This window comes from Pantoea sp. y20 (assembly GCF_054903455.1).
This window is the reverse complement of sequence record NZ_CM142816.1, coordinates 2,648,067-2,705,737: the sequence shown is the minus strand read 5'-3', so window position 1 is coordinate 2,705,737 and position 57,671 is coordinate 2,648,067. Positions and strand designations below refer to the sequence as shown.

Genomic DNA, 57,671 nt, shown 5'->3' with positions numbered 1-57,671 from the left:
ATGGGCGGCTTAACCGGCGCGATTTCCCAAGCCAACGGCCGCACCAATGTTGAGTTCTACTGGAACATTGTGGCGAGCTTAGTGGTGGTTGCGGTGCTGGCGACAACCTACATCTGGCCGAACGTGCTGTATGTGGCGCTGACGCTGTCGATCTCGCAGGTGCTGATTTCGGCCTTTGCCCATCCGTTCTTCATCAAGCCGGTGATTGGCATCCGCTTTATGCCGTATGCACGTCAGTGGGTTTCGGTGTCGGTGGTGTTTGTTGCGCTGATGATGCTAGTTAACCACTTCAACCTGTTCGTGATGCCAGAATGGTTTGAGGGCTGGCTGTAGACATCAACATCCAACCCGCGTGATGAATCGCGCCGCTACAGATGACTCAATGTTTACACGGTCCGTAGCGGCGCCATTTATGGCGCATTATCAACACAGCTTTCAGTCAATCTCTGGTCTCGTCATCACAAATCCTTTCACGATTTTTCAGCGGTTTAGCGCATCGGTTCCTCATTGGCATTTCGGCGTTTTTACCGGCCAAATTGGCGATTTTTGATGGTGTGACAGAGAGTTAGTGCCGGTTTTTCAGATAAAGATTATACTTGCTCGACCGGCCGATCCTGCATAATCGACCCCACGTATTCACTTCATGAAATGGAATAAATATGACCAAGCTTAAAGCAGTAATCCCCGTTGCGGGTCTCGGTATGCATATGCTTCCTGCGACGAAAGCCATTCCGAAAGAGATGCTGCCAATTGTCGACAAACCAATGATTCAATACATTGTTGACGAATGCGTCGCGGCTGGCATCAAGGAGATTGTGCTGGTCACCCATGCTTCCAAAAATGCAGTGGAAAACCACTTCGATACCACTTACGAGCTGGAAGCGCTGCTAGAAGCGCGCGTTAAACGTCAGCTGCTGAGCGAAGTACAGTCAATCTGTCCGCCGGGCGTGACCATCATGAACGTGCGTCAGGCCAACCCGTTAGGCCTGGGCCACTCCGTGCTGTGCGCGCGTCCAATGATTGGCGACAACCCATTTGTGGTGGTGCTGCCAGACGTGCTGCTGGATGACTCCACCGCTGACCACCTGCGTTATAACCTTGCCTCAATGGTTGCTCGCTTCGAAGATACCGGCCACAGCCAGGTGCTGGCGAAACACATGCCGGGCGAAGATCTTACTGAATATGGCGTGCTGACTACCGAAGAGCCGATTGATAACCCAGGCGATATCAGCACCATCACCAGCTTTGTTGAGAAGCCAGAAGCGGGTTCTACCGATTCTGACCTGACAGCAGTTGGCCGTTATGTGCTCTCTGCGGATATCTGGGAAGAGCTGGAGCGCACTGAGCCTGGCGCATGGGGCCGCATTCAGCTGACCGATGCTATCGCCTCTCTGAGCAAGAAGAAGCCAGTTGATGTGCAGCTGCTGACCGGTACCAGCTACGACTGCGGTCGTAAACTCGGTTATATGCAGGCATTCGTCTCTTACGGCTTGCGTAACAACGATCAGGGCCGCGATTTCCGCGAATCTATTCAGAAAATCCTGGCGAAATAAGCTTTCTCATTCTCTACCGCGCCGTTAGCGCGGTTTAAAGGAGTACACATGGCTATTTTGGTAACGGGCGGAGCGGGATACATCGGCTCCCATACGGTGCTGGCGCTGTTAGAGCGCGGCGACGACGTTGTGGTCCTGGATAACCTTTGCAATGCTTCCCGCGAAGCCATCAACCGCGTGGAAAAGCTCTCAGGCAAAAAAGCGGTGTTCGTTGAAGGCGATATCCGCGATCGCGCCTGCCTGCGTGACCTGTTTGCCACTAACGATATCAGCGCTGTGATTCACTTCGCCGCACTGAAAGCCGTTGGTGAATCCACGCGCATGCCGCTGGAATATTACGAAAACAACGTGGCTGGCACCGTGGTGCTGCTGGAAGAGATGCGCGCTGCTGGCGTGTGGAACTTCATCTTCAGCTCATCTGCGACGGTTTATGGCGCCGATGCACCGGTTCCTTACGTGGAAACCACGCCAATTGGCGGTACCACCAGCCCGTACGGTACCTCGAAGCTGATGATCGAATTCGTGATGCGCGACTTCGCGAAAGCCGATCCGAATTTCAAGGCCATCGCGCTGCGCTACTTCAACCCGGTTGGCGCGCATGAGTCTGGCGAAATCGGTGAAGATCCCACCGGCATTCCTAACAACCTGCTGCCGTACATCGCGCAGGTGGCGATTGGCCGTCTTGAGAAGCTGGGCGTGTTTGGCGATGATTACGACACGCCGGATGGCACCGCACAGCGCGACTACATTCACGTTGTCGACCTGGCAGAAGGGCACCTAAAAGCGCTGGACCACTTAGCCAAAGTTGAAGGCTACAAAGCTTACAACCTCGGCGGCGGCGTGGGCTTCTCCGTGCTGGAGATGATCAAGGCGTTTGAGAAAGCGTCCGGTAAGCCGATTCCGTTCGAGTTTAAACCACGCCGTGACGGCGATTTGGCAGCGTTCTGGGCAGATGCCACGCTGGCGAACAACGAACTGGACTGGCGCGTGACGCGCGGGATCGATGCCATGATGCGTGATACGTGGAACTGGCAGTCGAAGAATCCGAATGGATTCCGCTAGTTATACTGTTTATAGCTCAAAGCCTGTCTACGGACAGGCTTTTTTGCTTTATAAATCATGGGGTTTTACATGCTTTTAAGTAGTTATCGGAAATGATAACATTCTGCGCTTATCAAAAAATGCGGATGGTCATTATAAAATTTAAGTAATGTGTTTAGCTTGTTATCGGAAATAGCGGCACGAACTTTCGAAACATGGATTGATTAGTAGTGTACTGGTAGCTAGAGAGCCAGGGGCGGTAGCGTCTGCAGAACTAATCATCGAACATTAAATAATCATTAGCGTAAGCTTAAAATTAGAGCGTAAAGTATGAAGTTTAGTTTGGGATATCTCATTGATTTAATAACAGTAATCACTGAGAAGGAACTTAAAGTTCGCTATAAAAGCAGTTTTCTCGGTTATTTATGGTCAATAGCTAATCCACTTCTATTTGCCATGATTTACTATTTTATCTTCAAGTTAATCATGCGAGTCCAAATCCCTAATTACACAATCTTTATTATCACGGGATTATTTCCCTGGCAGTGGTTTGCAAGCACAACCTCTAACTCGCTGTTTTCGTTCATAGCTAACGCACAAATAATAAAGAAAACAGTTTTTCCAAGATCAGTTATTCCTTTCAGTAATGTCATGATGGAGTGCTTGCATTTCCTTTGCACCATTCCAGTTATCATTGTATTCCTTCTAATATATGACATGACGCCTCATTGGAATTGGATCTATGGCATCCCATTGATTGGCGTTGCACAATTGATTTTCTCCTATGGTATTGCTCTTTTCCTTTCAACGTTGAATCTCTTCTTCCGTGATTTGGAAAGGTTTATTACATTGGGTATTATGCTGCTGTTCTATTGCACGCCAATACTTTATGCCAGTGATATGATACCTGAAAAATATCAATGGTTAATAACCTATAATCCTCTCGCAGATATGGTTTTGAGCTGGAGAGAATTGTTCATGAATGGTCATGTTGATTATGAAAAAATTCTTTCACTCTATGGTATGGGAATCGTGACGCTTACCATTGGTGCATGGGTTTTCAACAAATTAAAATACCGTTTCGCAGAGATTTTATAATGGAAGTCGCAATTGAATTTAAAGCGGTAACTAAAAGTTATCCCTTATATCATCATATTGGCTCAGGAATAAAAGAGCTGATTTTTAACCCCAAAAGAGCATTAACCCTTTTATCAGGTAGAAGCTATCTGGCTATTGAGGATATCAACTTCACAGTTAATAAAGGGGAATCTGTTGCTTTGATAGGCAGAAATGGTGCTGGTAAAAGCACTTCTTTAGGTTTAGTTGCTGGTGTAATTAAGCCTACGGCAGGGAGTGTGACCACCAAAGGCCGAGTTGCTTCGATGCTAGAATTGGGAGGCGGCTTTCATCCTGAACTCACTGGTAGAGAAAATATTAGATTAAATGCCACTCTACTCGGCTTGAGACGTAAGCAATTAAATGAACGAATTGATAAGATCATTGAATTTTCTGAGCTTGGTGAATTCATTGATGAACCGATTCGTGTTTATTCAAGTGGCATGTTAGCAAAACTGGGTTTCTCGGTTATTACTCAAGTCGATCCGGATATTTTGATTATTGATGAGGTTTTAGCTGTAGGTGATTATGCGTTTCAAAAAAAGTGCATTGAGACCATTAATAAATTTAAAGAGAAAGGCGTAACGATACTTTTTGTTAGCCATAATTTAACCGATATTGAAAAGATTTGTGACAGAGTTATATGGATTGAGAACCACCGATTAAAGGCGAGTGGCAATGCGGCTGTAATTTTAGAACAATATCGATCTTCAATGTAAGGAAACAATGAATGAATATTAGCAATGAAAAAGTAAAAATATATACCAGCCACCATAAGCCTAGCGCCTTTTTATCATCAAATGTAATAAAACCAATACATGTAGGAAAAGCCAATAGCTATAATGATATTTGCTGTATAGGTGATAATACTGGAGAAAATATTTCTTTTAAGAATCCATTTTATTGCGAACTTACAGCTCAATATTGGGTGTGGAAGAATGATCTCTCATCAGATTATGTCGGCTTTATGCATTATAGGAGGCATTTAAATTTTTCATCAGATCAAAGCTATGATGAAGATATTTGGGGCGTAATTAATGAAGACGTTATATCTCCTGAATATGAAAAAAAGTTTGGGTTAGATGAAAGCAGCATCATTAGTGCAATTGCCGATTATGATATCTTGTTGCCTAAAAAATGGAGTGTAAAACAGGCGGGGAGCAAGAATAATTATGAACATTATAAAGTATCTCAGCATTTACATATTGAAGATTACCAATCAGCAATAGACAGCTTATTGTATCTATATCCTGAGTATGCTGCAGCAGTAAAAGAATTTAATACTGCGCACGATGGATATTATACGAATATGTTCGTTATGAAATCTGAATTATTTTCAGATTATTCAGAATGGTTATTTTCAATACTTGAAGATGTTGAAAATAATTTTGCGCTCCGTAATTATGATGCACAAGAAAAAAGAGTTGTAGGCCATATCTCAGAAAGGCTGTTCAATATTTATCTGATTCATAAAGAAAAAACTAGCGGGTTAAATAAAAAAGAAATTCAAAGAACTTTTGTTAAAAATGAAACATTTAACGGAAAGTTAAAACAGAATTTTGAATCAAAAAATATCCCTATTGTCATTTGTTTTGATGATAATTACGCATTGAGTGGTGGAGCATTAGTAAACTCCATAGTGAAAAATAGCACTGAAAAAGATAATTACGATATTGTTGTATTAGAAAATGGTGTTTCGGCAAGAAATAAGTCGCGTTTAATTTCGCTAATAAAAAACAAAAATAACTTTTCAATACGCTTCTTTGATGTTAACACATTCAGTGAAATGAAAAGTGTTTATACGCGCGCGCATTTTAGCGCTGCGACTTATGCCAGATTATTTATTCCTTCTTTATTTTCAAATTTCGAAAAAGTCCTGTTTATCGATGCTGATACTATAGTTGAAAGTGATGTAGCAGAATTAGTTCATATTGATATGAAGAATAACCTTGTAGCAGCTGTTAAAGATATTGTCATGGAAGGTTTTGTAAAATTCGGCGCTATTGCTCATCCTGAGGAAGGCAAAAACGAAACAGCAAAAGAATACTTAAATAATGTACTGGCAATGAAGGATACAGAGCGTTACTTTCAGGCTGGCTTAATTCTGTTCAATGTTGCGCAAATGAATGCTGAGAATACATACACTCAGCTAATGGCGACTATGAAATCCAGATCGTTTTGGTTCTTAGACCAAGACATTATGAACAAGGTATTTTACGACCGGGTGCATTATCTGCCATTTGAGTGGAATGTATATCATGGTAATGGCAATACAGATGATTTCTTCCCAAATCTTAAATTTGCATCATACATGGAGTTTTTGGCTTCCAGAAGAAAACCAAAAATGATTCATTTTGCAGGTGAAAACAAGCCATGGGATGCTCCTCATGTCGATTTCTTTGATAACTTCATGTCTTATATCGATGGAACGCCTTGGCAACTAGAAGTTATTAACCGCTTGAACGGAAAGGTTAACGTAATTGCAAATAACACAGGTAGTAACAAAATATTATTCCAGACAAAAGTAAAACGCAAATTGATGCCATATTTAAATCGTTATGCTCCAGTTGGTAGTAAACGTCGGCAGCATATCGCAAAAACGTATTATAAAATTCGTCGGATGATTTTAGGTTAATTTCAATGAGAAAAAATATTTTAATTGTAGGTGCTGGTTTTTCGGGTGCAGTGATTGGGCGTGAACTGGCTGAGGACGGGCACAATGTACGAATCATTGATTCTCGTGCCCATATCGCTGGAAATTGCTATAGCGAGCGAGACGAAAAAACTAATGTAATGGTTCATACATATGGGCCTCATATATTTCATACCGATAATGAGGAAGTCTGGAACTATATCAGTTCACATTGCGAGATGATGCCATACGTAAATAGAGTTAAAGCAACTGTTAATGGACAGGTTTTCTCTTTACCGATCAACTTACACACGATCAATCAGTTTTTTAAAACTACATGTAATCCTGAAGAAGCTAAAAAGCTCATTGAATCAAAGGGTGATGCAACAATCCTTGATCCTAAAACATTTGAAGATCAAGCGTTAAGATTTGTTGGTAAAGAATTATATGAGTCATTCTTTAAGGGCTATACCATTAAACAATGGGGGATGGAGCCAAAAGAGTTGCCAGCTTCTATCTTAAAAAGGCTCCCGATACGTTTTAATTATGATGACAACTATTTCAATCATAAGTATCAAGGCATGCCGAAAGAAGGTTACACCCCAATTGTAGAATCGATTCTAAATCACGAGAATATTACTGTTGAATTGAACACTGATTATAACTCTCAAGAAAAAGAAAATTATGACCATGTATTTTATAGTGGTCAGTTGGATGGCTACTTCGGTTATAATTTAGGGCGCTTAGGATACAGAACTCTAGACTTTGATAAATTCGCTGCCGAAGGTGATTATCAAGGTTGTGCCGTAATGAATTACTGTGAGGTTGATGTACCCTATACTAGGATCACCGAACATAAATATTTTGCCCCCTGGGAAAAGCATGATTCAACTGTATGTTATAGAGAGTATAGTCGCTCTTGTACTGAGAAAGACATTCCTTATTATCCAATTAGACAAATGGGTGAGATGACGTTATTAGGTAAATATTTGGACAGCGCAGAAAAAGAACAAAATATCACTTTTATTGGCCGTCTTGGTACTTATCGTTATCTTGATATGGATGTAACGATTGCTGAAGCATTGGATGTTGTACGTGCGTATCGTCTTTCAGTGCAAGAAAATACCGTAATGCCTAATTTCGTGGTTAATCCAAGATGAAAATCTCGGCTTTAGTCGTAACTTTTAACCGACTAGAAAAATTAAAAAAATGCTGGGCTGCTGTAAAGCAGCTCTCTTTTCATCAAGTCGTAATCGTTGATAATGCATCTACAGATGGAACATATGAGTGGTTATCAACAATAAACGATCCTCGTTTAGTTATACTACGTAATGAAAATAACGAAGGTGGAGCAGGGGGGTTTTTACTCGGTTCAGAATGGATTTCTCATAATACTCAACCTGACTGGGTTCTTTTTTTTGATGACGATGCCTACCCAGAAAGAAATATCATCGATAAATTTTTAGTTAGCGATAAAGGGAATGCGAAAGTTATAGCTTCAAATGTTTATGATCTTAATGGTTCAAGATGCAAAATGAATATTCCTTGGGTGAAAATACCAAACAATATCCAAGATATTTACTTATATAAGAAATCCCCTTTTTTATATGCGGCTGAAGATGAAGGTTGTTCTGAAATTAGCACCTTCTCATTTGTAGGAGTTTTCATTGATTTTGAAACTTTAAAAAATTCTTATTTTGAAATAAAGAAAGAGCTCTTTATTTATTTTGATGATGTTTATTACTCGTGGTCATTAAAAAAAATGGGTTGTAAGATGATTTATAATCCAGATCTCATTTTCCATCATGATGTTGTAGAATCGTCTTCAGCAATTCTTCCGTGGAAAATATATTACCTAGCGCGAAATTTAATATTGTCAAGGAAGATATTTCCATCAGAACCTCCATTTAGTCTGTTTTCAATTATTCTAAGATTGTGTAAGTACATTTGTATGGCTAGAAATTCAAATAACAAAATTAATTATTTGAAGTCGCTGTTTAAAGGGATGATGGATGGGGTGATATATAATTTCAAGGGGAAGGTAGATGGTAATTAAATGAAGAAGATTTGTTTCTATATTAATTCAGATTGGTATTTCAACCTTCACTGGCTTGACAGGGCGACTGCTGGGGTAAATGAAGGTTATGAAGTTCATGTTATTTGCAACTTTGAAAGTAAAGAAATTATTAATAAATTTCGGTCTCTTGGTATTATTACACATGATTCCAAAATGTCAGAGCAATCATTAAATCCGCTCATTATTATAAAAGATATTTTGAAGTCGATAAAATTAATAAACACTATTAATCCTGATATTTTACATTGCATAACAATTAAGCCCTGCCTAATTGGCGGTTGCTACGCTAAAGTTTGTAAAAAGAATCTCGTTTTAAGTTTTGTCGGGTTAGGTCGAGTATTTTCTTCAGACGAAAAAAAATATTTATTTCTAAAAAATATGGTGGCACCTCTTTATCGCTGGATCACAGCAAAAAAAGATGTATTTCTTATTTTTGAACATGAAAATGATAGAAGTAGAATAATTCAAATGACTGGTGTTCGACAAGATAAAACCATTGTCATTGAAGGTGCTGGCATTGATGTCAAAGATTTTAATTATGTAAAAGAAGAAATTAAACCAACCCCAATTGTTCTTTTTGCAAGTCGTTTGATTTGGAGTAAAGGTCTAGCAGATTTGATTGAAGTTAAAAGAAACCTTGAAGCTAAGAATATTTTTTTCGAATTGAATGTTGCTGGAATATCTGTAAAAAATGATCCTGATTGCATACCTGATAATGTTATTGAACAATGGTCTGCTGAAAAAAAAATAAATTGGCTTGGTAAAAGTAATAACGTTAAAGAACTTATCGAGATGTCTAATATTGTCGCGCTTCCCTCAGTTTATGCTGAAGGCGTTCCCAGAATCTTGATCGAAGCTGCTGCGGTCGGGCGTGCATCAATAGCATATGACACGGGAGGATGTACCAGCATCATCGAAAATAACCTAACAGGCTTTATAGTTCCAAAAAATGATATCGCACAATTATCCCAAAAAATTGAGGAGTTGTTAATCAATGCTCGATTAAGAGAAGAACTTGGACTGCGTGCGCGGGAAAGAGTAACGAATCTATTCTCCTCTACAAGCGTTATTGAAAAAACACTGCTCATATATAAAAGCCTGGGCTAATAAAGGAGATTTTATGATACATAAGATAATAGTTGAAATTCCTATTTCGTGGACTAAAAATCCTATCGATGGTTTTAAACATAAAAATTTTATTAGCAATTTAATTTTTGCATTAACTGATAGGAAAATCCCACTTTATTTTAGGGATGTACCTTTTGGTGCGGATCAGGCACCACGATTGCCTGAAAAAGGGACAATGATATTTTCATATCATTCATGGGGTAATGAAAAAAATGTTTATAAAATGAAAGAATCCCCAGTAGTTCCTCTTTTCTCAATTGATGCTCATGGTTATTCAGGTTGGTCTGATATAGTTGTTAATCCGCATAAATATGAGGGAGATATAAAGTCTATATCAGAATCTGATGCAGAATCAATAATCTCACATTGGCATGATTTCTTTCTTAGAACAAAATATTCAAAATACCCACAATCTGAAGATATTCTCCCAAATGACATTAAAGATTATGTTTTCTATCCAATGCAGGTTCAAAATGACCCCGTTGCTATTCACAGTAATTATGATGGCATTCAATTATTAAATGATGCTGCTGAGTTGGCAAAAAAAAGTGAATCTTTTTTGGTAGTAAAGAGACATCCTTTTTGTGAGTCATTTGCAGTCGAGGAAGCAATTGAAAAATTAGTTTCAACAAATCAATGGGTTGTTAAAAGTAATAGTAATATCCATGAACTTATTAGAAAAGCTAAGTCTGTTATTACCATTAATTCAGGTGTTGGTATTGAAGCTCTTATTGATGGTGCTTCCGTTTACTGTGCTGGTAAATGCGAATGGCAAACAGCCTGCCACCCATTGAATGGAAAAAATGACCTGACAAAGGCTTTTTCATCGTCTTCATCAGGAATGGATACTTATCAAAAGAAGCATTTAGCTTTTCTACTAAATACATATTGGATTAACCCAGAAAAACCTGAAAATTTTGACTTATTCCTTAATAAAGCATTTGAAGAGTTTGACCCTGAGTATGGAGTGTCAGTTGAAACTGTATCTCCAACGGATGCACTTATGCCAATAATTCTCGATCTTCAAGGTCGTTTAGAATTCGAGCGTAGGCGTTCGGTACAAGCCTTAAAAGATGTAAGAGCTGCTATCGATAGTAACACTGCTCTCAGGAAAGAAAATCAACAAATTTTGAGTCAATTTAGTGATTATGTTGAACGTGTACGTTTATATGAAAACGAACTCGAGCAACTCAGGAAAAAAGTTTCTGTCTCTGATTAAAAATTAAGCTTTAAACAAATGTTATATGTGAGTTTCAAGTTTCCTTTACGTGCTTAATTTTCACTTGAATGTTAGGTTACTGGTAACATAAGGTAAGATGTTTGTGACTCGTTGGCCGAAATAGACACTTTCGTCCACTCATTAAGATAGGAGTATAAAATGTCCAAGCAACAAATCGGTGTTGTAGGTATGGCAGTGATGGGCCGTAACTTGGCTCTTAACATTGAGAGTCGCGGTTACACTGTTTCTATCTTCAACCGTTCACGCGAAAAAACTGATGAAGTTATCGCTGAGAACCAAGGTAAGAAACTCGCACCTTTTTATACTGTTGAAGAGTTTGTTGAATCGCTGGAAAAACCACGCCGTATCCTATTGATGGTGCAGGCAGGTGAAGCGACAGATAAGACTATCGCTTCCCTGACACCGCATCTGGATAAGGGCGATATCTTGATTGATGGTGGTAACACCTTCTATAAAGACACCATCCGTCGTAACAAAGAACTTTCTGATCAAGGCTTTAACTTCATCGGTACTGGTGTTTCTGGTGGTGAAGAGGGCGCATTGAAGGGCCCATCAATTATGCCTGGTGGCCAAAAAGAAGCGTACGAGCTGGTTGCGCCTATCCTCGATAAAATCGCTGCGCGCGCTGAAGATGGTGAAGCTTGCGTTGCTTACATCGGTCCGAACGGTGCCGGTCACTATGTGAAGATGGTTCACAACGGCATTGAATATGGTGATATGCAACTGATTGCTGAGGCTTATGCGCTGCTCAAAGGCGCGCTGGGCTTAAATAATGAAGAGTTAGCTGAAACCTTCACAGAGTGGAACAATGGTGAGTTAAGCAGCTATCTGATCGACATCACTAAAGATATCTTCACTAAGAAAGATGAAGACGGTAAATATCTGGTTGATGTGATTTTGGATGAAGCGGCTAACAAAGGTACTGGTAAATGGACCAGCCAAAGCTCATTGGATCTGGGCGAGCCACTGTCACTGATCACTGAATCTGTGTTTGCCCGCTATTTATCTTCGCTGAAAACTCAGCGTGTTGCAGCTTCCAAGGTACTCAGCGGCCCGCAGGCTAAAGCCTTTACTGGCGATAAAGCTGAGTTTGTAGAAAAAGTACGTCGTGCATTGTATTTGGGCAAGATCGTGTCTTACGCTCAAGGCTTCTCTCAACTGCGTGCTGCTTCCGAAGAAAACGACTGGGATCTGCATTACGGTGAGATTGCTAAGATCTTTCGTGCTGGTTGCATCATCCGTGCTCAGTTCCTGCAGAAAATAACTGATGCATATGCTAATGATACAGACATTGCGAACCTGCTGCTGGATCCATACTTCAAGAATATCGCTGACGAATACCAGCAGGCACTGCGTGATGTTGTTTCTTACGCAATCCAGAATGGTATCCCAACTCCAACCTTCTCTGCGGCAATTGCTTATTACGATAGCTATCGTTCAGAAGTTCTGCCCGCCAACTTGATTCAGGCTCAGCGTGACTATTTCGGTGCACATACTTATAAACGTATCGATAAAGACGGTGTTTTCCATACAGAGTGGTTAGAGTAAAATTAGATATCTAAATGCAAGAAGCCTCTTGGAGGCTTCTTGATTGCAAAAAATTCAAGCACAAACATTCATAGAGAGGGTATCTATAATGTTTATTCTTGTAGGGCTAAGTTTTAAATCAACATGTAATGGTACAGATTATTTATTTTTTGAATAATTTATTTGCATTATCAGTTTCTGCTCATTAAAATGAGAGCTTTCTTAAAAAGCTAAATTATCTAATCATCTTACAATCAAATGAAATCTAAAGTTTTAGTCATCATAAGGCACTATGGTAATCGCAAACGGTTATTATTGCGTGCGTTACAGTCCATAGAAAATCAGACTTATAAAAATCATGAAGTCTATATCCTCTCAATGTCATCAAGTACTGATGACAATTTAAAAAAAGCCTTGCTTCATCCTGATGTGCACACAATATATTCAGATCAACATGCTGTTTTTTTTGCAGAAATGCAAAGTTCTTCTGCAGATAAAATTGCTTTTCTTGATGATGATGATACTTGGGCTCCTGAGTTTCTAACTAGGCTTATAAGTGTCTATGAAAATAGGTTGCAATGCCATAAAACTGTGAAAGCAATATGTTGTCATGTTAACAAAGTTAACGAGGTATCTGAAGGTAATAGAATAATCATTAACACGACATCACCTTTTAACCATTATTTACCCACGGGACCAATTAATTTTGACGCGTTATACTATAAAAATTCAATACCAATATCTTCAATCATATTTAGTAAACATGAGTTTTTAGTTGTTGCTAAAGAGCATGATGTTTTTGATCCGGCCTTTTATTGGGTCTTTTTGATTGATTTTATTTCAGCGTATGATTTATGGCTCGTTCCTGAATCAATGTCATATTATCATTTTAGGGATGCTAATGACTCTTACGTTGGAAATTATTCAATTCTTCAAGATGCGAACAATGAATTTGAATTTACATTAAACCTTCATAGGTTAATGAGAAGAAAAGGCAACACTCAACTCTTAACTATGTTGTTAAATATGTTGGTCAATAAAACTAAACATCATAGATTGACATATTTAGAAAATAAAATTAATGGGAACTGACTTCGTGGACTTGAATTCATTCAAACTAATTAGCTTTGACATTTTTGATACCTTATTGAGCCGAAGATTGTATAGGCCAAAGGATTTATTTTCTTTAATCCAATCCTATATCATCCATGATGACAGTTTTATAAAGTATCCAGAGATTTTAGATAATTTTACTGAGTGGCGTATACAGGCAGAATCTAATTCTAGAGTGGTAAAAGTAAAAAAAACAGGTGGTGAACCAGAGGTTACCATTTCTGACATCTATGCTGAATTTAAATTGTTTTCACATCATATTGATGATGATTTAATATCAAAGTTAATAGCTCTTGAGATCAATATTGAAAAACTTGTTTTATATAAATGCCATGAGGGTGAAAAGCTTTTTAAAAATGCTGTTGAATCAGGCGCTAATGTTATAGTTATCAGCGATATGTATTTCCCATCAAATGTATTAAAAGAATTATTGAATGCATGTGGGTATGATGTTAATGGCGTACGAATTTATAGCTCAGGAGAAGAGCAACTATCTAAGCATAGTGGGGAAATTTATAAGCGTATATTAGATGAGTTGGATATTCAACCAAGTGAATGGTTACATATCGGAGACAACTTACACGCCGATATCAATAATGCCAAAAAGCATAAAATACAAACCCTTCATGCCCAATGGTCTGAGTATTCACATGAACGTTCCTACCATTGGACTGCAAAAGATGTAGTTGGTGAGTCAATTTATCGCTCGCTTGATTTAAAGCAAGCAAGTCAATTCTATAAAAATGATGAATTTGTAGAACTTGGTTTCAAAGTTTTTGGACCATTGTTGCTTGGATTTATATCTTGGTTATCGATGCAACTCAAAAATAAAGGCATTCAAAAGGCATTATTTCTTGCTCGTGACGCTCACTTAATAGAAAGAATATATAATAAGTATTTCAATCATACTAGCATTGATAGTGAATATATTTATCTCTCAAGAGCCTCAACATATAAAATGGGGATGACTGATTGGCCAATGCATCGAATTTGGCACCTATTTGGTGGAAAAAACAAAAAAAGCATATCAAAAATATTCTCTATGCTTGGCCTTGATGCAAAGTTATATATGGCTGATTTACACCATGTTGGTTTCCCTGATGAAAATCATGTTCCTAGAATTGGAGAAGAACACAAAGTTCATTGGCTAATCAATAAATTATTCATCCAAGTGATGAATAAAAATACTCAAATACGAAACAACTACGCCCAATACTTTGTTGATGCTTGTAAGGATTATGAAAAAGTAGCACTAATTGATGTCGGCTGGATGGGGAATATTCAATCTGTTTTTGCGCGATCTTTAGGTGAACATTGGGCATCTAAGGATATTTATGGATTTTATCTTGCAACTTTTGAAGGTGCTTTAGATAATAAATCATATTATAATTCTATGTCTGGATGGCTCTCTGATTATGGTAGTCCCCTGGATAAGCAAAACCATTTATTATCTGGTGGAGTTGAATTAATGGAGTTTGCGTTAGCAGATAATACAGGTTCTACAATAGGCTATATCAAAACAGACGAAGGGATTTTGCCCCTAAGAGATGAGTCAAGTGATTCTGAAAAAGACTATCTTGACAAAGCTGGAAGATTGCAAGATGGAATAATGTCTTTCTTTGAATACGTATCCCCGTTACTCAAAATTAATGTAAACAATACATTTAGCAGCGTAGTACTTGCTGAACCTTTTTTCAAGTTAATAAATGAACCTTCTTCAACTCAATTAAATATTTTGGCATCTCTGACTCATTCTGAGTCAGCAGGGACTAACTCAGAAAGATTAGTCTTGGCTGATCGTATTTCATTAAGACAAAGATTATTCCCAGGAAAAGTATACCAAGAATCTCTTGAAAAAAGTTATTGGAAAGAAGCTTTTAAAAGACTTAATAGAAAACGTTTCTGGAAAAGGTATTGATTATACCAAGCCTGAGCATAGGCTCAGGCTTGGTATTTCATGTTTTTCAATTCTTCAATATTTAAGTTCAAAATGAAAATATTAATAATCACCTAATTTTAAAGTGTAGAGGTTAACTTTAATTTCAAAGGTTAATATTCTTTTTTCAAATTTAAATTTTATTGGTTACGATATTATGGTCACCGTATTAAGATTATTACCGTATTTTTTTTTGTCAGGTTATGCATTTTATAGCTTATTATTTCTAGATAAAAACTATTTTTATTTTATTGGCTTTTCTTTTGAGTTGATTTGTTTATATGTGATTTTTAATTTTTTTAAGTTTAAATTATCTAAAGTTTTTAGTTTTTTTGAAATTATCTTTTTAATTATTATTATATCTCAACTCATATTTTATAAGTTTTCGTTAACATATTTCTCGAAATTAGCATTAGCTAATAGTGAGTCCTCAAAAGCGCTAGGTTTACATTTTGATATTTTCTTACCTCTGATATTTCTATTACTATTATGCATTCCACTCTTTTTTATTACAGTAGAAATAAAGGGAAGCATTTTTTTTACAACTGTTATTTTGTTTATTGTAGGAGGTTATCAAAGCCAAAAAACGGATGATATCAAGGGAGGGATCATGTTTCCAGCTTTGGATTTTATTCAAAAGATGGTTTCACTAGAAATTGATAGACACTTAAATATTTCCAACTTTGACTCGGACCGACCTAATTTCGAGAAACAAAATGTATATGGCGACATTGATTCATCTTATTTAAATGGTTTACCTGTTGATCCTAATGTTATAGTTTTTTTTACTGAAGGTTTTTCATCTCGTTGGATTGATAATTATGATGAGAGCAATCGAAGGGACCTTACACCTAATTTAGATCGATTTTTCAAACAGTCGATCGTAGTTAAAAATTATTATAATCACACAGCCGCAACATTTAGGGGTATACGTGGTCAACTAATCTCTGGTTATCAAAAAGCTGATGAAAATGGAGATGGTGGAGTCTCTGTGATTGATAAGAAAGATCTTGATAAAATCTATTCTAATAAAAGTATAATTACATTACCTGAAGTTTTGAATGAAAATTCATACTCTACAATATTTATAAGTCCACATATTAGTGAAATGAATCTAAATGAGATGCTTTCCAAGCAAGGATTTTCAAAAGTATTAACTGCTAATGATTTTATTCCTGGAGCTCAAGGACCATTAACTGATTTTCAATTAATTGATAGTTTAATTGATACTTCTGAAAAAACAAAGCAACCTTTTTTTATCGCAACTTATAATTTTGGTACTCACATGCTCCAGGATTCTGTGAGTGTTAAGTACGCTGACGGAAGTAGTCCTGTACTTAACCGTATTCATGAGTGGGACTACAACATCGGTCGATTCATGAGGTGGTTTAATTCTAGTAAATTATCCGAAAACACAATAATAATATTTACAACTGATCACGCTACCTTTCCCGGCGAGGAGGTCATTTCGGTTGAGAATGTTACAAAAAATGTATTCGTAGATAGAATTCCTCTTATGATTTACTCACCAAGAATTAAGCATGTTCTGATAGATGCACATGGCCTTAATTCTTTATCTTTCACTCCTACACTTCTTAGTATTTTAGGGATAAATAAAGTTAAGAATTCTTTCCTTGGATGTTCTGTATTTGAATATAAATGTTCATTACCAGCTAATGTAACTGCTATTGGAGATTTTGAATTTTTAACTAACGATGACGGTGTAACTTATAAAAATGATGTTAAAGATACAGACCTGAAAAAATTTAATGAAATGAGTGATTTGATTAATGATTTTTATAAGATATCAAACTAAAAATTAAACTTATTTCTTGCTGGCAGATATTATTGGATGCTAATATCTGCCTTATATTTAATGCATTATAAACGATCTATTTTATAATCAGTTATTGTTTTTGATTTTTTATATATTGGCAACTCAAAATACTTATAAGTAATACTAGAAATTAAAATAAGTGTTGATACAAATAGGTATGTCTGGGTTATCCTGGATGACGAGTTGAAAAAGCCTATATGATCCATGGCTATCATTAATGGCGTGTGTAATAAGTAGATTGAAAAACTTATGTTACCAAAATAAACTAAAACTTGATTTGCTGCGATTGCACTCCAAAAACCACTATAATTTATTAGTGTGTAAAAGAGATAGCAAAAGCTCATGATTACTATACCATCGTATGAGTGAACATCATCTTTTGTATAGATGAAGTATGAGCATATTCCTACTGCAGCTGTTTGCATAATTGTCATCAGAATTTTTGGAGGATCTCTTTTTTCTGTGAATTTTGATATATTTGTTATTAGTACACCAAGAGACATACCTGCTATACATTTAAGTAATCCTGAAGATAATATCATAAAGTGAACATCTGTTGCAGCTTCAAGATTATGATGTCTAGCATAAACTATAATATATGAAATTAAAGATATTGAAATAAGCTTGATCCTACTCTTTAACCTTATTAACAGAGGTAGTAACATTACAGAAGTGAAAAACTCTACAGAAATTGACCAACTTGGATCATTCCAATTCCACGATGAGGCAAATCCTAAACCATGTATTAATAACATATTATATATGGCCGTAGCCACAGGTTCTTGAAAAGGGAGTTCTTTAAAATAAATTCTATAGATTAAATAAGTTAATAGAAACGTTAACAAATGCAATGGGTATAACCGCTCTATTCTATGAATGGCGTATTTAATAAATTCCTTTCTGCCAATATCTAACTTTTCTTTATAAATATATGATAAAACAATACCAGATAATATAAAAAAACCGTCTACTGATATATATGAATGCGAAAAATTAACATTCCCCCATCCCATTCTGCTGCCTATCCAGTGCCCGGCAACAACAGTTAGACAAAGCAGCCCTCTACAACCATCAAGCTCGAGTAACCTTTGTTTCATAAAACCCCAAGAAATCATGCTAGGAAAATGCTAATAAATTGAAAGGGTTTTGTAAGGTATTTTCATAAATTTAGCAAGTATTAGGGTTACTCAAAAAATTATTTTTAAACATTATTCTCATTGTTTGTTTCACATATTAATCTTACCCAACTAACAACTCCCCACGTCTCCCAGCATTCTCCCCAGCCAACCGCACCACCAACATCCCCGCCGTTACAAACTTGGTCAAATTCCTCGCATACAACACGCCACCAAACTCCGCCACCAGCGGCATCACCTGGTCAGTAATCGGATCAACAACCTCCGCCACCACTTCCCCCGCCTTAATCCACTCACCCAAATTACGTCTGTAAAACATTAATCCAGATTGAGCTGCATGAATATACTCACATCCCGCCAGCGCCGTCGCCGGATGAATCAGGGCAGGGGACTCAACCACTTCACCGGCAATATATCCGCCCTCAATCAGCGCATTGATAATTGCGTCGGCATCTTTCTCCGCCATCTCAGGCGATACATCCGCCACACCGCGCAGTTCCAGCGTCACCGGCAGCAAGCCGCGCGGCATCGGATACTCATCGCCAAAGCGTTCTGCCAGCGTCAGCCACGGCTCACAGCAAGCCTCATCAAACGGTTCACCGCCAGATATCTGCGCCAGCAACTGCACTTCACTGCCTAACCAACGCGCCAAAGGTTCAATGTCCGGCCAGGCATGCGGCGTGGTGTAGAGGTGTGGCAGCGCATCCCAGTCACAATGCAGATCAATCATCAAATCGGCCTGGCTCGCCATACGCATCAGCGTAAAGCGCTGGGCATCCAGTTCGGTGCGGGCAATGCGGTCACGATAATGGCGATCAATCGCTTCCCTGATCAGGCGTTTGTTTTCGTATTCACTTTGCGTCAGTGAGCCAGCGAGTTCCTCAACCAAGGCTTCACCCAATGCCGGGAAGCGGCGGTTAAAGTCTTGTCCTGATAACGTATGGAAACGCCCGAGATGGCTACCGTGCCAGTGTTGTCCCATGGCTAAAGGATTCGCCACCGGCACCAATGTGATTTTAGATTTGAGTTGTCCGGCAGATTCCAGCGCCAGCAATTTCTGTTTCAAGTACCATGCCACCGCCATGCCCGGCAGTTCATCGCCGTGCAGCGCAGCCTGAATGTAGACGCGTTGCTGTGAATCCGTACCGAAGTGGAAGCTAACAATTTCGCGTTGCGTTCCCAGCGAGGCGCTTAATAGAGGATGATGTTGTTGTTGCATAACGCTATCGATGTCCTTTATTCGTGGCACGCTTTCAGCGACGCCAGATGCATTTTCTGATGGAATTATAGTGCTGAGTGCAAAAAGGGCGGCAAAAAAGCCGCCCAAAAGATTACTGCTGGATGGAGATGTCCGTCGCGAAGTACTGTTTCTGAATTTTATCGAAAGTGCCGTTCTTCTTCAGTTCGGCAAACGCGTTATCCAGTGCGGTTTTCAGTTCGGTGTCGCCTTTACGCAGGCCAATCGCGGTGCCCGGACCGATAATCGGATCCTGCACAATCGGGCCGGCCAATTCGAAATCTTTGCCCTGCGGATGTTTCAGGAAACCATTGGCGGCTTGAGCAGCATCGGTAAACACCACATCAAGACGACCCGAAATCAAATCGCTCTCAACTTGTGCCTGATCGCCATAAGGTACAACCTGCACGCCATGCGGCTGCCATTTGGCCAGCGCATAACGCTCCTGCACGGTGCCTTGCTCAACGCCCACGGTTTTGCCTTTTAGCGATTCAGCAGTTGGCAGCAAGCCAGAACCTTTACGCGCAATCAGCTGCGTATGGGTGTCGTAGAGCGGCACGGTGAAATCAATCTGCTTCAAACGTTCTTCGGTGATGCCCATATCCGACAGGATGGCGTCAAACTTGCGCGCTTTCAGCGCCGGGATCATGCCATCGAACTGGCTCTCGACCCACACGCATTTGGCCTGCATCTGCTGGCACAGCGCATTACCGAGGTCGATATCAAAACCAACCAGTTTGCCCTGCGGCGTTTTGGATTCGAAAGGAGGATAGGTGGGATCAACCGCGAAACGCACCTGATCAATTTTTGCCTGCGCACCAAACGCGCAACCTGCCAGCACAGCCAGCGCCAGCGTGTGACGCAGGCGGGCGGTTAAACGAGAACTTGCCATAATATCGGTCTTCTTTTGATGTGATGTTGAGTCAGAAAGAGTACCGCTCAGGGCCTGGCAAGGCAATTAGAGGATTATTTTCATCACGTTACCATTATGCAGCGCCTGATAATCCGCTACATTCAGCACCACCGATTGCTCCAGCAATCCGGCATTGAAGGCGATTTCGTCATAGCGTTCAAACAGCAGCGGATCGACCACCAGCTGTAAATCAGGATGGAAGCTAAACGGCGGAATAGCCCCGAATACGCAGCCGGTCAGCGTATTCACTTCCGCAGGCGAGGCCAGCGAAGCACGGCGACCGCCAACCGCTGCAGCAACCTTGCTGAGATCCGCTTGCTGATCGGCAGGCAGCACCGCCAGCACATGCTGTTTGATACCGTTGCCTTTCACATGGCACACCAGCGCCTTCGCACCTTGACCCACTTGCGTACCACGAATCGCTGCCACCGCTTCGCACTTGCCGGTCGCTTCATGCTCCATCACGCGATAGCGCGCCTGATGTTGGTCAAGCAGGGCGATCAGTTTTTCATGTGTGGTCATGGTGTTTTCCATGCTGATGAATAGCGTAGGGTGCGCATTTATGCGCGCCTGGGACATTGGTCGCCATGAATGGCGACCCTACGAAACGTTATTTATGACGCGCGCGCAGATTATTGATGATGGTGCTCAAATCCAGCTCCTGATCCTGCAGCAGCACCATCAGGTGATAAAGCAGATCCGAAGCTTCATTGGTTAGCTCGTGACGATCGTTAACCGTTGCCGCCAACGCCGTTTCCACGCCTTCTTCCCCCACTTTCTGCGCGATACGCTTGGTGCCGCTGGCATAAAGCTTCGCAGTGTACGAACTCTCAGGGTCGGCGCTTTTGCGCGAAGCCAGCAGCTGCTCGAGCTGATAGAGGAACGTCCAGTCTGGCGCAGCCGGTGAGAAGCAGCTGGAAGTGCCGAGATGGCAGGTTGGGCCAATCGGATTGGCCAGCACCAGCAGCGTGTCGTTGTCGCAGTCCGGGGTAATACTCGCCACTTGCAGGAAATGTCCCGAGGTTTCTCCTTTGGTCCATAAACGGTTTTTGGTGCGTGAGAAGAAGGTGACGTTGCCCTCGCTGAGGGTTTTTTGCAGCGCTTCTTCGTTCATATAACCGTGCATCAGCACTTCGCCGGAAACGTTGTGCTGGACGATAACGGGCATCATGCCCGCGGTTTTGACCCAATCCAGCCTGGCCAGTTGTTCTGCAGTTAACACGCGCGAATCTCCACACCGTTGTCGATCAGGAAGTTTTTCAACTCGCCGATATTGATAATTTGTTTGTGAAACACCGAAGCCGCCAGCGCGCCATCGACGTTCGCCTGCACAAAGGCGTCAAGGAAGTGCGGCATCGTGCCTGCGCCGCCGGAGGCGATCAGCGGCACTTTGCACACATCGCGCACTTTCTTCAGCTGCACCAGATCGTAGCCGTTACGCACGCCATCCTGGTTCATCATGTTGAGTACGATTTCACCCGCGCCCAGCTTCTGCACTTCCTGTACCCAATCCAGAGTTTCCCACGTGGTCACTTTGGTGCGCGCTTCGTCGCCGGTGTACTGATTGACGTGATATTTGCCGCTCACTTCGTCAAACCAGGTATCGATGCCCACTACGATGCACTGCACGCCAAAGCGATCGGCCAGGCGCGTAATCAGCGTCGGATCGGCTAATGCTGGCGAGTTGATGGAAATCTTGTCGGCACCAAACTGCAGAATGCGCGCCGCGTCTTCTTCGCTCTTAATGCCGCCCGCCACGCAGAAAGGAATATCGATCACTTCCGCCACGCGCGACACCCAGCTTTTGTCCACGACGCGGCCATCTGATGAGGCGGTGATATCGTAGAATACCAGCTCGTCCGCACCTTCCTGCGCATAACGCTGCGCCAGCGGCACAATGTCACCGATGATTTCGTGGTTGCGGAACTGAACGCCTTTCACCACTTGCCCGTCACGCACATCGAGACAAGGAATTATCCGTTTTGCCAGCATGCGATTGCCTCCGCCACCGTGAATTTATCTTCCAGTAACGCGCGACCAACGATCACGCCCTGTGCGCCGCTGCCGCGTAACGCCGCGATGTCATCCAGCGAACCGATGCCGCCTGAAGACTGAAAAGCGATGTCCGGGAAGGCCGCAGACACTTCTTTATACAGCGCGACGTTGGATCCGCTCAGCGTACCGTCACGCGAAATGTCAGTGCACAACACATGCTTGAGGCCAACCGGCTGATACCAGCCAATCACCTCTTCCAGCGTCACGCCCGCCGCTTCCTGCCAGCCGCTGATTGCCACCTCTTTGCGGTTGTTGGCATCAATGCGCACATCTAATGCCAGCACAATGGCGTCGGCGCCAAACTCGTTAAACCAGCTTTTGACTTCTTCCGGTTGCTTCACCGCGGTGGAACCGACCACCACGCGCGTGGCACCCGCTGCCAGCAGCGCCGCCACGTCATCGCGATGGCGGATGCCACCACCAACCTGCACCGGCACGGTCACGCCGCGCAGTAAGGTGGTGAGCAGAGGAATCTGACGTTTGGCCGGATCTTTCGCGCCGGTCAAATCCACCAGATGCAGTACTTCAGCACCCTGGCGTTGGTAATCCTGTAAGCGCGGCAGCGGATCACTACCGTAATCGCGCTGCTGGCCGTAATCGCCCTGATGCAGGCGCACCACTTTGCCGTCGATTAAATCTAATGCGGGGATAATCATCACATCTCCAGGAAATTTTTCAGCAGCTGCGCGCCGGCTTTGCCCGAACGCTCCGGGTGGAACTGCACGCCGAAGAAGTTATCTTTCTGCAGGGCAGCGGTGAACGGATAGCCGTAATCGCACTGGGCGATAGTGGCGGCATTCACCGGCATGGCGTAGCTGTGCACGAAGTAGAAGTAGCTGCCATCGGGAATGTCGCGGAACAGATGATGGCCGGCTTTAGCGGTGATCTGGTTCCAGCCCATGTGCGGCAGCGGTAAATCCTGCGTATCCATCAGCGTGACGGGCTCATCAACCAGGCCGAGCGTGGTGACGCCGCCATTCTCATCGCTACCGCGACCGAGCAGCTGCATGCCGAGGCAAATACCGAGCACCGGCTGAGTACAGGCTTTGATTAAGTCGATGAGATCGCGCTCCTGCAGCTGATTCATCGCCGCCTGCGCGGTGCCCACGCCGGGCAGCAGCAGCTTGTCGGCATGCAGCACCACATCCGGGTCGCGGCTCACCTGCGGCGTGTAGCCGAGGCGCTCAATCGCCCACTTCACCGACGACAGGTTGGCGCAGCCGGTATCGAGGATCACCACGTTCATCACAGCACTCCTTTCGAGCTCGGCAAGGTGTTGCCTTCCACGCGAATCGCCTGGCGCAGCGTTCGGCCAAAGGCTTTGAACAGGCTTTCCACACGATGGTGATCGTTGCGGCCTTTGGTTTTCAGGTGCAGCGTGCTCATCATCGCGTAGGATAGCGAGCTGAAGAAGTGCTCGACCATCTCGGTGCTGAGATCGCCGACGCGCTGGTAGCTGAACTCGGCTTTGAATTCGATGTGCGGACGGCCGGAGATATCCAGCGCGCAGCGCGCCAGGCACTCATCCATTGGCAGCACAAAGCCGAAACGGCCGATGCCACGTTTGTCGCCCAGCGCTTTCAGCAGCGCTTCGCCGAGTGCCAGACCGGTATCTTCCACGGTGTGGTGATCGTCGATGTAGAGATCGCCTTTCACATCAATGTTCATGCGGAAGCCGCCGTGCACCGCAATCTGGTCCAGCATGTGATCGAAGAAGCCGACGCCGGTGTTAATTTTGCTGCCGCCTTCACGATCCAGCCACACTTCGACTTTGATCTGCGTCTCTTTAGTGTTGCGTTGCACCAGCGCGTAACGATCGCGTTTGGTCAGGCGCGCCTGAATCGCATCCCAATCTTCGCCTTCCGCGCCGTAACGCAGGCCCTGAATGCCCATGTTCTGCGCCAGCTGAATATCGGTCAGACGATCGCCAATCACGTAGCTGTTGGCGGTATCGAGCGCACCGGCGGCCAGCCAGGCTTCCACCATTTTGGTCTTCGGCTTGCGGCAATCGCAGTTATCTTCCGGCATATGCGGGCAGATCAGGATGTCGCTGAAATTCACGCCTTGTGAGCGGAGAATCTGCATCATCAGGTTGTGCGGGCCGTCAAAATCGGCCTGCGGGAAGCTGTCGGTGCCGAGGCCATCCTGATTGGTGATCATCACCAGCTGATAGCCCGCTGCCTGCAACGCCAGCAGCGCCGGAATGGCGTTCTTCTCAAACGCCAGTTTCTCCATGCGATCCACCTGATAATCAGTGGGTGGCTCAGAAATGATGGTGCCGTCGCGGTCGATAAAAAGGATCTTCTGACTCATGCTTGCTCCACTGATAAGGCTTGCAGCGCGGCGATCAGGCGCTCGCACTCTTCACGGGTGCCGATGGAGATGCGCAGGCATCCCGCAAGGCCGGGGTTTTTATTTTGGTCGCGCAGAATAATGCCTTGATCCCACAGCGTTTTAAACACTTTTGGCGAATCAGTGAAGCGCGCCAGAATATAGTTGGTTTCACTCGGGAACACCTGCTGCACTACGCTAATCTGCGGCAACTGCTCAAACAGCCAGGCACGATTGGCGTTCAACTCGGCAACGTGTTGACGCATCAGCGCAATGCCTTGTTCGCTCAGCGCTTGCCCAGCCACATCCGCCACCGGCGTCGCCAGCGGATAGGGCGCAATCACCTTCATCAGCAGATCGATCACCGGCTTGTTCGCCAGAGTGAAGCCGCAGCGCAAACCGGCCAGCGCGAAGGCTTTGGACAGCGTGCGCAGAATCACTAAGTGCGGATATTCCTGCAGCCATCCCGCCAGCGTCGCGTCCGGGCAGAACTCGATATAGGCTTCATCGGCCACCACCAGCGCTTTACCGGCGGTCATCGCCAGCAGCGCGCGGATATCATCCTGATTAATCAGGTTGCCGGTCGGATTATTTGGGCTGCACATATAGACAACTTTCACGCCGTCGAGCTGGTCAGCAATCGCCGGCAAGTTCAGCTGCCAGTCATCAAGTGCCGCTACGGTGCGGTATTCAATGCCGATGGTTTCGGCGCTGACGCTGTACATGCCGTAGGTTGGCGGGCAGAACAGAATCGCATCTTTGCCCGGCTCACAAAACGCGCGCATCAGCAGTTCGATACCTTCATCCGCACCGCGGCTGACCAGAACCTGCTCCGGCGTCAAACCGGCGTAAGCGGCATAGCGCTCAATGACAATCTTTGGCTGGCATTCCGGATAGCGGTTCAGCGTCTGCTGCGACAGCTCAAACGGCACCGGCAGCGGGAATTCGTTGGCATTCAGCCACACATCACCGTTACCACCCAGACGACGCGCCGATTGATACGGCGTCAACGCTCGCACGTTGGCGCGCGCTAACTCTTCAATATTCAGGCTCATGCTTGCTCCTTTAGCGCGGCAACACGCAGGGTAACGGCATTTTTGTGGGCTTCCAGCTGCTCGGCGGCGGCCAGCGTTTCAATCGTCGCGGCAAGATTGAGGAAGCCTTGCGGCGTCAGCTCTTGCACCGTCATACGTTTCTGGAAATCGGCCAGGCCAAGGCTGGAACAGGTCGCGGTGTAGCCGTAGGTCGGCAGCACGTGGTTAGTGCCGGACGCGTAATCGCCCGCCGATTCCGGGGACCAGTCGCCAAGGAATACCGAACCGGCGCTGGTGATGCTTTCGACCAGATCGCGCGGCTGACGCGTCTGAATGATCAGGTGCTCCGGGCCGTACAGGTTGGAGATCTCGATGCACTGCTCCAAATCGCGCAGCACAATCAGGCGGCTGCTCGCTAACGCCTGACGCGCGGTAGCCGCACGCGGCAGCTGCGCCAGTTGCTCTTCAACCGCTTGCGCCACGCCTTCGGCCAGTTGCAGCGATGGCGTCAGCAGAATTACCTGCGAATCCGGGCCGTGTTCCGCCTGCGACAGCAAATCAGATGCCACGAATGCGGGCGTGGCGCCTTCATCGGCGATCACCAGCACTTCCGATGGACCGGCTGGCATATCAATTGCCGCGCCATCTAAACGCTGGCTAACCTGACGTTTGGCTTCGGTGACGTAGGCGTTGCCAGGGCCAAAAATTTTGTCCACTTTCGGCACGGTTTCGGTGCCGAAGGCGAGGGCGGCGATGGCTTGTGAACCGCCCACCTGAAACACCTCTTTCACGCCACACAGCTGTGCCGCGTAAAGAATTTCATCGGCAATTGGCGGCGGCGAGCACAGCACCACGCGACCGCAACCGGCGATGCGTGCCGGTGTCGCCAGCATCAATACGGTTGAGAACAGCGGGGCGGAACCGCCAGGAATGTACAAACCCACCGATTTCACCGGACGGGTAATCTGCTGGCAGCGCACACCAGGCTGGGTTTCCACATCCACTTCCGCCAGAACCTGCGCGTTGTGGAAAGTCTCGATATTACTCACGGCCACGGCCATCGCCTGCTTCAGTGTGTCACTCAAACGATCGCTGGCCGCTTGCATCTCTTCAGCGCTGACGCGCAGGTTATCCACCTGCGCTTTATCGAAGCGCGCGCTAAATTCACGCAGCGCCGTATCGCCGCTCTCTTTCACATTAACTAACACGTCGCGCACGATCTGGCTGATAGTTTCTGAAGCCGAAATCGCCGGACGCATCAGCAGCGCTTGCTGCTGCTCTGCGCTGCATTGCTGCCAATCAATGGGTGTCATCAGCGTGCTCATCGTATTACTCCAACATTTTTTCAATTGGCAGCACGAGGATCGAGCTGGCACCCAGCGACTTCAACTTTTCCATGGTTTCCCAGAACAGCGTTTCGCTGCTCACCATGTGCATCGCCACGCGGCTCACATCGCCGGCCAGCGGCAGCACGGTTGGACGCTCAGCGCCCGGCAGCAGCGCAATCACTTCATCCAGGCGCTCGCTTGGCGCGTGCAGCATGATGTATTTGGATTCACGCGCTTTAATTACGCCCTGAATACGCGTCATCATTTTGTCGACCAGCTCTTGCTTGGCGGCCGGCAGTTCGCCATCGCGCTGAATCAGCACCGCTTTAGAGCGGTAGATCACTTCCACTTCGCGCAGGCCGTTGGCTTCCAGCGTGGCACCGGTTGAAACCAGGTCACAAATCGCATCGGCCAGACCCGCGCGTGGTGCGACTTCAACCGATCCGTTCAGCAGGCAGGATTTAAAGGCGACGCCTTGTTTATCGAGGTATTTCTTCAGCAGGTGTGGATAAGAGGTGGCGATGCGTGCGTTATTCAGGCATTGCGGGCCGGTGTACTCTTCATCAACCGGCATCGCCAGCGACAGGCGACAACCGCCGAAATCCAGACGACGCAGCGTGAAGTAACGCGGATCTTCGCCCTGAGCACGGCGATTCAGCAGCTCCTCTTCCAGCACGTTTTCACCGACGATACCGAGATCGACCACGCCATCCATTACCAGGCCAGGGATATCGTCATCGCGCACACGCAGGATGTCGATCGGCATGTTCTCCGCAAACGCAATCAGACGCTGCTGCTGAAGGTTAATTTTGATACCGCAGCGTGCCAGCAGTTCGCGTGATTCATCACTTAAACGGCCAGATTTCTGCATAGCTATGCGAATACGGGTGTTATCTAACATGGTTCCTGTCCTCTTATTCAATCCTGTCTGAACGTGTTGGTTGGCGTTCGCCCATAAAAAAACCCCCGGAAGATGATCTTCCGGGGGCTCTCTTTGCGTTCGCACCACTGGAAGATCCTAATCGTCTCCCAGCACACATCGCCTGAAAGACTAGTCAGGGTGATGGTGATGATGGTGGTTGAACTGAACGCGTGTCATAGTAAATTCCGTTGCTGAATGAGTATTCATTTGCGTGCTGAATAACCTAACGAAGATGGTGACAATTGGCAACCCTTTTTTAACCGTCAATTTCCGGAATCTCCCGAAACAGTTTGCGCTGGTTTGGCACATCTACCCGCACTAAGATGAAGTGTGAGCCCATAGCAGGAGTCGATATGAAAAAGGTCGCGATTGTAGGTCTGGGATGGCTGGGTATGCCGCTGGCGATGGCGCTAACGGCACGCGGCTGGCAGGTCACCGGCAGTAAAACCTCGCCGGATGGCGTGGACGCCGCACGCCGCTGTGGCATTGAAGCCTTCCAGCTGGTGCTGACCCCCGAACTGGAGTGTGAAGCCGAAGAGTTAGATACGCTGATGGCAGTCGATGCGCTGGTGGTGACGTTACCTGCCAGCCGCACGGTGAAAGGCGGTGAAGATTACATGCAGGCGGTGCAGAACGTGGTGGATACCGCGCTGGCGAAGAAAGTGCCGCGCATTATTTTCACCAGCTCAACCTCAGTGTACGGCAGCGGTGAGGGCGTAATGAAAGAGAGCAGTCCGCTGCAGCCGGAAACCGTCGCCGGCAAGACGTTAGTGGAGCTGGAGAACTGGCTGCACGATCTGCCCGGTACCAGCGTAGACATTGTGCGTCTCGCGGGATTAGTGGGGCCGAATCGTCATCCGGGGCGTTTTCTTGCGGGCAAAACCGGGCTGGAAAACGGCGGTCATGCGGTCAATCTGGTGCATCTCGATGATGTGGTGGATGCGATTGTGCTGCTGTTGCAAACCCCGAAAGGCGGGCATGTTTACAATTTGTGTGCCTCGAAACATCCGTCGCGCGACAGTTTCTATCCCAGCGTTTCGAAGCAGCTGGGGCTTGAGCCACCGACGTTTGTCGCTGAGCCGGAGCGTTCTAACGGCAAGGTGATTGATGGCTCGAAGATCGCGAGTGAGCTGGGGTTTGAGTATACGTATGATGACCCGATGAAAATGCCGCTGGAGTGATTTCCCCTCACCCTAACCCTCTCCCGCAGGCGGGCGAGGGAATCTTTTGCTCCCTCTCCCGTAGCAGAGGGCCGGGGTGAGGGCATCAGCGCGCAGCAGATTAAACCCCAAACCGATCCCTTAACGCATACCACGCCGCTCCCATCGCGGTAAGCGGCACCTTAAACCGTCTCCCACCTGGAAACGGCAGATGCGGCAATTTTGCGAACGCATCAAATCTCTCGGCATGCCCACGCAGCACTTCAGCAATCAACTTCCCTGAAAGATGGGTACAGGTCACGCCGTGTCCGCTGTCGCCCTGCATAAAGAACGCATTCTTCTCCACCTGCCCAAACTGCGGCATGCGCGATAGCGTGAGCAGGAAATTGCCGCTCCAGCGGTGGCTGATTTTGATGTCACGCAGCTGCGGAAAGGTGCGCAGCAGCTTAGGGCGAATCAGCGCTTCGATATCATCCGGCTCGCGTGCGCCATACACTACGCCGCCGCCGTAGAGCAGGCGGTTATCGGCGGTGAGGCGGAAGTAGTCGAGCAGATAGTTACAATCTTCAACGCAGTAATTGTTCGGCAGCAAACCCAGCGCCTGATCGCGCGTTAAAGGTTCGGTGGTGACGATCTGCGAACCGCACGGCATGCTTTTGCCTGTCAGGCGCGGTTCAAGCTGTGACGGCAAATAAGCGTTACCGGCAAAAATCACGAAAGTGGCGCTGACTTCGCCCTTAGCAGTTTTTATGCGATGCGGTGCGCCGTATTTCACTTCAATCGCCGCCGACTGCTCATAAATGCGCCCGCCGTGACGACGAATCGCTTCGGCTTCGCCCAATGCGAGATTAAGCGGATGCAGATGCCCACCGCGCTTATCGAGTAAGCCGCCGACGTAGCGATCGGTCGCCACTTCGCGCCGAATACCGCGTTCGTCGAGCAGCTCTAAATCGTGATTGCCGTAGCGTGCCCAAAGGGCTTTTTGGCTGCGCAGATGGCCCATTTGCCGCTGATTCAGTGCGGCGAAAATGCCGCCGGGGCGATAGTCGCAGGCGATAGCGTAACGGTCGATGCGGTCGCGAATGATCTCCGCGCCTTCAAACATCATGCTGCCAAGCATTTGTGCGGTCTGTTTGCCGTAGCGCTGCTCAATCACATCCACGTCGCGGCTGTAGGAGTTGACGACCTGGCCGCCATTGCGGCCGCTGGCGCCAAAGCCGATTTTCGCCGCTTCAAGCAGCACCACGTCGTAACCGGCTTCGGTGAGAAACAGCGCGGACGAGAGCCCGGTAAAGCCGCCGCCAATGATGCAGACATCGCACTGCACTGACTCTTGCAGCTCCGGCCACGGCTCATGGGCGTTGGCGGTAGCGGCGTAATAACTTCCCACATGTTGCATGACATCCTCCTTAAGCGCGAAACCTTAGAAATTGGCGGGCGTATGCGCGCTAACAATGCGACACGGCTGATCTGAGGTATTGGTAAAACTGTGCGGCAAGCCGGTATCAATCACATAGCTTTCACCGCGATAGAGATGGTAACTCTGGCCGTTGACCACCAGCATGATTTCCCCTTCCAGCACGGTGCCGGTTTCCTCGCCGGGATGGCGTAACTTCTCGCCGGTGCTGGCGCCGGGTTCATAACGCTCCAGTAGCATCGCCAGCGCGCGTCGTGCGGCACCGTTATCGATCAGCATCAGCGATACGCCAAGGCTGCCGATCTCCACGCACTCTTCCGGGCGCACAATCACCCGCGGCGTGGCATTGATTTTGGGTTCGGAGAAAAACTCTGAGAGCGAAAGCCCGTAAACTTTCAGCAGCTTCTGTAAGGTGCTGACGGCCGGGCTCACTTTGTCCTGTTCAATGGTGCTAATGGCGCTGTGCGTTAAACCTGATAACTCAGCGACGCGACGCTGAGACAATCCCAACTCCTGCCGGATCTGCGATAAGCGACGTCCGGGTGCCAGAGTGGCATCATTCATGGCTGTTTTTCCTTGTGATAACAGACAGCGGCGTGGATAAAAGCCTCAAACAAACGGCGCGAGACCGGATCGCGATCGGAGTGCCATTCCGGATGCCATTGCACCGCAAGGGCAAAAGGGTGCTTTGGCAGGCTTACGGCTTCAACCAGCCCATCGGGCGCGCGCGCTTCGACACGCAGCTGCGGACCGGTTTCACGGATGCCTTGCCCGTGCAGCGAGTTGACAGCAAATGGTTCGGCGCTGCCGAGCAGTTGGCTCAGCATGCCATCCACTTCTGGCTGCACGGTATGTACCGGCGCGTATTGCTCATCCAGCGGCAGCGCGTCGTTTTCGCGATGCTCCTGAAACAGATGTGTCATATGCAGCTGGCGATGCAGCGCACCGCCATTAGCGACCACCAGCTCCTGCAAACCGCGACAGATACCGAACATCGGCATCTTTTTACCCATCGCATGGGTGATGAGCCCAAAGGCGAGGCGATCGCGCGCCGGATCGGCATGCGCCTCTTTACCGTCTGCGCCGTAATGCCAGGGTTCGATGTTGCTGGGGCTGCCGGTCAGCAAAATGCCATCCAGCACGGTCATACTGTTTTCTAATAGATGAGGTGCCTGCATCAGTTGATGCGGTAATGGCAGCGGCACGCCACCGGCAAGCACGATAGCGTCGAGATATTTGTTGTGAACCGTTTGCCCTACGTGGCTGCCAATAAAGTTCTGGCACATCACTACGCCAATCAAGGGCTTGTCAAAAATAATGCCCATAACGTCTCCGCGTTGCTGTTCAATATTTTCGCCGGAAATGCGCGGCTGGCCTTAAAAGTGTGCAATATTTTGTCAATCTAGCAACCGATCGTTCATTCCTCAAACAGAATTGTTACATTTGCACACTTTTTGCGTTAGCGCTATGTTAGTGGAGTGGCTGTTATTTTGAGCATTGCGCGCACCAATATTAAACGGTAAAGGGCGGGTGGGATCATGACGAACCTCGTAGAAGTAGAAGACTTCACGCGACACAGTGAAGAGAAGCGAACAAGCGCGTTCCAGCTGGAGGTCAAAACCTGGCTGGAACGCCATCCTGAAACGCAGTATGTCGATATTCTTCTTAATGATTTAAATGGGGTATTTCGCGGTAAACGCATTCCCATCTCCGCATTGGCAAAACTGGAAAAAGGGTGTTACTTCCCGGCCTCGGTTTTCGCTATGGATATTCTCGGTAACACCGTCGAAGACGCCGGACTGGGTCAGTCACTGGGCGAACCCGACCACCTCTGCATGCCGGTGCCCGGCACCTTGATTCCTTCTGCCGCCGATCCCACGCACATCGCTCAGCTGTTGCTGACCATGTGTAACCAAGATGGCACTCCCTTTGACGTTGAACCCCGTAATGTCCTCAATCGACTGTGGCAACAGCTGCGTAATCGAGGATTGTTCCCGGTGGTAGCGGTAGAGCTGGAGTTCTATCTGGTGGATAAAAAGCGTGATGCGGAGGGCTTCATTCAGCCGCCGTGCTCGCCGGGCAGTGACGAACGCAATATGCAGAGCCAGGTGTATTCGGTGGATAATCTCGATCACTTCGCCGACGTACTGCGGGACATCGACCATCTGGCCAGGCTGCAAGGCATTCCCGCCGATGGCGCGCTGGCGGAAGCGTCGCCCGGCCAGTTCGAAATCAACCTGCATCACACGCGCGACGTGCTGAAAGCCTGCGATCACGCTATTCAGCTGAAACGGCTAGTGCGTCAGGTGGCGGAAAATCACGGCATGACCGCCACTTTCATGGCCAAGCCTTATGAAGAGTACGCAGGCAGCGGCATGCATGTGCACATCAGCATGCTGGATGCCGCCGACCACAACGCTTTCGCGCTTGATGACGGCAGCGATTCACCGCTGATGAAACGCGCGCTGGCGGGCATGATCGATTTAATGCCGGCTTCGATGGCGCTGCTGGCGCCGAACGTGAACGCCTATCGCCGCTTCCTGCCGGAAGCCTATGTACCGCTGCAGGCGTCATGGGGACATAACAACCGCACGGTTGCGCTGCGTGTGCCTTGTGGCGATGCGGATAACCATCGCATCGAGTATCGCGTGGCCGGTGCGGATGCAAATCCCTATCTGGTGGTGTCAACAATTCTTGCCGGTATCTTGCACGGTCTGGATAATCAGCTACCTTTACCGCATGCGGTGCAGGGCAATGGACATGAAGCCGAAGGGCTGGCATTACCGATTCGGCAGAGTGATGCGCTGTATGAATTCGAGAATAGCTATCCGCTGCAAAAGCTGCTGGGCGAGCGTTTTAGCGGGGTGTGGCACAGCTGCAAACAGTACGAACTGATGCAGTTTGAGCGCTTAATCACCTCGACGGAAATCGACTGGATGCTCAAGAATGCCTGAGTGCCGGAAGAATTGATCTAACGTCTTGTGCCGATGGCATAAGTTGGGGCAAAATACGCGCCCTGCAAAATGAGAACTAACCGACGTTAACCGCGTCGGTTATTTTTTTGCATGATGTACTCACTGACATTCACACGAGGCCGGACACGCATCCGGATAGATAGATACTGACAAACACGCTTGTGCGTGAGATTTGAGGAAAACAAAGATGGGACTGTTTAACATTGCACCAGCGCAGGCTGGTTCTCGCTTCCGTGATGACTACGGCGCCGCGACAATCGTAAACACTAATATCACTTCTCACTGCAGCAAATTGCGCAGTAGCCCTGTAGCCCAACCGATCGCGGTTGTCGTCTGCGGGGGCCTGAACAATGTCGCTTAACACCTCTGCCGCACCTCAGCGTGCACACCTGAAAAAATCTCTGACCCTGATCCCGGTTGTCATGATGGGCCTGGCGTATATGCAGCCAATGACCCTGTTTGATACCTTCGGAATCGTGTCTGGATTGACCGACGGCCACGTCGCCACCGCTTATGCTTTCGCCCTGATCGCGATTCTGTTTACTGCCGTGAGCTACGGCAAGCTGGTACGCCGCTTCCCATCTGCGGGCTCCGCTTACACCTATGCTCAGAAGGCAATCAGTCCGCACGTCGGCTTTATGGTTGGCTGGTCATCACTGCTGGACTACTTGTTCATGCCGATGATCAACATCCTGCTGGCGAAAAGCTACTTTGAGACGCTGGTGCCGGGCATTCCGTCGTGGATTTTCGTGGTGCTGCTGGTGGCCTTTATGACCATCTCCAACCTGCGTGGAATCAAAACCGTTGCCAACTTCAACAGCGTGATCGTGGTGCTGCAGGTGGTAGTGATGGTAGTGATTACCGGTATGGTGGTTTACGGTGTGGCACACGGTGTTGGCGAGGGGACATTGACCAGCAGCAGACCGTTCTGGTCTGAGAATGCGCACGTAGTCCCGATGATTACCGGTGCGACCATTCTCTGCTTCTCGTTCCTTGGTTTTGACGGTATCAGTTCGCTGTCAGAAGAGACCAAAGATGCTGAACGCACGATCCCGCGCGCAATTTTCCTCACCGCGCTGATTGGTGGTGTGATCTTTATCGGTGTTTCTTACTTCCTGCAGCTGTACTTCCCGGACATCTCGCGTTTCCAGAATCCGGACTCTTCACAGCCAGAGATCATGCTGTTCGTGGCGGGTAAAGCGCTGCAAATTGGCATCCTGATCTTCTCGGTGGTGACGGTGCTGGCATCCGGTATGGCCGCGCACGCAGGCGTTTCACGTCTGATGTACGTGATGGGCCGCGATGGCGTGTTCCCGCAGCGTTTCTTTGGCTTCGTGCACCCGAAATACCGCACGCCGTCACTGAACGTGCTGCTGGTGGGCGCGGTCGCGCTGATGGCGATCAACTTCGACCTGGTAACCGCAACTGCGCTGATTAACTTCGGTGCGCTGGTGGCGTTCACCTTTGTAAACCTGTCGGTGATTGCGCAGTTCTGGATCCGTGAGAAGCGTAACAAGACGCTGAAAGATCACATCAACTATCTGGTGCTGCCGGTAATGGGTGCCCTGACGGTGGGTGCGTTGTGGATTAACCTGGAAGAGACCTCCATGGTGCTCGGCCTGGTGTGGGCTGCGATTGGTATTATTTACCTCGCCTTTGTGACCCGCACCTTCCGCAACCCGGTTCCGCAGTTCAGCGAAGAAGTGTGATTTGATCGACGTCGCTGTCCCCCTCCTCGGTCCTCCCCCATAAATGGGGGAGGAAGATGCTGCCATATGTGAGTTCTGAAGCTGCATGTGGCAGCGTCTCCTTCCCCCGCTAGCGGGGGAAGGCCGGGATGGGGGACAGCGAGCACCGACCGGGAACAGCACGCACTATCCCGCCAACACCAACTCCCAACGCCCCGCACTCAACGCCTCGCGTCCCGCTTTACTCAACCCCGCATCGGTAATCAAGGTATCAAACCGCTCCAGCGGCAACGCCAGATGCGTCGCAATCTTGTTGTACTTCGAACTGTCGCTTAACAACACGCGTTTACTACTCACATCGCTCGCCGCCAGCTTCACCGGCACCTTATCCTCATCCGGCGTAAACAGCCCGCGCGGGCCCCAGCAGGACGCGGAGATAAACGCGATATCAATCGCCAGCTGGCGCAAACTTCTGGCCGCCGCTTCACCGACGCTGGATCGGTTCTCACGACACACCGTACCGCCGGTGTGAATCAGCTTGCAGCCGCTGCTCTCCATCAGCAGGCGCGCAATCACGAAATCGTTGGTCACCACCAGCAAGTCATCACGCTCAAGCAACTCGCGCGCCAGCGCCAGTGTGGTAGTGCCGGCATCGAGATAGATGCAGCTATTACGCGGAATATGACGCGCGGCATACTGCCCAATCGCCATCTTCTCGCCGCTATACATATTGGTTTTCGCCAGATGCGACGGCTCCGCCGCCAGACGATCCGCCGAGCGCACGCCGCCCGAAACAGACAATACCGCACCTTGCTCTTCCAGCTTCTGCACATCGCGACGTATCGTCATATGCGACACACCCAAGCGCTCAGTGAGCTCGGCAATGCTAACCACGCCGCGTTCGCCCACCAGCGCTAAAATTTGTTGATGACGTTCAACCGGAATCACCTTGCTCTCCCTGAATTATCATTTTTTCACATTGTAGATCATCGATTCACAGCCCGCAGCACAATTTATCTCGCCGTAATCTAAGCAGAAATCCCATCTGGACTGACTTCGAAGCGCTGACCTCCGGCTGTGAATCGATGTTAATCCTTGCGCCCATAAGTTAATTTTTGTGATATCACGCACGTTTATTCGCCACTGACTGCGGCAGACTTAACACCAATGAACAAATTATCACTTAAATTAACAATGGAGGTTTGCTATGTCAGCAACCGTGAATAACATCGGCGTGATTGGTTTAGGTTCCATGGGCATGGGTGCAGCGCAGTCTTGCATCCGTGCAGGATTAAATACCTGGGGTGTTGATCTCAATCCGCAGGCGCTGGAAACCCTGCGTCAGGCCGGTGCACGTGATGCGCAAACCTCCGCTGCCCGCTTTGCCGCTGAACTCGATGCGGTGCTGCTGCTTGTGGTGAATGCCGCGCAGGTTAAAGCAATCCTGTTCGGTGAAAACGGCGTGGCGGCGCAGCTCAAGCCCGGCACCGTGGTCATGGTCTCTTCTACCATCTCTTCACAGGATGCGCAGGCGATTGAACAACAGCTGGCGCAGCATCAGTTGCTGATGCTGGATGCACCGGTTTCCGGCGGCGCAGCCAAAGCTGCAGTTGGCGAAATGACGGTAATGGCGTCCGGCAGCGATGAAGCTTTTGCCCTGCTCAAGCCTGTGCTGGATGCGGTGGCGGCGAAAGTCTATCGCGTGGGCAGCGAAATCGGTCTCGGCTCAACCGTAAAAATCATTCACCAGTTGCTGGCGGGCGTGCACATTGCTGTGGGCGCTGAAGCGATGGCGCTCGCCGCGCGCGCTGGAATCCCGCTCGACACCATGTATGACGTGGTGACCAACGCCGCCGGTAACTCATGGATGTTCGAGAACCGCATGCGTCACGTGGTGGATGGCGATTACTCGCCGAAATCAGCGGTCGATATCTTCGTTAAAGATCTCAATCTGGTGGCGGATACCGCCAAGTCGCTGCACTTCCCGCTGCCGCTGGCTTCTACTGCGCTCAATATGTTTACCGAAGCCAGCAACGCCGGCCACGGTCGTGAAGATGACAGCGCAGTGATCAAGATCTTCAGCGGCATCACGCTGCCGCAGGCGAAGGAGCAATAATCATGCGTTTAGGCGTTATTGCAGACGATTTTACCGGCGCAACCGACATCGCCAGTTTTCTGGTGCAGAACGGTCTGCCGACCATCCAGTTCAACGGCGTGCCGGAAAGTCATGACGCGCTGAGCGCGCAGGCGATTGTTATCAGCCTGAAATCACGCTCATGCCCGGCACAGCAGGCGATCGATCAGTCTCTGGCGGCGCTGCAGTGGCTGCAACAGCAGGGCTGCGATCGTTTCTATTTCAAATATTGCTCCACCTTTGACAGCACCGAGCAGGGCAATATCGGCCCGGTGACTGATGCGCTGCTGGCGGCGTTGGGCGAAACGCAAACGGTGATCTCGCCGTCGCTGCCGGTTAACGGTCGTACGGTGTATCAAGGCTATCTTTTTGTCGCCGATCAGCTGCTGTCTGAATCGGGCATGCGCCATCATCCGGTAACGCCAATGACCGATAGCAATCTGGTGCGTTTGATGACGCGCCAGGCCAAAGGCCAGGCCGCGGTGATCAACGCCGCGCAGCTCGATCAAGGAGCTGATGCGGTGCGTGCGCAGCTGGATACCCTGAAAGCACAAGGCATCAACTATGTGGTGCTGGATGCGCTGCACGAGCAGCATCTGCTGACGCAGGGCGAAGCGCTGAAAGAGACGCGCCTGGTGACCGGCGGTTCAGGCCTGGCGATCGGTATCGCCCGCGCCTGGGCAACGCAGCAGCAGAACAGCGATGCTGAACACGCCGGGCGCCCACAAGGCGATCGCGCGGTGGTGATCTCAGGCTCCTGCTCGCAAATGACCAACCGTCAGGTGCAGGCGTATCGTCAGCAAGCGCCCTCGCATGAAGTGCTGGTGGAACGCTGCCTTGATAACGCCGAAAGCTATGCGCAGGAGCTTTGTGACTGGGTGGAAGCCAATCATCAGTCCGAACTGGCACCTTTGCTGTTTGCTACCGCCGATGCCCAGCAGCTGCAAGCCATTCAGCAGCAGTACGGCGCAGCGCGCAGCAGTGAAGCGGTTGAGCAGCTGTTTGCCGCAGTAACCCGTGAACTGAAAACCCGTGGCTGGCAGCGCTTCATCGTTGCTGGCGGAGAAACCTCGGGCGTGGTGGCACAAAGCCTTGGCGTCACCGCATTCCACATTGGCCCGATGATTTCACCGGGCGTGCCGTGGGTACGCGATATCCATCAGCCGCTGTCGCTGGCGCTGAAATCAGGCAACTTTGGCGACGAACAGTTCTTTGCCCGCGCACAACAGGAGTATTCAGCATGACGGAACAACAAGCACGCGAAGAAATGGTACAGCTCGGCGCGTCCTTCTTTCAGCGCGGTTACGCCACCGGTTCAGCGGGCAATTTGTCGCTGCTGCTGGAGGATGGCAACTTGCTGGCGACGCCAACCGGCTCCTGCCTCGGCGAATTGCAGGCCGATCGTCTGTCGAAAGTGACGATTCAGGGCGTATGGATCTCCGGCGACAAGCCGTCGAAAGAGGTGGCTTTTCACCGCGCGCTCTACCTGAACAATCCCGCGTGCAAAGCGGTGGTGCATCTGCACAGCCACTATCTGACGGCGCTCTCCTGCCTCAACGATCTCGACAGTGAAAACTGTATTCGTCCGTTCACGCCGTATGTGGTGATGCGCGTCGGCGATGTGCCGGTGGTGCCGTATTACAAGCCGGGCGATCAGCGCCTGGCTGACGATCTGGCCAATCTGGCCTCGCGCTATAACGCCTTCCTGCTGGCCAATCACGGTCCGGTGGTGGTGGGCAAATCCCTGCGCGAAGCTGCCAATAACACTGAAGAACTGGAAGAGACCGCGCGCCTGATGTTTACGCTCGGTGACCGCTCGATTCGTTATCTGACCGATAGCGAAGTCGCGGAATTGAGGAATGTTTAATGCCTAAGTTTGCAGCCAATTTATCTACGCAGTTCGGTGAGTTGCCGTTTATCGAACGCTTTGCCGCCGCGGCCAATGCCGGTTTTCGCGCCGTTGAATTCCTGTTCCCGTATGACTTTCCGGCCGAGGTGATTAAAGCCGAGCTGGAAAAACATCAGCTGGAACTGGTGCTGTTTAACACCGCTGCGGGCAACGTGCAGGCGGGCGAGTGGGGCGTATCCGCCATTCCGGGCCGTGAACAGGAAGCGCGTGCCGATATCGATCGGGCACTCGAGTATGCGCTGGCGCTCAACTGCCGGCAGGTGCATGTGATGGCGGCAACGGTGCCAAACGGTGCCGATCGTGCAGCCTATGAAGAGACTTTCGTCCGTAATATGCACTATGCTGCCGAGCGTTTTGCGCCGCACGGTATTCGCCTGCTGCTGGAAGCGCTTAATCCAGTCACCAAGCCGAATTATCTCTACGCCAGCCAGTATCAGACGCTGGCGATGATGGCGCGTATCGATCGTGCCAACGTCTTTACCCAGCTCGATCTGTTCCATGCGCAGTTGGTGGACGGCAATCTGACGCATCTGATTCGTGAATACGCTGGTCGTTATCGCCATATCCAGATCGCCTCTGCGCCGCATCGCCACGAGCCGGATGAAGGCGAGATCAACTATTCCTATCTGTTCGACCTGCTGGATGAAGTGGGTTACGACGGTTGGGTTGGATGTGAATACATCCCGCGCGGCCGCACTGCAGCCGGCCTCGACTGGTTCGCGCCTTACGCTAAATAAATTTTTTTAACCACCCAGCACAGGGATTTTCAGCACTGTGCTGGGTAAGTCATACCTGAATTCGTCAATACCAGATAGAGCTGTACCCAAACTATACTAATTAAATCAGAGGATTATCATGTCTACCGCGTTGTTGTTAGCCATTGCTACCGCCAGCATTGTGATCTTGCTGCTGCTGGTGATTAAAACCAAAGTTCACCCCTTTGTGGCGCTGCTGATTGTCAGCTTGCTGGTGGCGATTGCGACCGGCATTCCAGCCGACAAAATTATGGAAACCATCTTTAGCGGGATGGGTAACTTGCTGGGGCATATCACCATTATCATCGTGCTGGGGGCGATGCTCGGCGCAGTGATTGAAGCCTCGGGCGGTGCCGAGTCGCTGGCGCAACGCTTCAGTAAATCGCTGGGTATCAAGCGGACCGTGGCGGCGCTGACCATGGCGGCGTTTATCCTCGGCATTCCGGTGTTCTTCGAAGTCGGCTTTATCATCGTGATTCCGCTGATTTATGGCTTCACCAAAGTGGCGCGCGTGTCACCGCTGAAGTTTGGCTTGCCGATGGCGGGCGTGATGCTGACGGTGCACGTGGCGCTGCCAACCCATCCCGGCGCGGCGGCGGCGGCGGGCATTCTGCACACTGATATGGGCTGGCTGATGATGCTCGGTATCCTCATCTCGATTCCGGTCGGTATCGTCGGTTATTACGTCGCGAAAGCGATGAACCTGCGCCAATATCATCTTTCCGTTGATGTATTAGAACAGCTGCAGCTGGCGAAGCCGGAAGGCAAGCCGAAGAACGACGCGCCAGCGCCGGGTGCACTGACCATTACCGGTCTGATTGTTGTGCCGATTCTGTTGATCGTCATGGGTACCGTCGCGCATACCACACTGGCTGAAGGCAGCAAGCTGCGTGCGGTGATGACGGTGATCGGTACGCCAGCCATTGCGTTGCTGATTGCGCTGGGACTGGCGGCATGGCTGCTCGGCGTGCGTCGTGGCTGGAGCAAAGAGAAACTGGAAGATCTCACCGGACGTGCGATTCCCAGCTCCGCCAGCGTGATTCTGGTGGCGGGCGCGGGCGGCGCGTTTGGTAAGGTGCTGGTGGAATCGGGCGTGGGCAAAGCGCTGGCGTTGACGCTGGAAACCTTGCATCTGCCATTAGTTCCGGCTGCGTTCATTCTGTCGCTGGCGCTGCGTGCTTCGCAGGGATCGGCAACGGTGGCGATTCTGACCACCAGCGGCTTGTTAAGCCAGGCGGTGGGCGATGTAACGGATATGCAGCGCGTGTTGGTGACGCTGGCGGCCTGTTTCGGCGGGTTAGGTTTGTCGCACGTCAATGATGCGGGTTTTTGGGTGGTGACGCGCTATCTGGGCTTGTCAGTGGCCGATGGCCTGAAGACCTGGACGGTATTGACGACGGTGATGGGGCTGAGCGGTTTCGCATTGACGTGGCTGGTGTGGGGGATGATTTAAGGGTTTTCCCTCACCCTAACCCTCTCCCACAGGGAGAGGGAACCGATCGAGCGCTCACGCCAGCATCTGGCAGCGTCTCCCTCTCCCTGTGGGAGAGGGCCGGGGTGAGGGCATCAAATCGCAGAGGACTATGACACCAGCTCCTGCGCATACAAATACAGCGCCTTCAGCTGCGCCATCTTCTCCGTATTTCCCTCATGCAAACTCGCCAGCGACTCCAGCTCCAGCAAGAACGCCTGTACGCGCTCGGCATTCAGCGCTTCACGGCGATGCTGCAACCAGCGCTGCTGTTCGGCGTCATCCAGGGTGCCGGGGAAGTTGCGCGCACGGTAACGGAACAACAATTTAGCAATGCGCTTGTCGTCGAAGGTCAAATCCAGCGCCGGTAAGTTCTGCGGCGGCGTCTGGCGGATGATATTCATGCCAGCGCGATCGGCATCGCTAAAGAAACCGTCATACAACTGCGCGTCAACATCATCTGACGGGGTAAACGGCTCGGCGTCGGCAAACAGCGCCACCACTTTCTCACGCACTTCCGCGTGGTCACGCAGCAGCTTGAGGTTTGCAAGGCACTGCTGACGATCGATGTTGAGGCGCGCGGCATCTTCCGGACGCAGCGTGCTGGCAGGCGCCAGCACCGGACACTTATTAATGTGCACCAGCTTGATCGGCACCGCAGGCAGATCGCCCAAATCGCTGTGGCGGGTATATAAACGCTCGCGCAGTTCGTCAGATTCCAGCGTCAGCAGCGGCGACATATCACCGGCCAAATCGGCAACAATCAGCGCGTTACGGTTATCCGGATGCCATGCCAGCGGCACAATCCAGCTGGTGTTACCGCGCGCCGCACCGAACATGCCGGAGACGTGCACCAGCGGTTTCATCTGCGGGATATCAATCAGCGTCATCAGTTTCTGTTTGTTGCGATGGGTAAACAGAAACTCAAACAGCTTCGGCTGCTTCTCTTGCACCAGTTTTGCCATTGCCAGCGTGGCATAAACGTCGGACATCGCATCGTGCGCCTGTTCGTGCGCTACGCCGTTGGCCTTAGTGAGATGCTCCAGCTTGAAGCTGGGGAAGCCATCGTCATTCTCCGGCCACTCAATGCCTTCCGGACGCAGCGCGTAGCAGGCGCGCATCACATCGAGTAAATCCCAGCGCGAATTGCCGTTCTGCCAGCTCCAGCCATAAGGATCGAAGAAGTTGCGATAGAAGATATTGCGCGTCACTTCATCATCAAAACGCACATTGTTGTAACCAATCACACAGGTTTGCGGCTCGCTAAACAGGCCATGAATGCGTTCGGCAAACGCCGCCTCGGTCACGCCGCGCGCTTTGGCGGTTTGCGGCGTAATGCCGGTGATCATCACCGCTTCCGGCTGCGGCAGATAATCGTCGGCTGGCTGGCAATAAAACACCTGCGGTTCACCTACTGCATTGAATTCTTTATCGGTACGCAGGCCCGCGAACTGCGCCGGACGGTCCAGCGACGGGCTTTTACCGAAGGTTTCATAATCGTGGAATAAGAAGGTGAACTCAGAGGCGGGCACGGCGTTATCCTGGCAATGGAGAATCAACGCACAGGATAGTCGTCCATGGGTAGCAGTACAACCTCGATCATCCTCGCTGCGAGCAGGCGCGCAGCATTTATGCGCAGTTCATACTTTTTTTCAATTTATTCAGATCTGTAAGCGCTATTTGCCGTAAAACGTGCGGCGGTAAATTCATTTTTTGATTTTGAGGAAGAAGTGTTGAAAAGGCGTCTGCTGGTAACTGTATCTGGAATAATTATTTGGGCATCGTGGGCGCAGGCTGACGACAGCATGCCATTTCCCCTGACACCCCCGCCGATTGATGCGGCTTCATGGGTGTTGATGGACGCCACCACCGGACAAATTCTCACCGCTGGCAATCCGGATGAAGAGCGTAACCCGGCCAGCCTGACCAAACTGATGACCGGCTATGTCGTGGATCGCGCTATCGATCAGAATAAAATCAGCCGCGATGACAAAGTCACTATCGGCAAAGATGCGTGGGGCGCAGGCAATCCGGTGTTCAAAGGCTCCTCGCTGATGTTCCTCAAGCCGGGCGATCAGGTCACGGTGCGCGACCTGATGCGCGGCGTGATCATCGATTCCGGTAACGATGCCTGCGTAGCGCTGGCGGACCACGTGGCCGGCAGCGAAAGCAGCTTCGTCACCATGATGAACAGCTACGTGCAGAAACTCGGCCTGTCGCACACCCATTTTGAAACCGTGCACGGCCTCGATGCGCCGGGCCAGCACACCACCGCACGCGATCTGGCGGTGCTGTCGCGCGCCATCATCAGCGGCGAGCCCGATTTCTACGCCATGTACGGGGAGAAAACCCTGACGTGGAACGGCATCACCCAAAACAACCGCAACGGCTTGCTGTGGGATCAAAATCTGCACGTCGATGGTCTGAAAACCGGGCACACCGAAAGCGCCGGTTTTAACATCATCGCTTCTAACGTGGTCGGACGTCATCGCCTGATTGCGGTGATCATGGGCGGCAAGAGCCCGAAAGGGCGTGAAGATCAGGCGCGCAAGCTGCTGGTATGGGGCCAAAACAGCTTTGATACCGTGCAACTGTTCCACGCAGGCAAAAAAATCGGTAGCGAAAACGTCTGGTACGGCAATCCGCATAAGGTCGATGTCGGCACCACGCAGGATATCTACCTGTCGCTGCCGCGCACCGAAGTGGCCAACGTGATGGCGAAATACGTTATCGATCGCAAAGATCTGGAAGCGCCGCTGAAAGCGGGCGAGCAGATTGGCGAAATTCAGGTGATGGACAAAGATAAGCAGTTGGCCAGCTATCCGCTTTACGCGCTGCAAGCGGTGGAAGAGGCGGGCATCATTACGCGTATCAGCGATTACGTGAAACAGAAACTGTAATCTGTCGCGTCTTTCCGCGTCATCATCGTCGCCGTGATGCGGCGATGATGACACAATCGCTGTTGGCGTTGCAGACCAGAAAGGTGTGCTGGTGTACGATGACATGATTTTCCGATCGCCATTCATGGCAACCGTTTTAATGCGCGCACCAAACCCACTGCGTTACATCAATGTTTCTATTGAGAAAACCTGGTGTAACGTCCATGTTGTATTTCAGCAAAACCTGAAAAATAATTGCGTTCGACCCTGATGATGCAGCCGTCGCCAGGGTAACATAGCGCGCAAATTTTTAGCGTTCCCGGACAACCATGTTACGCGCTGACAAGCCCATCTCGCAGATTGAGTTCTGGTTCTACCGCCACTATCGCACCGTACACGGTGTGCGTATCGCTATCGCCTTTGTGCTGTGTTTCCTGTTTGTGCGGCTCACCGACATTCCCGAAGGCACCTGGCCGCTGATTACGCTGGTGGTCGTGATGGGGCCGATTTCCACCTGGGGCAATGTGCTGCCGCGCGTGGTGCAGCGTATCAGCGGCACCTTTGCCGGACTGATTTCTGGCCTGATCGCGCTCAAGCTTGAGCTGTTTTCACTGCCGGTAATGCTGGTGTGGTGCGCCGTTGTGATGGTGGTCTGTGGCTATCTGACGCTGGGAAAACATCCCTACATGGCGCTGCTGATCGGCATCACGCTCGGCGTGGTGGTTGGCGCACCGGCCGGGGATTTCACCATCGCCATGTGGCGCGGAGGCGATGTGATTCTCGGTTCACTGATGGCGCTGCTGTTCAGCGCCATCTGGGCGCAGCGCGCCTATACGCATTGGCGCATCCAGTTATCGGATGCGTTTATCGCCATGGCCAAACTGCATCACACCGGCTTCTCCGCCAATCTGCTGGAAAAGCCGCGGCTGAATAAACCTTTTCAGAAATTGCTGAGCAGCGTGATCAAAATGCGCGCGTTGCTGGAGCCGGCAAGTAAAGAGACGCGCATTCCGAAATCGGTATTTGAGGCGATCCAAACTATCAATCGCAATCTGGTCAACACCATGCAGATGCAAATTGATGCATGGTGGTCGTCGCGTGAAAGCCACTTGATTATGCTCAACGCGCCTACGCTGCGCCGCACCCAGCAGATGACGGAAGACACGCTAAATGCGCTGGCCACGCTGATGGTGAAAGGCGAAACCGAGCAGATCACCGCCAACAGCCACGCGCTGGAGGAGATCACCCAGGAACTGGAGCAGCTGATTGCTAATCGCAGCGGACGTTCCGAAACCACGGCGATTTACGGCTACGTCTGGCTGAGCCTCGAACAGGCGCGTCAGCTGGAGCGTATGACTGATTTAGTGCGTCTGGCGCTGCGTAAATAGTTTTCTGAGGCAAGGACTTAATGTGAATCACCCTTTCTTTGCGCTAAGATAAGCGCCAGTCCGAATTTAGCGGTGAGAATTGCAACCCTGGCGGCCAAGCCGCTAAGCTAAACGTTATGACTATTCCGCCTGCCGACGCAGGCCTCAAGAAAGGTGCCAACATGGAAAATGCCAAGCAATCATTTCAGGACGTACTGGAGTTTGTGCGTATGTTCCGTCGTAAAAACAAACTGCAGCGCGAAATCGTGGATAACGAGAAGAAAGTCCGTGATAACCAGAAACGTGTGCTGCTGCTGGACAACCTGAGTGAATACATCAAACCCGGCATGAGCATCGAGGCGGTGCAGGAAATTATCGCCAGCATGCGTGTGGACTATGAAGACCGCGTTGATGAGTACATCATCAAAAACGCTGACCTCTCCAAAGAGCGTCGCGAGCTGTCGAAGAAGTTGAAAGCGATGGGCGAGCCAAAAGCGCAATAAATTTCCATTCACCACTCATCTTGAGGTCGTCATTTATGACGACCTTTTTATTTGGGAAAAAGATAACCCCAATAACTCTTCTTGCGATTTAGAGTTATTGGGGTTATTTTTTATGCTTTCAGGACGCGGTAAGGCAATGGCATGGATAGCAGATCATTAATGGCCGAGATCAAGGCCGATGGCTGGGAACTGATACGAGTAAACGGTAGCCATCACCATTTTGTCCATCCGGTAAAAAAAGGGCTGGTGACGATACCGCACCCCAAAAAGGATTTGCCGATCAAAACGGTGAAAAGTATCAGGAAACAAGCCGGACTGACTGTCCATTAATTCGAAAGAGGTGACGTATGTTCTATCCCATCGCGATTGAGGCGGGCGACCAAAGCACGGCATTTGGCGTCACGGTGCCGGATTTGCCGGGCTGTTTTTCTGCTGGAGATACGCTGGAAGCGGCGGTAACAAATGCCAAAGAGGCGATTATCGGCCATCTGGAGCTGCTGGTAGAATTAGAGCAGGACATCCCGGCGGTTTCTGAATTGAAATCGTTGATGAAAGATCCGCAATATGCAGGTTATGTTTGGGTACTTATTGATGTGGATGTCACTCGCATTTTGGGCGGGTCCGAGAAAATCAACGTAACCTTGCCAAAACTGCTGATTGATCGCATTGACCGCTGCGTAGCAACGCATCCCGAATTCAAAACCCGTTCAGGTTTTTTGGCGCAGGTCGCGCTTGAGCGCATTGCGAAGACCCGTTCATAAGCTTCGTAGGAAACCCATTCGCGGCGAACTGGCCCGCAGTAACGGGCAATTCATATGAAACAGCGCGACGAATCGCGCTGTTTTTTTTTATTCCGCCGCTAACTCCCACCATAGCTTATCCAGCGCGTAGTAGCGGTCGCGTTCCGATTCAGGCTGATTCAAGTCGCGTTTCCACGGCTTCGCCAGAATAAAGTGCAGGTTCTTCACTTCATCTTCGCGCCACGTCTTACTGTGCTGGAACGGCAAGGTTTTCAGCGCATTGTATTTGTACGAAAGCGGCAGCCAGCGATCCTCGAACACTTCATTAAGCAAATCCTGCTCCGAGAACGGGTAGCGGCGCAGATCGGTAATGCCCGCCACTTTCTCCTGCAGCCACGCAAACACCGCCAGATCCGGCTTCAGCACCAAAAAACCGCCGTTCAGGTAGCGATCGAGCGTGGACGGTGCCGGTTCGCCGCGATCCTGCCAGGTATAGTGACAATTCTCTGGCTGCCAGCTGGCGGGATAACTGGCGATCTTGTTGGGATTGCAGCGACAGGCGTGGCACGCTGCCAGCGCATGCTTGCCCAGATCGAGCGTAAACAGCTCATCCATGTTGCGCAGCACCAGCATGTCGGCATCGAGAAATACTACGCGCTCACAATCAACCAGCTCCCACGCGCGCAGCTTGCTCCACACTTCACCGAACTGCGCCGAGGCGTAATGCTGCTCCAGTTCGGCGTTTGGCATCAGCGGATCTACCGGATGGATCACGCAGCCCAGAGCCTGCAACGCTTCACGCGTCTCCAGATCGATGGCGTCTGTAACCATCACAATCAGCGGCCAGCGGGTTTCGCTGCGCTTCAGCGAGCGGTGCAGCGCCTTCACGCCAATAAAATAGTCCGGCTGCGTTAACAGCGTTACCCATGCAAACATGGTTTCTCCCCTTCAAACTTAATCAAACAAAGCAGTGACATAGTCATTGCTAAAACGGCGTTGTGGATCGAGCTGGTCGCGCACTGCGCGGAAAGCGTCCCACTGCGGATAGATATCGCGCCACTGATAGCGCTGCGGATCGTAATATTTGCCCCAGTGCGGACGTCCGCCTTCGGCCGCCAGCAGCTTCTCGACTTCAGTGAGAAAATGCAGGCCATCCTGCGACAGCGAACCGTCATCAGCGTAATAAACCACAAAGCCAAAGAAGCAGGTGGCGTGCTGATACGCCGGGCTGAGCCAGCCTTCAGACGCGCCGGTACAGCGCAGAATGATTGGATAGTGCATATGCGGGTGATTCTCGGCATACCACGCTTTGATCTTGCTGATAATCTGCGGCGTTTTCTCCAGCGGCACGCCGATCTCGACGTTGATCTGCGGCACGGCAATGCCGCGACAAAATAGCTGATAGATATCGCCGCTGATGTCGGTGAAATCGCGGAAGCGCGTCACCGTGCGGAACTGTTTGCCCCCTTTACCGTGAATCTGCGTATCGCGATGCATCTGCGCCAGCGTCTGGTCGATGGTGTCATTCAGGCTGCTGTCGGTGTCATCGCCATGCTCAATTACCTCGCGCTGATTGGCTTGCCATGCCTGCGAATCTTCAGCGCTGGCTTCGTGCGCGTTCCACACGTGCATCAGGTTGTCATCGACAAACCACCAGGCTTTGCTCATCTCATACTGCTGGTTCCATTCGATCAGATCGTTCTCCAGCGTATCGGCGGAGACGGCGAATTTGTGGCAGGTAAACAGGCGGAAAGGGCGGGTGCGCAGCGTCACGGCCGTCACAATGCCCAGGCTGCCGAGCGAAACCTGTGCGGCAGCGAAATCGGGCTCACCGCGCACAAATTCACGCACGCTACCGTCAGCTAACACCATGCGGATGCGCAGCGCTTCATCGGCGATGGAGCTTTGTGCTAAACCCTGGCCGTGCGTGCCGGTGGCCATCGCGCCCGCCAGCGTCTGCACCGCGATCACCCCCGGCGACGAGGCCAGCATGCGATCCATCTCGGTTAGGGTGCTGTAAACCTGCTCCAGCGGCGTACCGGCGGCAAAGGTGACGCTCTCTTCGTCATGGGCGATCACGCCGTTGAACGCGCTGAGATCCAGCAGCAAATCCTGCTCATCAACGCCCAGCATGCGGCCCGGCGACAAGCGGTTGCCCAGCACGCGCACTTTGCCGCTGGCGGTGCGCAGCAGTTGTTGCAACTCCGCTTCAGTTTGCGGCTGATGTAACTGACTGCGCTGACCAACCACCGAGTTTTGCGCCCAGTTCCACAGTGCGCTGTCCTGGTCGGTATTCTGCGTATGGCGTAAGGGATAAAGGTGGGGATCTTTGTTCACTACGGCGTTCCTTAGTCTGTGGTCTGTGACGGTCCCAAATTTAAAAGCGTAGACCATCAGCGCGCAGCCGCAGCCTACGAGGCTTTGCGCACATAACGCAGCGTGGCGGTGACGGCTAACTGGCGGTTGCGACGGATGCTGTCTTCCTCGCTATCGTTCGGCGTGAACAGCGTGTGAAAGGTGTAGCGATTGGAGACGTGATGCACACAAATGCTGCTCAGCAAGCGGTGCACATCCACGGTATCCAGCCCAGCAATAAACAGCCCTTGCTGTTGGCCGCGCGTCAGAATGTCATCCAGCACATCGAGTGCACTTTTGTTCAGCGCCTTGATGCGTTCGGATTGCATGATGTAGCGCCCGCGCAGCAGGTTTTCGGTACACACCAGCCGCATAAAATCCGGGTGCGAAACGTGGTAATCAAAGCTGGCTTCCACCAGTTTGGTCATCGCCAGTTCCGGTGCCATCTCGGCGAGATTAAGGCCGGTTTCATGCTGCCGAATCGCCTGATACACCTGCTCCAGCACCTCAATATAGAGCTGCTCTTTATTGCCGAAGTGATACACCACCATGCGTTTAGTGGTATGCGCGTGCTCAGCGATCTGCTCCAGCCGCGCGCCCTGCATACCGAACTCGGCGAACATTTTCAGCGCACCAGCAAGAATGCGCTTCTTAAGCCCTTCAGGGTCATTTTTTCGTTTAGGTGTGGTGTTCGACATAGCGCTTATAGTAACAAGTCCATCAAAAGGGGGAGGATAGCACAGCCCTTTCTCGCGTGTGGCGATGCGAGCGGCGCGGCGGCTTTATGCTTTTCAGGAATAGCATTCCTGAATAAATCATAATGCAGGAATAAGCATCTGCGTATACTGCGGTCAACTGTCGTTACGACAGCTAATTTTGACTCGCGCAATTATAACGATTAGGAAGCACTTTATGCACACACGTCTGTCAGCAGTAAAAAATAAATTCCTGTTAACGGCTGGCGCCTTGCTGCTGGCCATCGCGGCGCTGTCGCCGCTGTCCATCGCGCACGCGGCGGACAAAACCTCGGTAAAAGTCGGCATTATGAGCGGCGAAGATGAAGACGTCTGGCGCGAAGTGATCAAACAAGCGGCGGCGAAAGGCTTAACGGTGAAAACCGTCATTTTCAACGATTACAACCAGCCGAACGAAGCGCTGCAAAACGGCGAAGTGGATGCCAACGCCTTCCAGCATCAGCCGTTCCTCAATAACCAAATCAAGGTCAATCACTACGACATCGTACGCGTCGGCGATACCGCCGTGTGGCCGATTGGTCTCTACTCGAAGAAAGTGAAAAGCGCCAAAGCGCTGAAAGAGGGCGCGGTGATTGGCGTGCCAAACGATCCCTCTAACGAAGCGCGCGGTCTGGTGCTGCTTGAGCAACAAGGCCTGATCAAACTGAAGCCGGGCGTCGGCATCGCGGCCACCACCGCCGATATCACCGCCAATCCGCATCATCTGAAAATTAAAGAGCTGGATTCCGGCATCATCGGCCGCTCCGTTCCTGATCTGGATGCCGCCGTCGTCAACACCGATTGGGCGCTGAAAAGTGGCCTGACCGCCGAAGATCGCATTGCGCAGGAGCCGGTAAAAGATAACCCGTACAACAACTTTATTGCGGTGAAGAAAGAGAACGTCAGCGCGCCGTGGGTGAAAACGCTGGTGGCTTCTTATCAGAACGATGCCGTGAAGACCGTGTTTGACAAGGTCTACAAAGGCACGGGCGAAACGGCCTGGTAAGGAACGATAAAGATGACGTTATTCTCAGCAGCCGAAACGCCCTTTACCGCCGTGAAACGCGGCGTGGCGGAAAGTGCCCATGACGAGGCGCAGGTGAAGTTTCGCGACAGCGGCAGCGTGGTGCGCCTGCAAGGTGTGTCACGTCGTTTTGGACAAACCCAGGCGCTGCGCGACATCTCGTTGACGGTGCAGAAAGGCGAAATCCTTGGCCTGATCGGACGCAGCGGCGCGGGGAAATCCACGCTGATCCGCTGTCTCAACGGGCTGGAACAACCTGATGAAGGCGTCATTGAAATCGAAGGCCGTAACATCACCGGCCTGTCAGAAAAACAGCTGCAAACGGTGCGCAGCCGCGTTGGCATGGTGTTCCAGCACTTCAATCTGTTATCAGCAAAAACGGTGGCGCAGAACGTCGCGCTGCCGTTGAAAATCGCCGGCATGGATAAAGCGCAACGCCAGCAGCGCGTGGCGGAACTGCTGGCGCTGGTGGGATTGGCGGACAAAGCGCAAAGCTATCCGGCGGCGTTATCCGGCGGCCAAAAACAGCGGGTTGGCATTGCCCGAGCGCTGGCGGCCAGCCCGGCGCTGCTGCTGTGCGACGAAGCCACCTCGGCGCTCGATCCGGAAACCACGCGCTCGATTCTGGCGCTGCTCAAATCCCTGAATCAAAAACTCGGCATCACCATTTTGCTGATTACTCATGAGATGGAAGTGATCAAATCCGTGGCGCATCGCGTGGCGGTGATTGATGCCGGTGAAATCATTGAGCAAGGTCCGGTTTGGCAGGTGTTTGCGCATCCGCAATCGGCCCTGACGCGCACGCTGCTGCGCGGTTTACTGCCGCAGCTGCCGGAAAATATTGCTGCGCGCCTTAGCGATGACAAGCAGGGCGATGCCATCTACAGCGTGCACTTTGCCGGTGACGATGCGCAGGGCGATCTGCTCACCCGCTTTGCCAGCGCGCTGCCGGGCAAATTCCGCCTGCTGCAGGGCGGCATCGATCACATCCAGCACTACGCGGTGGTACGTTTCTTTATTGCGCTCCCGGCAGCCAACGTGGCCGACGAGCAGCAGATTCTCAGCTGGCTGCACGCGCAGCAGGCTCAAGTAGAGTGGGTGGGTTATGTCGCCAGTCATGATTGATCTTTTACTCAATGCATTAGGTGAAACGGTATTAATGACGGTGATTTCCGGCCTGTTTTCGCTGGTGGCGGGCTTGCCGCTCGGCCTGATTCTGGTGATGACCAGCCCCGGCGGCATTGCTGAGCATCGCGGCGTGAATCGCGTGCTGGGCCTGATCATCAACAGCTTCCGCTCGCTGCCGTTCATTATTCTGCTGGTGGCGTTGATTCCCTTTACCCGTTTTCTGGTCGGCACCTCGCTCGGCACCTGGGCCGCGATTGTGCCGCTGTCGATCACCGCCACGCCGTACTTTGCGCGCGTGGCGGAAGTGTCGCTGCGTGATGTCGATCGCGGCCTGATTGATGCGGTGCGCGCCATGGGCGCCAGCAAGCTGCGTATCGTCTGGGACGTGCTGATCCCGGAAGCGCTGCCCGGCATCTTGTCGGGGTTTGTGGTTACGCTGGTGGCGCTGATTGGTGCTTCGGCGATGGCCGGCGCGATTGGCGCAGGCGGACTGGGCGATCTGGCGATCCGTTATGGCTATCAGCGCTTTGAAACCTCAGTGATGATCGCGGTGATCGCGGTGCTGATTGTGCTGGTGTGCGGCATTCAGTGGCTCGGCGACCGGTTAGTGCAGCGTATTGATAAGCGCCATTGATTATCACTGATGCGCGATAAATCGCGCCGCTACGAATACGTGCATCAACGGTAGCGGCGCAATCTATTGCGCATTTTTTTGCCAAAGGAGAATGCTCATGTCGCTGAATCCACTTCAGCTCACGCTCGAAAACAGCCTCGAACAACACAGCGCCGCTTATCTCAAGGTATCGCAGGCGATATTCCAAAATCCCGAAACCGGCAACAACGAATATTTTGCCAGTGAGCAACTCACGCAACTACTCAGCGCTGAGGGCTTTGCGGTCACGCGCAACGTCGCCGGACATGAAACGGCGTTCTACGCGGTGAAGGCCAGCGACAAACCGGGCCCCACCATCGCTTTTCTCGCGGAATATGACGCGCTGATCGGCATCGGTCACGCCTGCGGTCATAACCTGATTGGTACCACCAGCGTGGCGGCGGCCATCACGCTATCGCAGGTGCTGGATCAAACCGGCGGGCGCGTGGTGGTGTTAGGCACGCCCGCGGAAGAGGGCGGATTAGCCGGACCGGGCGGACCCAAAGGCAACGTGAAAAAGCGCTTTGTCGAAGCCGGCTACCTCAAAGATGTCGACGTGGCGCTGATGGTGCATCCTTCTGGAAAAAACCGCCTGACTGAATCCACGCTCGCCAATAACCATCTCTATTTCCACTTCTACGGCAAGCCGTCGCACGCCGCCAGCGCGCCGCATGAAGGGATCAACGCGCTGGATGCGCTGGTGCTGCTCTACAACGGCATCAGCGTGTTGCGTCAGCAACTGCCGGATGGCGTGCGCGTGCACGGCATTATCACCAACGGCGGCCAGGCCCCGAACGTGATCCCGGAATACGCCTCGGCGCATTACTACATCCGCGCGGACAGCCGCGAAGTGGTGGAATCCCTTGAGCCGCGTCTGCGTGCCATTGCTGAAGGCGTGGCGCTGGCGACCGGCGCACGCGTCGAGATTGATCATCAGGTTGGTCCGCGCGATTTCAAACTCAACGCAGCGCTGGATGCCTTGCTGCTGGAAGAGTTCACCGCGGCAGGCGAACAGGTTGATCTCTCGCCGCAGAAAAACAAAGTCTCCACCGATGCTGGCGACATCAGCCACGCGGTGCCGACGGCGCATCCGTGGCTGAAAATCGGCCCCGACGATCTGATTTTCCATACCGTGCCCTTCCGTGAAGCGGCCAACTCTGAGCGCGGCTATCAGGCGCTGCTGATTGGCGCGCGCGTGCTGGCTCGCACCGGCTTACGTCTGCTGACCGATGCGGACGCCTTAAACCATGTCAAAGCGGATTTCGCGCGACAACCATAAAGGAGAGTGTTGTGTCGCAAACCTATCGCAGAAAACTGAAAACGCTGGTCGGCGCCAGCAGTGTGATTTCCGCCGCCAATGACAGCCAGACCGGCGTGGGCATCACGCGCGCCATCGAACTGGCGAAAATTGCCGAGCGCGAAAAAATCACCGGCCTGTTCACCGCCGATTTGCTGCAGGCCGATGCGGCCGGATTAGCGGGCACCACCGGCACGCAAGATCCGCTGATTGCGCTGGCGGCATTGAGCCAGGTCACTTCGCACATCGGTTTAATCGCTACCGTCAGCACCAGCTGGCTGCATCCGTATAATCTGGCGCGTCAGGTCGGCACGCTCGATCACATCAGCGGCGGTCGCGCGGGCTGGAACGCGGTAACGTCATCGGTAGGTGAGGAGAACTTCGGTGAAAGCCAGCTGCCGCCACCGCAGGAGCGCTACGCGCGCGCCACTGAATTTATTGAAGTGATGAACGCGCTGTATGACGCCAACGAACGCGCGGCAGTGCAGCGCACCGCCAGCGGCGGCATTCGTCTCGACCACAGCAAACTGCATCCGATTCACTATCGCGGCGACTATTTCCAGGTGGCGGGACCGCTTAACGTACCGCCGCCGCCACAGCGCCGTCCAGTGCAGTTCCAGGCGGGCCAATCCGACGCGGGCGTCACGCTCGGCGCACGTTATGCCGAAGTGATTTACACCTCGCAGCCCACGTTTGATGCCGCGCAAACCTTCGTGGCTGATGTGCAGCAGCGGGCGCGACGTTTTGGCCGCGAACATAATCCGCCACTGATCATGAACTCGTTCCACGCCATCATTGGCGAAAGCGACGCCGATGTGGCGCGCCGTCTGCGCGATAAGCATGAACGCATCAACTATGAACAGGGCAGATTACGCGTGGCCGATATGCTGGGCGGTGAGGTGGATCTGCGCGATGTGCCGCTCGACCAACCGCTGCCCGCCGCGTTAATTCCCGAGCTGGCGCAGGTGCATCGTCGTCAGGGGCGCGCCGCCATATTCCGTGGCTATGCGTTGGAAGGATTAACCCTGCGCGAGCTGATCATTAAAGCCGAAGAGACCGGCCACTGGTTTGTAGCCGGTACGCCAGAAACCCTGGCCGATGCCATCGAACAGCGCTACCGCGCCGGCGTGCTGGATGTGATTTCGTTGCATGGACTCGGCCAGCCCGATCAGCAAGATTTGCTGCTCAACGGCCTGCTGCCAGAACTGCGTCGCCGCCAGCTGATCGATAACGATTATGTCGGCAACGATTTCCGCAGCAGTCTGGAGCTGGCTCAGCTGCCAAACGCTATCGATTAACCCAAACCAGGTGCGCGCTTATGCGCATCTGGTTGGCGGTCGCCATACGAAGCGCCATTTCAAGTTAAAGCTCAGTCACTGCAAGCAAGGTTACGGAAGCTGCGCCGCATTTTGTTTATCCGATCCGTCATAATCCTTTGAACTGCAAAAACAGTTTTCTATTATCGGCCTTCCTTGTTCCGCACTAAGCTCCCGCCTGTACAAAATGCTTCATGACCTGAAAGAAGCGCCTTATGTATCAGGATGGTCGCCGTTTTATCGGCAACGCCGCCTTTGAAAACGGCTGGATCTGTCCTTCGATGGATTAAGGCTTTCTTCACGCTTTATTACGCTAAGGAAATCACAATGAATCAGATGAATAATTGTGCATCGCCTGCTGTAGATGTTATATTAAAATATAATATCAGGAGGTGCTCTATGTATACAACTCGCCTGAAAAAGGTCGGCGGATCCATCATGCTGGCGGTTCCCCCCGCCGTACTGAAAACGCTGGAGCTGTCGATGGGCAGCGAAGTGGGTATGACTATTGATAATGGCTGCCTGATTATTGAACCCCAGAAACGGCCCCGTTATTCGCTTGAGGAACTGCTGGCGCAGTGCGATCCGCACGCCGAAATGAGTGAAGAGGATCGGGAATGGATTGATGCGCCTGCGGTGGGCAAGGAGATCCTGTAAATGGACAGAGGGGAAATCTGGCTTGTTTCACTGGATCCGATTGCCGGCCACGAGCAAAGCGGAAAACGTCCGGTGCTTATCGTATCGAAGGCATCATTTAACACGCTCACCCGGTTGCCCGTTGTTGTCCCTGTGACCAGCGGCGGAAACTTTGCTCGCGAAGCCGGTTTCACCGTTTCACTGGACGGGGCGGGAACAAAAACAACGGGCGTGATCCGCTGCGACCAGCCCAGAACCATTGATATGGGAGCCCGAAATGGTAAGCGACTGGAGCGTATACCCGACGCTGTCGTGAATGAGGTGCTGGCTCGACTGGAAGCCATTCTAAGCTGATATTTTTTATGTAACCTGAAAGAGGGCGCTGTCACATACAGCGCCCTCATTTTTTATAACAACAAGTGATTAAAAAATTTTTTGCAGGTAAAAACAGTTTCTCCTTTCCCCCGCCAGCGGCACTGGCGTAGTCTCCCCCTTGCTCTATGCTGTCGTAGACAGCGCCCAACGCTTCACAACCTGAAAGAACCGCCTGTTATCAGGACGCTTGATCCGTTTACCGGTGCAGACCTCTGCAAACACCGGGTCGCAGAACATCGCGACGAAGGCCCGAGTTTTAACACGATACGTCCTTTACTGCGCCAGCCTGCTGGTCTGAATTTGCACCGTGCCGGAATTCTCCTGGCTAACCTATACCCTCAGCGCCTTTTACCTTACGGACTGCGGCCTGCATTGCCGCAAGGCTTTCCTGCTGCGTGGTCGTAAAACTGCACCAACAATAAATTTTCAGACACTGCACCAGTCCAGTGCGCCACTTTAACCGCGCAGAGCGGGAAGTGACACACGCAGCCTTTTCGACCTGCACCAGAAAACTCAACTGCGCCAGCTCACGGCTGGATCCTGACACCGCCTTTTCAGGCCATTTAACCAAAAAGGAGAACATGAACCGATACCAGAGGGGAATCAGGACGATCCGGGGGATGACCCGCTAAGGCGGGCCGCTGCTCAGAGAGCACAACCGAAGCCCCACCACACCTCAACAGCGACCGCCCCGGCGCATAAAAAGCAAAAAGCCCGCTTAGTTTCCTAAGCGGGCTTCTCTAAATTTGGCTCCTCTGACTGGACTCGAACCAGTGACATACGGATTAACAGTCCGCCGTTCTACCGACTGAACTACAGAGGAATCGTGTGAACGAGGCGCATATTAGCGATGCCGATCCCCGTTGTCAAAGCCCGACTGCACACTTTTGGTTTAAGTGCGCGTAAAAGCAGCGGAATGCTGCTTTTCTGCCTTGAATGATCAGATTCTAAACTGCCAGCAAGATCTCACTTTAAACGCAATTCCTTTGAGATGTTAGAT

Annotated in this window: 55 protein-coding genes, 1 tRNA gene and 1 other annotated feature (1 of these 57 only partly in view); of the genes, 34 read left to right on the top strand and 22 right to left on the bottom strand. The window is 50.4% G+C overall.

Features of this window, described 5'->3' with window-relative positions; translation table 11 throughout:
• From ACYAC5_RS12695 to ACYAC5_RS12630, 14 genes are all read left to right on the top strand, one after another.
• On the top strand, nt 1-333 hold the final stretch of the coding sequence (locus ACYAC5_RS12695; RefSeq protein WP_008104858.1) for an MOP flippase family protein. The gene continues 1,008 nt to the left of window position 1, outside the view; the window shows 333 of its 1,341 coding nt (coding positions 1,009-1,341); the start codon falls outside the window, past its left edge; it ends in the stop codon at nt 331-333.
• A 326-nt stretch (nt 334-659) separates the two neighbouring features.
• Entirely contained in the window at nt 660-1,553 is an 894-nt protein-coding gene (galF, locus tag ACYAC5_RS12690) for a UTP--glucose-1-phosphate uridylyltransferase GalF (RefSeq protein WP_101763372.1), read from the top strand.
• Between the two features lie 48 nt (nt 1,554-1,601).
• Entirely contained in the window at nt 1,602-2,615 is a 1,014-nt protein-coding gene (gene galE, locus ACYAC5_RS12685; protein WP_462061859.1) for a UDP-glucose 4-epimerase GalE, read from the top strand.
• Between the two features lie 309 nt (nt 2,616-2,924).
• Nucleotides 2,925-3,692: an ABC transporter permease gene (locus ACYAC5_RS12680; RefSeq protein ID WP_462061858.1), complete on the top strand. Its 768-nt coding sequence runs from the start codon at nt 2,925-2,927 to the stop codon at nt 3,690-3,692.
• Nucleotides 3,692-4,429, top strand: coding sequence for an ABC transporter ATP-binding protein (locus tag ACYAC5_RS12675; protein WP_309834013.1), 738 nt, complete (start codon nt 3,692-3,694; stop codon nt 4,427-4,429). The genes ACYAC5_RS12680 and ACYAC5_RS12675 overlap by 1 nt, the downstream gene beginning before the upstream one ends.
• 11 nt (nt 4,430-4,440) lie before the next feature.
• A complete protein-coding gene (locus ACYAC5_RS12670) occupies nt 4,441-6,345 on the top strand; it encodes a DUF4422 domain-containing protein (protein WP_462061856.1) in 1,905 nt (634 codons plus the stop codon).
• A gap of 5 nt (nt 6,346-6,350) precedes the next feature.
• Nucleotides 6,351-7,502, top strand: coding sequence for a UDP-galactopyranose mutase (gene glf, locus ACYAC5_RS12665; protein WP_462061855.1), 1,152 nt, complete (start codon nt 6,351-6,353; stop codon nt 7,500-7,502).
• Entirely contained in the window at nt 7,499-8,398 is a 900-nt protein-coding gene (locus tag ACYAC5_RS12660; protein WP_462061854.1) for a glycosyltransferase, read from the top strand. Before glf ends, ACYAC5_RS12660 begins: the two co-directional genes overlap by 4 nt.
• On the top strand, nt 8,399-9,526 hold the full coding sequence (locus tag ACYAC5_RS12655) for a glycosyltransferase family 4 protein (protein ID WP_462061853.1): 1,128 nt from the start codon (nt 8,399-8,401) through the stop codon (nt 9,524-9,526). It begins immediately after the preceding gene.
• 13 nt (nt 9,527-9,539) lie between these two features.
• The gene (locus ACYAC5_RS12650; RefSeq protein WP_462061852.1) at nt 9,540-10,766 is read left to right on the top strand and encodes a capsular polysaccharide export protein, LipB/KpsS family; all 1,227 of its coding nucleotides are present in this window, start codon (nt 9,540-9,542) and stop codon (nt 10,764-10,766) included.
• A gap of 159 nt (nt 10,767-10,925) precedes the next feature.
• Nucleotides 10,926-12,335 (top strand): NADP-dependent phosphogluconate dehydrogenase, encoded by a 1,410-nt coding sequence (gene gndA, locus ACYAC5_RS12645; RefSeq protein ID WP_462061851.1) that lies wholly within the window; start codon nt 10,926-10,928, stop codon nt 12,333-12,335.
• A gap of 237 nt (nt 12,336-12,572) precedes the next feature.
• Nucleotides 12,573-13,406, top strand: a complete 834-nt coding sequence (locus tag ACYAC5_RS12640) for a glycosyltransferase family 2 protein (RefSeq protein ID WP_462061850.1) — start codon at nt 12,573-12,575, stop codon at nt 13,404-13,406.
• Nucleotides 13,407-13,410: 4 nt separating this feature from the next.
• A complete protein-coding gene (locus ACYAC5_RS12635) occupies nt 13,411-15,345 on the top strand; it encodes an HAD family hydrolase (RefSeq protein WP_462061849.1) in 1,935 nt (644 codons plus the stop codon).
• A gap of 175 nt (nt 15,346-15,520) precedes the next feature.
• Nucleotides 15,521-17,179, top strand: coding sequence for an LTA synthase family protein (locus ACYAC5_RS12630; RefSeq protein ID WP_462061848.1), 1,659 nt, complete (start codon nt 15,521-15,523; stop codon nt 17,177-17,179).
• 65 nt (nt 17,180-17,244) lie between these two features.
• Here the strand turns inward: ACYAC5_RS12630 and ACYAC5_RS12625 are convergent, their stop codons facing one another.
• The 13 genes from ACYAC5_RS12625 to hisL form a co-directional block, all read right to left on the bottom strand.
• Nucleotides 17,245-18,297 carry an acyltransferase family protein gene (locus tag ACYAC5_RS12625; protein WP_462061847.1) on the bottom strand — a complete coding sequence of 351 codons (1,053 nt, stop codon included), beginning with the start codon at nt 18,295-18,297 and terminating at the stop codon, nt 17,245-17,247.
• A gap of 142 nt (nt 18,298-18,439) precedes the next feature.
• The gene (locus ACYAC5_RS12620; RefSeq protein ID WP_462061846.1) at nt 18,440-19,555 is read right to left on the bottom strand and encodes a succinylglutamate desuccinylase/aspartoacylase family protein; all 1,116 of its coding nucleotides are present in this window, start codon (nt 19,553-19,555) and stop codon (nt 18,440-18,442) included.
• Between the two features lie 112 nt (nt 19,556-19,667).
• Nucleotides 19,668-20,465: an ABC transporter substrate-binding protein gene (locus tag ACYAC5_RS12615; protein WP_192411539.1), complete on the bottom strand. Its 798-nt coding sequence runs from the start codon at nt 20,463-20,465 to the stop codon at nt 19,668-19,670.
• 66 nt (nt 20,466-20,531) lie between these two features.
• Nucleotides 20,532-21,008, bottom strand: a complete 477-nt coding sequence (locus tag ACYAC5_RS12610; protein ID WP_354466364.1) for a YbaK/prolyl-tRNA synthetase associated domain-containing protein — start codon at nt 21,006-21,008, stop codon at nt 20,532-20,534.
• A gap of 88 nt (nt 21,009-21,096) precedes the next feature.
• A complete protein-coding gene (hisIE, locus tag ACYAC5_RS12605) occupies nt 21,097-21,708 on the bottom strand; it encodes a bifunctional phosphoribosyl-AMP cyclohydrolase/phosphoribosyl-ATP diphosphatase HisIE (RefSeq protein ID WP_101763386.1) in 612 nt (203 codons plus the stop codon).
• Complete coding sequence (gene hisF, locus ACYAC5_RS12600) at nt 21,702-22,478, bottom strand: imidazole glycerol phosphate synthase subunit HisF (RefSeq protein WP_101763387.1); 777 nt, start codon at nt 22,476-22,478, stop codon at nt 21,702-21,704. Before hisF ends, hisIE begins: the two co-directional genes overlap by 7 nt.
• Nucleotides 22,460-23,197: a 1-(5-phosphoribosyl)-5-[(5-phosphoribosylamino)methylideneamino]imidazole-4-carboxamide isomerase gene (gene hisA, locus ACYAC5_RS12595; protein ID WP_192411542.1), complete on the bottom strand. Its 738-nt coding sequence runs from the start codon at nt 23,195-23,197 to the stop codon at nt 22,460-22,462. The genes hisF and hisA overlap by 19 nt, the downstream gene beginning before the upstream one ends.
• Nucleotides 23,197-23,787: an imidazole glycerol phosphate synthase subunit HisH gene (gene hisH, locus ACYAC5_RS12590; RefSeq protein ID WP_101763389.1), complete on the bottom strand. Its 591-nt coding sequence runs from the start codon at nt 23,785-23,787 to the stop codon at nt 23,197-23,199. The genes hisA and hisH overlap by 1 nt, the downstream gene beginning before the upstream one ends.
• On the bottom strand, nt 23,787-24,854 hold the full coding sequence (gene hisB, locus ACYAC5_RS12585) for a bifunctional histidinol-phosphatase/imidazoleglycerol-phosphate dehydratase HisB (RefSeq protein ID WP_137386098.1): 1,068 nt from the start codon (nt 24,852-24,854) through the stop codon (nt 23,787-23,789). The genes hisH and hisB overlap by 1 nt, the downstream gene beginning before the upstream one ends.
• A complete protein-coding gene (gene hisC / locus ACYAC5_RS12580) occupies nt 24,851-25,927 on the bottom strand; it encodes a histidinol-phosphate transaminase (RefSeq protein WP_061717707.1) in 1,077 nt (358 codons plus the stop codon). The genes hisB and hisC overlap by 4 nt, the downstream gene beginning before the upstream one ends.
• The gene (gene hisD, locus ACYAC5_RS12575; RefSeq protein WP_277973781.1) at nt 25,924-27,231 is read right to left on the bottom strand and encodes a histidinol dehydrogenase; all 1,308 of its coding nucleotides are present in this window, start codon (nt 27,229-27,231) and stop codon (nt 25,924-25,926) included. Before hisD ends, hisC begins: the two co-directional genes overlap by 4 nt.
• Before the next feature lie 4 nt (nt 27,232-27,235).
• Nucleotides 27,236-28,135: an ATP phosphoribosyltransferase gene (gene hisG / locus ACYAC5_RS12570; protein WP_008104821.1), complete on the bottom strand. Its 900-nt coding sequence runs from the start codon at nt 28,133-28,135 to the stop codon at nt 27,236-27,238.
• A gap of 53 nt (nt 28,136-28,188) precedes the next feature.
• Nucleotides 28,189-28,310 (bottom strand) — a sequence feature (His leader region).
• Nucleotides 28,286-28,333, bottom strand: a complete 48-nt coding sequence (gene hisL, locus ACYAC5_RS12565) for a his operon leader peptide (protein WP_100396937.1) — start codon at nt 28,331-28,333, stop codon at nt 28,286-28,288. It overlaps the preceding feature by 25 nt.
• Nucleotides 28,334-28,509: 176 nt before the next feature.
• On the opposite strand from hisL, the gene ACYAC5_RS12560 reads away from it, so the two are divergent.
• Nucleotides 28,510-29,337 (top strand): SDR family oxidoreductase, encoded by an 828-nt coding sequence (locus ACYAC5_RS12560; protein WP_277973780.1) that lies wholly within the window; start codon nt 28,510-28,512, stop codon nt 29,335-29,337.
• Nucleotides 29,338-29,437: 100 nt separating this feature from the next.
• Here the strand turns inward: ACYAC5_RS12560 and ACYAC5_RS12555 are convergent, their stop codons facing one another.
• From ACYAC5_RS12555 to puuD, 3 genes are read right to left on the bottom strand one after another with little or no spacing between them, the layout of a single operon-like run.
• Nucleotides 29,438-30,715 (bottom strand): NAD(P)/FAD-dependent oxidoreductase, encoded by a 1,278-nt coding sequence (locus ACYAC5_RS12555; protein ID WP_137386093.1) that lies wholly within the window; start codon nt 30,713-30,715, stop codon nt 29,438-29,440.
• Nucleotides 30,716-30,739: 24 nt separating this feature from the next.
• The gene (gene puuR / locus ACYAC5_RS12550; RefSeq protein ID WP_277973779.1) at nt 30,740-31,297 is read right to left on the bottom strand and encodes an HTH-type transcriptional regulator PuuR; all 558 of its coding nucleotides are present in this window, start codon (nt 31,295-31,297) and stop codon (nt 30,740-30,742) included.
• Nucleotides 31,294-32,058, bottom strand: a complete 765-nt coding sequence (gene puuD, locus ACYAC5_RS12545) for a gamma-glutamyl-gamma-aminobutyrate hydrolase (protein ID WP_309834052.1) — start codon at nt 32,056-32,058, stop codon at nt 31,294-31,296. The genes puuR and puuD overlap by 4 nt, the downstream gene beginning before the upstream one ends.
• A gap of 213 nt (nt 32,059-32,271) precedes the next feature.
• On the opposite strand from puuD, the gene ACYAC5_RS12540 reads away from it, so the two are divergent.
• Entirely contained in the window at nt 32,272-33,687 is a 1,416-nt protein-coding gene (locus ACYAC5_RS12540; RefSeq protein WP_405041645.1) for a glutamine synthetase family protein, read from the top strand.
• A gap of 371 nt (nt 33,688-34,058) precedes the next feature.
• Complete coding sequence (locus ACYAC5_RS12535) at nt 34,059-35,417, top strand: APC family permease (RefSeq protein WP_101763400.1); 1,359 nt, start codon at nt 34,059-34,061, stop codon at nt 35,415-35,417.
• 165 nt (nt 35,418-35,582) lie between these two features.
• Here the strand turns inward: ACYAC5_RS12535 and ygbI are convergent, their stop codons facing one another.
• The gene (gene ygbI / locus ACYAC5_RS12530) at nt 35,583-36,344 is read right to left on the bottom strand and encodes a DNA-binding transcriptional repressor YgbI (RefSeq protein WP_309834055.1); all 762 of its coding nucleotides are present in this window, start codon (nt 36,342-36,344) and stop codon (nt 35,583-35,585) included.
• Nucleotides 36,345-36,603: 259 nt separating this feature from the next.
• Between ygbI and ltnD the strand changes: the two genes are divergently transcribed.
• From ltnD to ACYAC5_RS12505, 5 genes are all read left to right on the top strand, one after another.
• Complete coding sequence (gene ltnD, locus ACYAC5_RS12525; RefSeq protein WP_101763402.1) at nt 36,604-37,512, top strand: L-threonate dehydrogenase; 909 nt, start codon at nt 36,604-36,606, stop codon at nt 37,510-37,512.
• Nucleotides 37,513-37,514: 2 nt separating this feature from the next.
• Nucleotides 37,515-38,774 carry a 3-oxo-tetronate kinase gene (otnK, locus tag ACYAC5_RS12520; protein ID WP_462061843.1) on the top strand — a complete coding sequence of 420 codons (1,260 nt, stop codon included), beginning with the start codon at nt 37,515-37,517 and terminating at the stop codon, nt 38,772-38,774.
• On the top strand, nt 38,771-39,397 hold the full coding sequence (gene otnC, locus ACYAC5_RS12515; RefSeq protein WP_462061842.1) for a 3-oxo-tetronate 4-phosphate decarboxylase: 627 nt from the start codon (nt 38,771-38,773) through the stop codon (nt 39,395-39,397). Before otnK ends, otnC begins: the two co-directional genes overlap by 4 nt.
• Nucleotides 39,397-40,176, top strand: coding sequence for an HPr family phosphocarrier protein (locus ACYAC5_RS12510; RefSeq protein WP_462061841.1), 780 nt, complete (start codon nt 39,397-39,399; stop codon nt 40,174-40,176). Before otnC ends, ACYAC5_RS12510 begins: the two co-directional genes overlap by 1 nt.
• A gap of 118 nt (nt 40,177-40,294) precedes the next feature.
• The gene (locus ACYAC5_RS12505; RefSeq protein ID WP_309834063.1) at nt 40,295-41,647 is read left to right on the top strand and encodes a GntP family transporter; all 1,353 of its coding nucleotides are present in this window, start codon (nt 40,295-40,297) and stop codon (nt 41,645-41,647) included.
• A 128-nt stretch (nt 41,648-41,775) separates the two neighbouring features.
• Here the strand turns inward: ACYAC5_RS12505 and sbcB are convergent, their stop codons facing one another.
• On the bottom strand, nt 41,776-43,197 hold the full coding sequence (gene sbcB, locus ACYAC5_RS12500; protein WP_110866679.1) for an exodeoxyribonuclease I: 1,422 nt from the start codon (nt 43,195-43,197) through the stop codon (nt 41,776-41,778).
• A 201-nt stretch (nt 43,198-43,398) separates the two neighbouring features.
• On the opposite strand from sbcB, the gene dacD reads away from it, so the two are divergent.
• The 5 genes from dacD (at nt 43,399) to ACYAC5_RS12475 (ending at nt 47,175) form a co-directional block, all read left to right on the top strand.
• Nucleotides 43,399-44,565: a serine-type D-Ala-D-Ala carboxypeptidase DacD gene (gene dacD, locus ACYAC5_RS12495; RefSeq protein WP_192233442.1), complete on the top strand. Its 1,167-nt coding sequence runs from the start codon at nt 43,399-43,401 to the stop codon at nt 44,563-44,565.
• Between the two features lie 308 nt (nt 44,566-44,873).
• Nucleotides 44,874-45,932: an FUSC family protein gene (locus ACYAC5_RS12490; RefSeq protein ID WP_101763409.1), complete on the top strand. Its 1,059-nt coding sequence runs from the start codon at nt 44,874-44,876 to the stop codon at nt 45,930-45,932.
• A gap of 161 nt (nt 45,933-46,093) precedes the next feature.
• Complete coding sequence (tmaR, locus tag ACYAC5_RS12485; protein ID WP_008110563.1) at nt 46,094-46,414, top strand: PTS system regulator TmaR; 321 nt, start codon at nt 46,094-46,096, stop codon at nt 46,412-46,414.
• Between the two features lie 141 nt (nt 46,415-46,555).
• Nucleotides 46,556-46,744, top strand: a complete 189-nt coding sequence (locus tag ACYAC5_RS12480; RefSeq protein WP_007891008.1) for a type II toxin-antitoxin system HicA family toxin — start codon at nt 46,556-46,558, stop codon at nt 46,742-46,744.
• A gap of 17 nt (nt 46,745-46,761) precedes the next feature.
• On the top strand, nt 46,762-47,175 hold the full coding sequence (locus ACYAC5_RS12475) for a type II toxin-antitoxin system HicB family antitoxin (protein WP_101763410.1): 414 nt from the start codon (nt 46,762-46,764) through the stop codon (nt 47,173-47,175).
• Between the two features lie 87 nt (nt 47,176-47,262).
• On the opposite strand, the gene ACYAC5_RS12470 is transcribed toward ACYAC5_RS12475, so the two are convergent.
• The 3 genes from ACYAC5_RS12470 to ACYAC5_RS12460 form a co-directional block, all read right to left on the bottom strand.
• Nucleotides 47,263-48,090 (bottom strand): glycosyltransferase family 8 protein, encoded by an 828-nt coding sequence (locus tag ACYAC5_RS12470; protein ID WP_192411558.1) that lies wholly within the window; start codon nt 48,088-48,090, stop codon nt 47,263-47,265.
• 18 nt (nt 48,091-48,108) lie between these two features.
• On the bottom strand, nt 48,109-49,491 hold the full coding sequence (locus tag ACYAC5_RS12465) for a D-arabinono-1,4-lactone oxidase (protein ID WP_192411559.1): 1,383 nt from the start codon (nt 49,489-49,491) through the stop codon (nt 48,109-48,111).
• 74 nt (nt 49,492-49,565) lie between these two features.
• Entirely contained in the window at nt 49,566-50,207 is a 642-nt protein-coding gene (locus tag ACYAC5_RS12460; RefSeq protein ID WP_137386083.1) for a TetR family transcriptional regulator, read from the bottom strand.
• Nucleotides 50,208-50,421: 214 nt separating this feature from the next.
• Between ACYAC5_RS12460 and ACYAC5_RS12455 the strand changes: the two genes are divergently transcribed.
• The 7 genes from ACYAC5_RS12455 to ACYAC5_RS12425 all read left to right on the top strand — a co-directional run bounded on the left by ACYAC5_RS12455 (nt 50,422) and on the right by ACYAC5_RS12425 (nt 56,650).
• The gene (locus ACYAC5_RS12455; protein ID WP_192411560.1) at nt 50,422-51,249 is read left to right on the top strand and encodes a MetQ/NlpA family ABC transporter substrate-binding protein; all 828 of its coding nucleotides are present in this window, start codon (nt 50,422-50,424) and stop codon (nt 51,247-51,249) included.
• A 12-nt stretch (nt 51,250-51,261) separates the two neighbouring features.
• Complete coding sequence (locus ACYAC5_RS12450; RefSeq protein WP_462061839.1) at nt 51,262-52,392, top strand: methionine ABC transporter ATP-binding protein; 1,131 nt, start codon at nt 51,262-51,264, stop codon at nt 52,390-52,392.
• The gene (locus ACYAC5_RS12445) at nt 52,373-53,029 is read left to right on the top strand and encodes a methionine ABC transporter permease (protein WP_192233454.1); all 657 of its coding nucleotides are present in this window, start codon (nt 52,373-52,375) and stop codon (nt 53,027-53,029) included. The genes ACYAC5_RS12450 and ACYAC5_RS12445 overlap by 20 nt, the downstream gene beginning before the upstream one ends.
• Before the next feature lie 97 nt (nt 53,030-53,126).
• A complete protein-coding gene (locus ACYAC5_RS12440; protein ID WP_462061838.1) occupies nt 53,127-54,326 on the top strand; it encodes a M20 family metallopeptidase in 1,200 nt (399 codons plus the stop codon).
• Between the two features lie 11 nt (nt 54,327-54,337).
• Nucleotides 54,338-55,642, top strand: a complete 1,305-nt coding sequence (locus ACYAC5_RS12435; protein WP_462061837.1) for an NtaA/DmoA family FMN-dependent monooxygenase — start codon at nt 54,338-54,340, stop codon at nt 55,640-55,642.
• A 417-nt stretch (nt 55,643-56,059) separates the two neighbouring features.
• The gene (locus ACYAC5_RS12430; RefSeq protein ID WP_075808466.1) at nt 56,060-56,317 is read left to right on the top strand and encodes an AbrB/MazE/SpoVT family DNA-binding domain-containing protein; all 258 of its coding nucleotides are present in this window, start codon (nt 56,060-56,062) and stop codon (nt 56,315-56,317) included.
• Nucleotides 56,318-56,650: a type II toxin-antitoxin system PemK/MazF family toxin gene (locus ACYAC5_RS12425; protein WP_277973770.1), complete on the top strand. Its 333-nt coding sequence runs from the start codon at nt 56,318-56,320 to the stop codon at nt 56,648-56,650.
• Nucleotides 56,651-57,418: 768 nt separating this feature from the next.
• Here the strand turns inward: ACYAC5_RS12425 and ACYAC5_RS12420 are convergent.
• A tRNA-Asn gene (locus tag ACYAC5_RS12420) sits at nt 57,419-57,494 on the bottom strand.
• Between the last annotated feature and the right edge of the window lie 177 nt (nt 57,495-57,671).

Bases quoted from the DNA above. Each gene is read 5' to 3' on its own strand.
- tmaR (WP_008110563.1), top strand. From the start codon at position 46,094: ATGGAAAATGCCAAGCAATCATTTCAGGACGTACTGGAGTTTGTGCGT.
- ACYAC5_RS12560 (WP_277973780.1), top strand. From the start codon at position 28,510: ATGAAAAAGGTCGCGATTGTAGGTCTGGGATGGCTGGGTATGCCGCTG.
- ACYAC5_RS12620 (WP_462061846.1), bottom strand. From the start codon at position 19,555: ATGCAACAACAACATCATCCTCTATTAAGCGCCTCGCTGGGAACGCAA.
- otnK (WP_462061843.1), top strand. From the start codon at position 37,515: ATGCGTTTAGGCGTTATTGCAGACGATTTTACCGGCGCAACCGACATC.
- ACYAC5_RS12460 (WP_137386083.1), bottom strand. From the start codon at position 50,207: ATGTCGAACACCACACCTAAACGAAAAAATGACCCTGAAGGGCTTAAG.
- hisB (WP_137386098.1), bottom strand. From the start codon at position 24,854: ATGAGTCAGAAGATCCTTTTTATCGACCGCGACGGCACCATCATTTCT.
- glf (WP_462061855.1), top strand. From the start codon at position 6,351: ATGAGAAAAAATATTTTAATTGTAGGTGCTGGTTTTTCGGGTGCAGTG.
- ACYAC5_RS12655 (WP_462061853.1), top strand. From the start codon at position 8,399: ATGAAGAAGATTTGTTTCTATATTAATTCAGATTGGTATTTCAACCTT.
- hisF (WP_101763387.1), bottom strand. From the start codon at position 22,478: ATGCTGGCAAAACGGATAATTCCTTGTCTCGATGTGCGTGACGGGCAA.
- ACYAC5_RS12660 (WP_462061854.1), top strand. From the start codon at position 7,499: ATGAAAATCTCGGCTTTAGTCGTAACTTTTAACCGACTAGAAAAATTA.
- ACYAC5_RS12535 (WP_101763400.1), top strand. From the start codon at position 34,059: ATGTCGCTTAACACCTCTGCCGCACCTCAGCGTGCACACCTGAAAAAA.
- hisH (WP_101763389.1), bottom strand. From the start codon at position 23,787: ATGAACGTGGTGATCCTCGATACCGGCTGCGCCAACCTGTCGTCGGTG.
- hisA (WP_192411542.1), bottom strand. From the start codon at position 23,197: ATGATTATCCCCGCATTAGATTTAATCGACGGCAAAGTGGTGCGCCTG.
- puuD (WP_309834052.1), bottom strand. From the start codon at position 32,058: ATGGGCATTATTTTTGACAAGCCCTTGATTGGCGTAGTGATGTGCCAG.
- ACYAC5_RS12610 (WP_354466364.1), bottom strand. From the start codon at position 21,008: ATGACCACACATGAAAAACTGATCGCCCTGCTTGACCAACATCAGGCG.
- ACYAC5_RS12615 (WP_192411539.1), bottom strand. From the start codon at position 20,465: ATGGCAAGTTCTCGTTTAACCGCCCGCCTGCGTCACACGCTGGCGCTG.
- ACYAC5_RS12475 (WP_101763410.1), top strand. From the start codon at position 46,762: ATGTTCTATCCCATCGCGATTGAGGCGGGCGACCAAAGCACGGCATTT.
- hisG (WP_008104821.1), bottom strand. From the start codon at position 28,135: ATGTTAGATAACACCCGTATTCGCATAGCTATGCAGAAATCTGGCCGT.
- ACYAC5_RS12480 (WP_007891008.1), top strand. From the start codon at position 46,556: ATGGATAGCAGATCATTAATGGCCGAGATCAAGGCCGATGGCTGGGAA.
- ACYAC5_RS12490 (WP_101763409.1), top strand. From the start codon at position 44,874: ATGTTACGCGCTGACAAGCCCATCTCGCAGATTGAGTTCTGGTTCTAC.
- ACYAC5_RS12625 (WP_462061847.1), bottom strand. From the start codon at position 18,297: ATGAAACAAAGGTTACTCGAGCTTGATGGTTGTAGAGGGCTGCTTTGT.
- ACYAC5_RS12505 (WP_309834063.1), top strand. From the start codon at position 40,295: ATGTCTACCGCGTTGTTGTTAGCCATTGCTACCGCCAGCATTGTGATC.
- galF (WP_101763372.1), top strand. From the start codon at position 660: ATGACCAAGCTTAAAGCAGTAATCCCCGTTGCGGGTCTCGGTATGCAT.
- gndA (WP_462061851.1), top strand. From the start codon at position 10,926: ATGTCCAAGCAACAAATCGGTGTTGTAGGTATGGCAGTGATGGGCCGT.
- ACYAC5_RS12630 (WP_462061848.1), top strand. From the start codon at position 15,521: ATGGTCACCGTATTAAGATTATTACCGTATTTTTTTTTGTCAGGTTAT.
- ACYAC5_RS12680 (WP_462061858.1), top strand. From the start codon at position 2,925: ATGAAGTTTAGTTTGGGATATCTCATTGATTTAATAACAGTAATCACT.
- hisC (WP_061717707.1), bottom strand. From the start codon at position 25,927: ATGAGCCTGAATATTGAAGAGTTAGCGCGCGCCAACGTGCGAGCGTTG.
- ACYAC5_RS12450 (WP_462061839.1), top strand. From the start codon at position 51,262: ATGACGTTATTCTCAGCAGCCGAAACGCCCTTTACCGCCGTGAAACGC.
- ACYAC5_RS12640 (WP_462061850.1), top strand. From the start codon at position 12,573: ATGAAATCTAAAGTTTTAGTCATCATAAGGCACTATGGTAATCGCAAA.
- ACYAC5_RS12470 (WP_192411558.1), bottom strand. From the start codon at position 48,090: ATGTTTGCATGGGTAACGCTGTTAACGCAGCCGGACTATTTTATTGGC.
- ACYAC5_RS12430 (WP_075808466.1), top strand. From the start codon at position 56,060: ATGTATACAACTCGCCTGAAAAAGGTCGGCGGATCCATCATGCTGGCG.
- ACYAC5_RS12445 (WP_192233454.1), top strand. From the start codon at position 52,373: ATGTCGCCAGTCATGATTGATCTTTTACTCAATGCATTAGGTGAAACG.
- ACYAC5_RS12425 (WP_277973770.1), top strand. From the start codon at position 56,318: ATGGACAGAGGGGAAATCTGGCTTGTTTCACTGGATCCGATTGCCGGC.
- ACYAC5_RS12555 (WP_137386093.1), bottom strand. From the start codon at position 30,715: ATGCAACATGTGGGAAGTTATTACGCCGCTACCGCCAACGCCCATGAG.
- ACYAC5_RS12670 (WP_462061856.1), top strand. From the start codon at position 4,441: ATGAATATTAGCAATGAAAAAGTAAAAATATATACCAGCCACCATAAG.
- puuR (WP_277973779.1), bottom strand. From the start codon at position 31,297: ATGAATGATGCCACTCTGGCACCCGGACGTCGCTTATCGCAGATCCGG.
- ltnD (WP_101763402.1), top strand. From the start codon at position 36,604: ATGTCAGCAACCGTGAATAACATCGGCGTGATTGGTTTAGGTTCCATG.
- ACYAC5_RS12540 (WP_405041645.1), top strand. From the start codon at position 32,272: ATGACGAACCTCGTAGAAGTAGAAGACTTCACGCGACACAGTGAAGAG.
- otnC (WP_462061842.1), top strand. From the start codon at position 38,771: ATGACGGAACAACAAGCACGCGAAGAAATGGTACAGCTCGGCGCGTCC.
- ACYAC5_RS12455 (WP_192411560.1), top strand. From the start codon at position 50,422: ATGCACACACGTCTGTCAGCAGTAAAAAATAAATTCCTGTTAACGGCT.
- ACYAC5_RS12650 (WP_462061852.1), top strand. From the start codon at position 9,540: ATGATACATAAGATAATAGTTGAAATTCCTATTTCGTGGACTAAAAAT.
- ACYAC5_RS12440 (WP_462061838.1), top strand. From the start codon at position 53,127: ATGTCGCTGAATCCACTTCAGCTCACGCTCGAAAACAGCCTCGAACAA.
- galE (WP_462061859.1), top strand. From the start codon at position 1,602: ATGGCTATTTTGGTAACGGGCGGAGCGGGATACATCGGCTCCCATACG.
- hisD (WP_277973781.1), bottom strand. From the start codon at position 27,231: ATGAGCACGCTGATGACACCCATTGATTGGCAGCAATGCAGCGCAGAG.
- ACYAC5_RS12510 (WP_462061841.1), top strand. From the start codon at position 39,397: ATGCCTAAGTTTGCAGCCAATTTATCTACGCAGTTCGGTGAGTTGCCG.
- ACYAC5_RS12675 (WP_309834013.1), top strand. From the start codon at position 3,692: ATGGAAGTCGCAATTGAATTTAAAGCGGTAACTAAAAGTTATCCCTTA.